This is a genomic window from Reichenbachiella sp. MALMAid0571 (assembly GCF_040151475.1).
GTDB lineage: Bacteria > Bacteroidota > Bacteroidia > Cytophagales > Cyclobacteriaceae > CAXBNB01.
On record NZ_JBDKWG010000095.1, the window covers coordinates 1 to 50053 of the forward strand.

The 50053-nt window shown below is 38.6% G+C and carries 33 protein-coding genes; 24 read left to right on the forward strand and 9 right to left on the reverse strand.

Features of this window, described 5'->3' with window-relative positions; translation table 11 throughout:
- Positions 1-33 precede the first annotated feature (33 nt).
- Both AAOP42_RS03620 and AAOP42_RS03625 read left to right on the forward strand, forming a co-directional pair.
- The gene (locus tag AAOP42_RS03620) at positions 34-5823 is read left to right on the forward strand and encodes a T9SS type B sorting domain-containing protein (protein ID WP_349527097.1); all 5790 of its coding nucleotides are present in this window, start codon (positions 34-36) and stop codon (positions 5821-5823) included.
- A gap of 9 nt (positions 5824-5832) precedes the next feature.
- Positions 5833-6756 (forward strand): PorP/SprF family type IX secretion system membrane protein, encoded by a 924-nt coding sequence (locus AAOP42_RS03625; RefSeq protein ID WP_349527098.1) that lies wholly within the window; start codon positions 5833-5835, stop codon positions 6754-6756.
- Positions 6757-6829: 73 nt separating this feature from the next.
- Here the strand turns inward: AAOP42_RS03625 and dnaB are convergent, their stop codons facing one another.
- Positions 6830-8398: a replicative DNA helicase gene (dnaB, locus tag AAOP42_RS03630; RefSeq protein WP_349527099.1), complete on the reverse strand. Its 1569-nt coding sequence runs from the start codon at positions 8396-8398 to the stop codon at positions 6830-6832.
- A 286-nt stretch (positions 8399-8684) separates the two neighbouring features.
- Between dnaB and AAOP42_RS03635 the strand changes: the two genes are divergently transcribed.
- Positions 8685-8951, forward strand: a complete 267-nt coding sequence (locus AAOP42_RS03635; protein ID WP_349527100.1) for a hypothetical protein — start codon at positions 8685-8687, stop codon at positions 8949-8951.
- A 399-nt stretch (positions 8952-9350) separates the two neighbouring features.
- On the opposite strand, the gene folK is transcribed toward AAOP42_RS03635, so the two are convergent.
- Entirely contained in the window at positions 9351-9857 is a 507-nt protein-coding gene (folK, locus tag AAOP42_RS03640) for a 2-amino-4-hydroxy-6-hydroxymethyldihydropteridine diphosphokinase (RefSeq protein ID WP_349527101.1), read from the reverse strand.
- Positions 9858-10063: 206 nt separating this feature from the next.
- On the opposite strand from folK, the gene sppA reads away from it, so the two are divergent.
- Positions 10064-11821 carry a signal peptide peptidase SppA gene (gene sppA, locus AAOP42_RS03645; RefSeq protein ID WP_349527102.1) on the forward strand — a complete coding sequence of 586 codons (1758 nt, stop codon included), beginning with the start codon at positions 10064-10066 and terminating at the stop codon, positions 11819-11821.
- 22 nt (positions 11822-11843) lie between these two features.
- Here the strand turns inward: sppA and AAOP42_RS03650 are convergent, their stop codons facing one another.
- The 3 genes from AAOP42_RS03650 to cobA all read right to left on the reverse strand — a co-directional run bounded on the left by AAOP42_RS03650 (position 11844) and on the right by cobA (position 15583).
- A complete protein-coding gene (locus AAOP42_RS03650) occupies positions 11844-14171 on the reverse strand; it encodes a GH92 family glycosyl hydrolase (protein WP_349527103.1) in 2328 nt (775 codons plus the stop codon).
- 75 nt (positions 14172-14246) lie between these two features.
- Complete coding sequence (locus AAOP42_RS03655) at positions 14247-14822, reverse strand: DUF4202 domain-containing protein (RefSeq protein WP_349527104.1); 576 nt, start codon at positions 14820-14822, stop codon at positions 14247-14249.
- A gap of 2 nt (positions 14823-14824) precedes the next feature.
- The gene (cobA, locus tag AAOP42_RS03660) at positions 14825-15583 is read right to left on the reverse strand and encodes a uroporphyrinogen-III C-methyltransferase (RefSeq protein ID WP_349527105.1); all 759 of its coding nucleotides are present in this window, start codon (positions 15581-15583) and stop codon (positions 14825-14827) included.
- Positions 15584-15706: 123 nt separating this feature from the next.
- Between cobA and nirB the strand changes: the two genes are divergently transcribed.
- The 12 genes from nirB to AAOP42_RS03720 all read left to right on the forward strand — a co-directional run bounded on the left by nirB (position 15707) and on the right by AAOP42_RS03720 (position 30340).
- Positions 15707-18211, forward strand: a complete 2505-nt coding sequence (gene nirB, locus AAOP42_RS03665) for a nitrite reductase large subunit NirB (protein ID WP_349527106.1) — start codon at positions 15707-15709, stop codon at positions 18209-18211.
- A 19-nt stretch (positions 18212-18230) separates the two neighbouring features.
- Positions 18231-18608, forward strand: a complete 378-nt coding sequence (nirD, locus tag AAOP42_RS03670) for a nitrite reductase small subunit NirD (protein WP_349527107.1) — start codon at positions 18231-18233, stop codon at positions 18606-18608.
- Between the two features lie 70 nt (positions 18609-18678).
- Positions 18679-20472: a sensor histidine kinase gene (locus AAOP42_RS03675; RefSeq protein ID WP_349527108.1), complete on the forward strand. Its 1794-nt coding sequence runs from the start codon at positions 18679-18681 to the stop codon at positions 20470-20472.
- 4 nt (positions 20473-20476) lie between these two features.
- A complete protein-coding gene (locus AAOP42_RS03680) occupies positions 20477-21151 on the forward strand; it encodes a response regulator transcription factor (protein WP_349527109.1) in 675 nt (224 codons plus the stop codon).
- A gap of 193 nt (positions 21152-21344) precedes the next feature.
- On the forward strand, positions 21345-22907 hold the full coding sequence (locus tag AAOP42_RS03685) for an MFS transporter (protein WP_349527110.1): 1563 nt from the start codon (positions 21345-21347) through the stop codon (positions 22905-22907).
- 80 nt (positions 22908-22987) lie between these two features.
- Positions 22988-23692, forward strand: coding sequence for a Crp/Fnr family transcriptional regulator (locus AAOP42_RS03690; RefSeq protein ID WP_349527111.1), 705 nt, complete (start codon positions 22988-22990; stop codon positions 23690-23692).
- 303 nt (positions 23693-23995) lie between these two features.
- Positions 23996-25300, forward strand: coding sequence for an alginate export family protein (locus tag AAOP42_RS03695; protein WP_349527112.1), 1305 nt, complete (start codon positions 23996-23998; stop codon positions 25298-25300).
- A gap of 36 nt (positions 25301-25336) precedes the next feature.
- Positions 25337-26728, forward strand: coding sequence for a CmpA/NrtA family ABC transporter substrate-binding protein (locus AAOP42_RS03700; protein ID WP_349527113.1), 1392 nt, complete (start codon positions 25337-25339; stop codon positions 26726-26728).
- Positions 26729-26879: 151 nt separating this feature from the next.
- On the forward strand, positions 26880-27980 hold the full coding sequence (locus tag AAOP42_RS03705; protein ID WP_349527114.1) for an ABC transporter permease: 1101 nt from the start codon (positions 26880-26882) through the stop codon (positions 27978-27980).
- An 18-nt stretch (positions 27981-27998) separates the two neighbouring features.
- Positions 27999-28883: an ABC transporter ATP-binding protein gene (locus tag AAOP42_RS03710; protein WP_349527115.1), complete on the forward strand. Its 885-nt coding sequence runs from the start codon at positions 27999-28001 to the stop codon at positions 28881-28883.
- 10 nt (positions 28884-28893) lie between these two features.
- Positions 28894-29718, forward strand: a complete 825-nt coding sequence (locus AAOP42_RS03715; protein ID WP_349527116.1) for an ABC transporter ATP-binding protein — start codon at positions 28894-28896, stop codon at positions 29716-29718.
- 148 nt (positions 29719-29866) lie between these two features.
- Complete coding sequence (locus AAOP42_RS03720; protein WP_349527117.1) at positions 29867-30340, forward strand: hypothetical protein; 474 nt, start codon at positions 29867-29869, stop codon at positions 30338-30340.
- A 10-nt stretch (positions 30341-30350) separates the two neighbouring features.
- Here the strand turns inward: AAOP42_RS03720 and AAOP42_RS03725 are convergent, their stop codons facing one another.
- Complete coding sequence (locus AAOP42_RS03725; protein ID WP_349527118.1) at positions 30351-30998, reverse strand: hypothetical protein; 648 nt, start codon at positions 30996-30998, stop codon at positions 30351-30353.
- Between the two features lie 423 nt (positions 30999-31421).
- Between AAOP42_RS03725 and AAOP42_RS03730 the strand changes: the two genes are divergently transcribed.
- The 7 genes from AAOP42_RS03730 to AAOP42_RS03760 all read left to right on the forward strand — a co-directional run bounded on the left by AAOP42_RS03730 (position 31422) and on the right by AAOP42_RS03760 (position 44866).
- Positions 31422-33383, forward strand: coding sequence for a DUF1592 domain-containing protein (locus AAOP42_RS03730; protein ID WP_349527119.1), 1962 nt, complete (start codon positions 31422-31424; stop codon positions 33381-33383).
- Entirely contained in the window at positions 33380-34762 is a 1383-nt protein-coding gene (locus tag AAOP42_RS03735) for a DUF1552 domain-containing protein (RefSeq protein ID WP_349527120.1), read from the forward strand. The genes AAOP42_RS03730 and AAOP42_RS03735 overlap by 4 nt, the downstream gene beginning before the upstream one ends.
- Before the next feature lie 179 nt (positions 34763-34941).
- The gene (locus AAOP42_RS03740) at positions 34942-36351 is read left to right on the forward strand and encodes a c-type cytochrome domain-containing protein (protein WP_349527129.1); all 1410 of its coding nucleotides are present in this window, start codon (positions 34942-34944) and stop codon (positions 36349-36351) included.
- 121 nt (positions 36352-36472) lie between these two features.
- Positions 36473-37288 (forward strand): RICIN domain-containing protein, encoded by an 816-nt coding sequence (locus AAOP42_RS03745; RefSeq protein ID WP_349527121.1) that lies wholly within the window; start codon positions 36473-36475, stop codon positions 37286-37288.
- Between the two features lie 230 nt (positions 37289-37518).
- Positions 37519-41046 (forward strand): molybdopterin-dependent oxidoreductase, encoded by a 3528-nt coding sequence (locus tag AAOP42_RS03750; protein ID WP_349527122.1) that lies wholly within the window; start codon positions 37519-37521, stop codon positions 41044-41046.
- 25 nt (positions 41047-41071) lie between these two features.
- Entirely contained in the window at positions 41072-42538 is a 1467-nt protein-coding gene (locus AAOP42_RS03755; RefSeq protein ID WP_349527123.1) for a rubredoxin, read from the forward strand.
- A gap of 120 nt (positions 42539-42658) precedes the next feature.
- On the forward strand, positions 42659-44866 hold the full coding sequence (locus tag AAOP42_RS03760) for a DUF6851 domain-containing protein (protein WP_349527124.1): 2208 nt from the start codon (positions 42659-42661) through the stop codon (positions 44864-44866).
- A 237-nt stretch (positions 44867-45103) separates the two neighbouring features.
- On the opposite strand, the gene AAOP42_RS03765 is transcribed toward AAOP42_RS03760, so the two are convergent.
- Positions 45104-46813 carry a Na/Pi cotransporter family protein gene (locus AAOP42_RS03765; RefSeq protein WP_349527125.1) on the reverse strand — a complete coding sequence of 570 codons (1710 nt, stop codon included), beginning with the start codon at positions 46811-46813 and terminating at the stop codon, positions 45104-45106.
- Between the two features lie 450 nt (positions 46814-47263).
- Here AAOP42_RS03765 and AAOP42_RS03770 point away from each other — a divergent pair, with 450 nt between their 5' ends.
- Positions 47264-48442 (forward strand): porin, encoded by a 1179-nt coding sequence (locus AAOP42_RS03770; RefSeq protein ID WP_349527126.1) that lies wholly within the window; start codon positions 47264-47266, stop codon positions 48440-48442.
- Between the two features lie 12 nt (positions 48443-48454).
- Here AAOP42_RS03770 and AAOP42_RS03775 read toward each other — a convergent pair whose 3' ends face one another.
- The gene (locus AAOP42_RS03775; RefSeq protein ID WP_349527127.1) at positions 48455-49246 is read right to left on the reverse strand and encodes a helix-turn-helix domain-containing protein; all 792 of its coding nucleotides are present in this window, start codon (positions 49244-49246) and stop codon (positions 48455-48457) included.
- A 54-nt stretch (positions 49247-49300) separates the two neighbouring features.
- Positions 49301-49582 (reverse strand): hypothetical protein, encoded by a 282-nt coding sequence (locus AAOP42_RS03780; protein ID WP_349527128.1) that lies wholly within the window; start codon positions 49580-49582, stop codon positions 49301-49303.
- Positions 49583-50053: the final 471 nt, after the last annotated feature.

Genomic DNA, 50053 nt, shown 5'->3' on the forward strand with positions numbered 1-50053 from the left:
ACAGGATGTAACTCCGCTCCGGTGCAGGTAACCATGACTTCTGTACCTACCAAACCTGACCTGGACATCACTGTGGTGAACACTACTTCGTGTGCTGCCAATAACGGTTCAATTACAGTTGCCATCAACGATCCTAATTCTGCCGGTACACTCGATCCTAATGACTTTACATTTACCTGGTACAATGGATCACAAACTATAGCAGGAAACTTACATACTGTTGCTACTGTTGGAAACAACTCTATCGCTACGCTTGCTGATGGTGACTATACAGTAATAGTAAGGGCTAATACGCAACCTGGTGAAGGGTGTAGTACTACGGCTACCTCTACTGTCGGTGATGACAAACCTGTTTTAGTCGTTGCTGCTGCTACGCCTACTGCTTCTGTTGATTGTAATGGAAATGGACAAATTGAAATTACTGATGTGTCTGTGGATGGTGTAAGCATCCTGCAGGCAAGTATGGTAAACTATACTTACAGTATCTATGATAACACTACTGCTCTGATCAGTACTTTCAATACTCCGCCTACCGGTACTACCAACCCAATTCATAACTTATTGGCCGCTGGTACTTACTTCATCGGAGTGTCTGATCCGGGTACTTCTGGCTGTGAATCTGATCTGGTACAGGTTGTTATTAACAACAACAGTGTCAACCCTGATATATCTATCGCTATTACTTCTCAAAATACTGTCTGTGACAATGCAGTCAATCCATACAATGGATCGCTTACTGTATCTGTAGCCGGTGGGGATGGAAATTACGATTATGCATGGCACTCTGGTAGTAACATCAATGTAAACAACCCGATCGGACAAACTACTGCTACCGCTATCGGTTTGCAGGAAGGGTTCTACTGGGTACAGGTAACTGACAATACCACCGCTGGCAATACTTGTAGCGCCAAAGCTGTCGTTGAACTGACTTCAAACTTTGACGACATCTCAGTAGCTATCGCTGATATCACTATCACTCCTGCTTCTGATTGTACTGGTGCTAACGCTACCGGTACCATTGAAGTCACTGACGTTCGGGTTGGTGGAACCCCTCAGGGTACTGCTGGTTATACTTTCGAGTTCTTCGCTGAAGGAAACATCAATGCCGCTGTAAGCACTAATAACCCATACGCTTCGGTTACTCCGGGTGATTACTTCGTAGTAGCTACTGATGCTACCACAGGATGTAACTCCGCTCCGGTGCAGGTGACGGTAGATCAAGATGACAATGTACCATCTCTGGTATTTACTGAAAACGCACCTAACTCTGCTTGTATTGCTGCTAACTACAATGGTTCATTGTCTGTTGCGGTTTCAGATGGAGCAGGTGGAACCAGAGATGCTTCAGAATTTACTTTCCAATGGTATGAAGGTTCTCAGCCAATCGTAGGATCAACTGTTGACAATGCTGATGGAGGTAATACAAATACCATCTTTACAGTACAGGGAGGTGATTATTCTGTTGTAGTAACAGCAATTGGTGGATCAGGAATAGGATGTTCTGCTATAGGCACATCGAAAGTAACTTCAGCTAAACCTACTCTGAAAATTTCCAATGCTGACATTACAGCATCTAACAGTTGTAATCCTGACGAAAACGGATCAATTGAAATTACCGGATTAACGTTGAATGGAGCAACATTAAGTACTGAATCTTCATTGGATGATTATACGTTTGCCTTGTTTGATGATTCTTTTGCTTCACTAGGTGCATTTGATACACCAGGAACATCTTCCAATTTCCCAAGCACTTCAGGTTTGGCAGAAGGTGTTTACTATGTAGTAGCAACGAATGTTAACGGATGTAAAACAACTCCATTCCTTGTTGAAATAGATGATGTATCAAGTAACCCTGTTATTTCTTTCAATCAGGAACTTGCCGACAACAGTTGTAATGGAACCGATGCTACTGGTTCATTATCCGTAACTGTTCCGGGTGAGAACATTGCAGATTATACAGTAGAATGGTACACTGGTGATTTATCTGCCTTTGGTATTACTCCTGTAAACCCTGCAAATATTTCAACATCAAATAACAAGAGTATTATATCCGGAGTTGCAGCAGGACAATACAGTGTAAGCGTTACAGACAATACCATTCCTGGCAATAACTGTCTTGTATTGGGAACCGGAGTGATTGAAAACAATTTCGCTGAGATCACCATTCCGGTAATTACTGCAACTGCAAATCAAAAATGTACTGCCCCTTACGACGGAACAATAACAGGCAATCAGGTTAGAGAAAATGGAACTTTATTGAGTCCGGTAGCTACTGCAGCAAATTACACCTTCACTTATTTTGATGAGGACTTTAATTTATTAGCTGACAATACCACTCTTCAAGGTGGCACTTATTATGTTGTAGCTGAAAATAACACAACCGGATGTACATCTGATGCCACTCAGGTGAATGTTGCACAAGACCTGGATAACCTTGAATTGGCATTTACAAATACTCCTAACACCTCGTGTGCTGGTGCCGGAACTTATACAGGTTCTGTAACTGCTACAGTTACTTACAACGGCAATACATTTACTGGCAGGTATAGCTTTACCTGGTATGAAGGAAATACTGTTGGTATAGGTTTAATTTCAACTGGAATTTCTTCAGGAGCAACTGATAACATCAGTACGGTTTCTGACCTGGAGTCAAAACAATACACTGTTGTTGTTACGGACAATACTACAGGATGTACGATTACCGGAATACATACTGTTCCTGAACTTTTAGACATTCCTACATTAACAATCCCTGATGCAAGAATCACTGAGTCATCACTATGTACTCCGGGTGGAGGAAATGGATCAATTACTCTGGTTAATTCTGACATATCTCCGGGTAATCTGAGTGACTATGATTTTGATTGGTATTTGAACCCACCTCCGGGAGTTGCCTTTGTATCTCAATTGGGAACAGATGGAGACGTAGGCCAACTTACTGACTTACAAGCTGGTGATTACTACGTAGTGGCTACCAACAGAACAACAGGTTGTGTGTCTGCATCAACCCGATTTGATGTGTCTGATTTCTCTGTCACTCCTACCCTTGCGTTCTCACAAACTCCAGATATAGGATGTTCTTCATCTTTAGGATTGGGAACTGTTACAGCTCTTGCAGATGGATTCAATTCAAGTTCTGCACCAGCAGGTTATGAATGGCAGTGGTACAAAGGAAGCTCTTCTGCTTTCGCTATGGTATCCGATGCAGATGGTGGAAAAACAAGTACAATCAGCAATCAGGCTTTTGATACATACACAGTTGTAGTTACCAATACCAATACTGATTGTTCTGTTGAGCAACGAGTTGTTCTGGAAAGAGAAGAAAAGTATCCTGTAGTTACAAAAACCACTGCAACAAGTCAAACTGCTTGTAATCCAAATGGAACAGTGGCAGTCACAGAAGTGACTTACAACGGGACATCAATCAGTGTAAACAACTTTACATTTACCTGGACTTCCGCAGGTGGTGCTCCACTTGGAAGCGGAGTAGGTATGACCTCTCCTCCTACTTCCGGATCATTGGCAGCAGGATCATATTTTGTAGCCGTCACTCATGACTTGACGGGATGTGACGCAGAAAAGCTTACTGAAATAAAAGTGAAAGATGACATTGCACTTCCTGTGATTACCATAGTTCAGGATGCAGCAGACGTTAACTGTACTTCAGCAAGTGGCACAGGCCAGTTGTCAGTAACAGCAGATGGTGGAAATAATTCAAACCCTCCTTACACTTTTGAGTGGTTTAACGGTTCGTCTGCTATAGGCACTGCATTTGCTACAACTGCTACCGTTAGTTCATTGACAGCAGGTACTTATACCGTAAGAGCATCCAACTCAGTAACAGGATGTACGGATGTCAAGTCGTTTGAATTAGAAAGTGATCCGATAGAACCTAAGATTGTGAGTTTTGAAACTACCGGAGTTTCACTTTGTAATACCGGAAATGGGACAATTACTATAACAAGTATGTCTCCAGACAATGTCAATTCTTACAATTACGAATTGTTCGATATCAAACCATCCACTCCTGGCGCATTGGCAATAGACAACAATGCAACCGGAGCATTTAGTGGTGTAGATGTAGGAACTTTCTGGATAGTTGCAGAACATGCAGTAACAGGATGTAAAGCTCCTTCTATACAGGTGGAAGTTGAAGATGTGAGTATTGCACCTGCCATAGTACAGGAGGATATTGTACTTCAATCTAACTGTGTACCTCCGGGAACACCTAACGGAAGTATGACAGTTTCCGGTGATGGCTCCACTGATCCTTTGGAATACAGTTTCCAATGGTATTCTGATGTAACATTGACCACTCCTGTACCAAATGCTAATGGAGGAAATACTGCTACCATATTTGAAATTACTGCCGGGAATTATACCGCAGTGGTTACAAGTTTGACAACAGGATGTTCTAGTACTCAGACTTTCAAAATGATCGATGACATTCTAAGTCCTTTGACACTGACTGTCACTTCTTCACCAAATGACAATTGTGTAGATCCTAATGGTAGAATGGCTGTGTCTGTTCTTAACAGGCCACAAGGAAAAGGAGCAACCGATTATGACTACTATTGGTTTGTTGGTAATGTCACCAATCCTGACATCAACAATGCTGATTACAGAGGTCAGTTAATCGAAGAAGTAATGAACGGTACATATACTGTCAAAGTGATAGATCCTGTTGGTGGATGTGAATCGGACCCTGTAACCATTCAGGTAGATGACAATACCAACACGAATGAACTGGCATTTGAAATTGTACAGGATGCACCTCTTACGAATTGTGATCCTGCAAGGCCAAATGGAATCTTGTCTGTAAACAATTTAACCTCTGGCAATTTGTCTCAATTCAAGTTCTTCTGGTACACAGGTACTACACCTGATCCGGCTACTTTATTTGATACACTTCATTTCCAGGTGGAAGAATTGACAAGTGGAAACTATACAGTAGAGATGATAGACAGATATACCGGTTGTAAAATCTTCGATGTTATCAATTTGGAAGATGCAACCGAAGCTGTACCTGTTCCTACCATTACTACTATTTCCCATAGAACCAATTGCTTGATTGGAAATGGAGAAGCCAGTGTGTCAGTAAATGGTGATATTTTGAATTACGATTTCGAATGGATGTTTAATGGTGTTCCTTTCGGAAACGGAGTATCATTTAGTGGCCTGGAAGAAGGTACTTACGAAATAGTGGCTACCGATATTGTGACTGGTTGTGTATCTGATGCCGGCACTCTTACCATTGAAGATCGTACAATTCAAGATCCTGAATTCACTGTTCTGGTAACAGAACTATCAGTATGTGATGAAAACAACGGTGAAGCGCAATTGGAAGAAGCTAATTTCGAAATTGATTCAATTGCATGGGAATTGCTTAGCACCAAAGAAATTGGTTTCTCTACTGGTCTTATCAGTAACGACCACAAACTAATCAGTGCCCCTCCTGGTGACTACTCAGTATATGTAAGAAATGGATTGGGCTGTGACAACACTGCTACATTCTCCATCGAAACGGACGTAGTAATCTACAATGGAGTATCTGCAAATGGAGATGGCATGAATGACTTTTTCATCATTGACTGTTCAGGATTCTTCCCTAACAACAAATGTCAAATCTTTAACAGAGCCGGACAACTAATATTTGAGATGGATGGTTATGACGAAGAAGATGATGCCAAACGTTTCAATGGAATAAGTAATAAAGGAGTGTCTGTTGGAAGTCAAGGCTTGCCCGAAGGTACATATTTCTATATCTTTGATAAAGGAGATGGATCAGAGGTTCAACAAGGCTATTTAGAACTGGTTAGATAATAAAGAACTATGAAGAATATAAAATTAATCTTAGTATTGATATTGATGGTCTTGGGTTTAAATGCTTATTGCCAGCAAAGACCAGTCGTTTCAACTTATATGTTCAATGGCCTGTTACTCAATCCCGCATATGCCGGAAGTTTAAACTTGTTCAGTGCGACAGTAACCAATAGAAATCAATGGGTAAATGTAGAAGGTGCACCCAACACTCAGTCAGTTTCAGCCCATACTACCTGGGCTGAAAACAGAGTTGGGACTGGACTAAATGTGCAACGAGATGCTATTGGTGTACACGAACAATATAGTGTCTATGGAAGTTATGCATACAAAATAAGAATGTCAGGAGGTATATTGTCAATGGGCCTTCAAGGTGGATTTGACAGTAGAAATTCTGACTATACCAAAGTAACTATCAAAGATCCCGGCGATGCACTTCTCGAAGGAAGAGTTACCAGGTTTAGTCCAAATGTTGGTACGGGTTTGTATTTTGCAAACAGGAAATTTTTCGCAGGATTCTCTATACCGTATATTTTGACACCAAAACTGTATGATGTTGAAACAATATCTTCAGATGCCCGACAATCAAGGTACTACTATTTCAATGTAGGGAATGTAATGGAAATATCCCCTACGGTAAAACTTAATCCATCAGTATTGCTGAGGATGCAGCAGAGATCACCTATAGGCTATGATGTCAATGTTAACGTGATCCTTAGTGACATTATCTATGCAGGTGTTTCTTATAGAAGTGGAGATGCAGTAGTATTCATCACTCAGTTAGTCTTGAATGAAAACTTCAGAGTCGGATATGCTTACGATACTGTTACTTCTTCCATTACGGGATATACTCCTGGTTCTCATGAAATAATGTTGAACTACAGGAAGAAAATCAGAGGTGCTAAAAAAGATCCCTTGTGCCCGGTTTATTTCTAAAAAGAATATTGACATAAAACAAAAAAGGTGAGCTTTTAACTCACCTTTTTTGTTTTATGCATTTTTTCCAATGTTAGAATGGGGCATCATCCGGGCTACCTGCTGAAGGACTATCATCATCATTTGCTTTTGATGGCATAGTAATGGTACTCTGACCGGAAGAAAATTCAGAGGGAATTCCAGAAGAAGGAAAACTATTGCCATAATCACCTCCCATCATATTACCATCATAGTCAGAGAACTTAGTAAATCTTCCGATAAACTTAAGTTTCACATTTTCAAGTGATCCATTTCTATGTTTGGCTATAATTACCTCTCCCATACCTGTAGTTGGCAACCCATCTTCATCTTCTGTAATATCATAGTATTCCGGACGATATAAAAATATCACCATATCAGCATCCTGCTCAATAGAACCTGATTCCCTCAAATCCGAAAGCTGTGGTTTCTTATCTCCTCCTCTGGTTTCCACCGCTCTACTCAACTGCGAAAGTGCCAATACCGGAACATCCAATTCTTTCGCTATTCCTTTTAACGCCCTGGAAATTGATGCTATTTCCTGTTCACGATTACCTCCTGAGTTTTTCGAACTGTCACCGGACATCAATTGTAAGTAGTCAATAATAATCAACTGTATGTCATGTTGCGCCTTTAGCCTCCTACACTTAGCACGTAATTCCAATATACTCAATCCGGGAGTGTCATCGATGAAAATAGGAGCTTCAGTCAATTTTGAAGTTTTATGAACCAATTGCTCCCATTCATGATCGGCCAATCGTCCTTTTTTTATTTTATCACTTTCAAGTTCTGCCTCCGCTGAAATCAGCCTGTTTACCAATTGAACAGCAGACATTTCTAATGAAAACATAGCCACTCCACACCTGAAATCAACTGCGGCATTCCTCATAGCTGACACCACAAATGCCGTTTTACCCATACCCGGCCTTGCTGCTATAATAACCAAATCAGATTTCTGCCAGCCTCCTGTGACTCTGTCCAGCTCAGTAAAACCGGTAGCAACTCCTGTTAACCCATCTTTGTGCTGCTTTCTTGCTTCTATCTCCAATATGGCCTCATGCATCAAAGTTGACATGTCTGCATAATTTTTCCTGATATGAGACTCTGAAATTTCAAACAAAGATTGCTCAGTTCGATCCAACAATTCGAATACGTCCTGGGTATCTTCAAAAGCATCAGATTGTATTTCCGACGATATCCTGATTAATTCTCTTTTTATGGATTGTTCTGTAATTATACGTGCATGGTATTCAATATTTGCTGCCGAATTAACTCTGGTTGTGAGCTCTGCCACCTGATAGGCTCCTCCTGCAATTTCAAGGGTACCGTTTTTTCTAAGTTGAGCAGTAACAGTCATCAAATCCACAGGTTCAGATTTATTGAACAAATGAACTATGGCTTCATATATTTTTGCGTGTGATTCTTTGTAAAAGCTTTCAGGCTTAAGAATATCAATTACCGCAGTAAGTGCATCTTTTTCCAGCATCAAGGCTCCCAAAACTGTTTCTTCCAAGTCAACAGCCTGTGGCGGCACTTTGCCCAGTTGCACAGACAATTCCTGAACTCCTATCTTTCGTTTACCCTTTGCCTTAGCCTCAAATGTTCTGGAACTACTGATATCCATATATGAATTGTAAAAATTATTGGTATATAAAGTTATTGAAAATACAACAGCCATCCTAAGTCAAAAGCCATCAGAATTTTAGAATACAAACGTAGTGAATGACTAAATACTTGTGGACTTATCTTTCCCTATTTTATAAACAATTTGTCGTGAAAGTTATCCACAACAGAATGGTATGTTCAGAAGTTTCACCTGTTAGGTTAAATGGAAAATGATACTAAAGGGTTGTAATAAGAAGTTGAGAAATTTCATTCGTTTAAATTCAATCTATGAAAAGGCATTAACTTTGTTAGAAGACAAATCAATAATAAAAATGGGTTTACAAGAAACCAAATTAGGTGTGATGCAAAAAATCATGGGCGTATCAAAAACATCTTTTTTAGGAAAAATAGATAAGCTTTTGGAAAAAGAAATGATAGTAAGCTATACATTAGAAGGAAAACCTTTAACAAAGGCCTTATATAATTCACATTTGCAAAAGGCCGAAGAGCAACTCAGCTCTGGTAAATTCATTACTCAAGCAGAGTTAGAGAAAGAATCTGATAACTGGTAATGGCTAAGCCTAAAATTATTTGGACAAAACAAGCAAAAGAAGCTTTGAAAAGTATTTACGACTACTACAAGGATAAGTCGCCAAGAATGTAAAATCAGATTTACTTAAAAGCCCAAAAACGATATTATTCTCAAAATAATATAAGGTTGACGACATCAATCCCAATTATCGAAGAAAGTTGTCCGGCATTACAAGGTTTTGTACAAAGAGGACAATGAGGTAATACAAGTGTTAGATATTGTAAGCACCAGACAATCTCCTGAAGTTTTGAAAAACCAATAAACCACTATTTGCTATTTCTCCTTTAACGGCTTTTACAATAAGCTTGAATAGTGTCATAGAAAATTCCAGTTTATTAAAACATTACGATAAACTTACTCAAAATATTTTTTACTACTCCTACCCAACAGAAACAAATCTCTTCACATTTAAAGGATCAGGGCATTTATCAAGTAAGTCCTTGTTAGATTTTTTCATGATTGGGTGAATGTAATCCGGAGCGATTTCTACCAATGGCACTAGGGTAAATCTTCTGTTTTGAATTTCAGGGTGAGGTATCATCAAGCCGTCTGTTGAAATTATGGCATCATTGAAATACAATATGTCTATGTCTATGATCCGTTCCATCCATTTTTCTATCCTGACCCTTCCCATTGTTTTTTCTATCTCAAGACAAATAAATAATGTCTGATCAGGATCATTGATCGTATCCACTTCCAATACCTGATTTAGGAAAGTATCCTGATCGCTCCTACCCCATGGTTCTGTTTCGTAGATGGCAGACGACTGTTTTACAATACCCAAAACCTCTTCTATATTACTTCTGGCTATTGCCAGGTTTTCGATCTTATTCCCTTGATTTGTTCCCAGTAAGATGTAGCAGGTATTCTTTTCTTTTTCAGCCATATTTACACTCTAAAATGCGAATATCAACGAAAAGCGAATATTATTGTAATAAATCGTACGAAATAAGTACTCATGTATTGATAGATTTGCATTTGGTCGGAAACAAAACAATTTGATCCAAATGCAGTTAAGTTTTCATAAACAACAAATTAACAACCAACATTGATGACATCTATTGATGTTGCTAAAATGAAAATCAAAAAGATATGACGTTTTTTAAATCTGTAATGGCCACTATAGTTGGTCTGGTAATCGCCGGAATTTTACTTTCGATACTATTCATAATGGGCATAGCAGGACTGGTTGCATCAAGTTCGGGAGATGTCCCCACTGTCAAAGCCAACTCTGTGCTGTACATCAATCTTTCCGGTTCTGTGGCAGAAAGAATTCCCGAAGACCCATTGGCAGAAGCTTTTGGTGAGGAAAACAGAGGGATAGAATTGTTGGCCACATTGAACGCATTGGAATATGCCAAAACAGACAACAATATTAAGGGAATATACATGGAACATGGCTACCTCTCCGGAGGTTATGGATCAATCGAAGAAATCAGAGATGCCATTGAGGATTTTAAATCTTCAGGAAAATTCGTTTATTCCTATGCGGAGTTTTTGAGTGAAGCCAACTACTATGTCGCTTCCGTATCTGATGAAATCTATTTCAACCCTCAGGGTATTATGGAGTTGAACGGACTCAGTGCCAACATTACTTTTTTTAAAGGATTATTTGATAAACTGGAGATCGAACCACAAATATTCAGAGTGGGTACTTACAAAAGTGCCGTGGAGCCATTCATGAGAAAAGACATGAGTGAAGCCAACAGAGAGCAGGTAGGTTCATTTATCAATTCTATTTATGATCATTATTTACAAAAAGTTTCAGCTTCAAGAGAAATTGATTATGACAAACTAAAAGTGATTTCTGACTCAATGTTAGTGAGAAATGCAGAAGATGCATACAAATACAAACTTGTTACGAAAATTGCCTACAGTGACGAGATCAAGGCTTTGATCAGAGAACAACTAGAATTGAAAGAGGATGCCAAAATCAATTCGGTTTCACTAAAAAATTATATCAAACTGGCAAATTCTGTTGACAAATATTCTTCCAATAAGATCGCTGTAATTATTGCAGAGGGTGAAATCGTAAGCGGAAAAGGAGATGTTGACAATGTAGGTTCTGACAAATTTGCCAGAGTCATAAAAAAAGCAAGGGAAAACGACAAAGTAAAAGCTGTAGTGATCAGGGTAAACTCTCCCGGTGGTGGCATTGTTGCTTCAGACGTAATCTGGCATGAGATATTGCTGACGAAACAAAAGAAACCCGTAATCGCTTCTATGTCTTCTGTAGCAGCATCAGGAGGATATTATCTATCCATGCCTTGCGACACCATAGTTGCTCAACCAAATACCATTACCGGATCAATAGGCATATTTGGAATGATGTTCAATATGAGCGGTTTTCTGGAAAACAAATTGGGAATTACTTCTGATGTGGTGAATACCGGCGAATTTTCTGACATATACACGGTATCAAGGCCATTGAATGACTATGAAAAAAGCATCATCCAGGGACGTGTTGAAGAAGGGTATGAATCTTTCACTGGTAAAGCTGCTGAAGGACGTAAAATGGATATAGAAGCACTTAAAAAAGTAGCTTCAGGCAGGGTTTGGACTGGATCTCAGGCAAAGGAAATTGGTCTGGTAGATGTTTTGGGTAGCTATGATGATGCCATCAAAATAGCTGCCACCAAAGCAGGAATAGCTGATGACTATATGACCATTCTTTATCCAGAACTGAAATCAGAGTTTGAAGAGATCATGAGCAAATTGGTTGGTGAAACTGAAGCCCGTTTCATGAAAGCCAATTATGGAAACATCACTCCGTACCTTGACCAAATTAAAAAGCTGGAAAACTACAATGGCATCCAAGCCAGAATGCCATTTGATATAGAGATAAAGTAAAGAGCATTCAATATTATGCTCTTTACTCTAATTCCTTCATAAAAAACTCAAGCTTTCCACCTTTTGCAATTTCATCATGACGCAACCAGTAGCGGTCTAGTGGTTTTCCGTTGAGTTCTATCTTGTCAATATAAATTTGGCTGCTGGTATTCCTATTGACTACAATTTCAAGGGTCGAATTACCAATTGGTAATAAGATATTGTCAAACAAAGGAGAAGTCAACTGGTATTTATCCGTTCCTGCCATTGGGTATATGCCCATGGCACTCAAAACGTACCACGACGAAAGGGTAGCCCCATCGTCATTGCCATCAAGTCCGCCAGATTCTACTTTGTATTTGTTATCCAAAATCCATCTTACCCATTTCTGTGTAAGGTCCGGCCTGCCTGCTTCATTGAAAAGATACGCAACATGTATGTCAGGTTGATTGCCATGCCAGTAGTATGATCCCGGAGAAAATGTAGCATAGTCAGGATCAGCTTTTTCAAAAAATGAATTCAACTCCTCTACAAAATACTCTTTACTCTTAAAAAGAGCTATCAGTCCCTGTGGATCGTGAGGCACCATCCACCTCCATTGCAATGCTGACCCCTCTACATAATCATCTGTCAATATGCCATCAAAATCTGTGTAAGTAAGCTGCAATGGCTCAATTGGATCAAACGTGCCATCAGTTCTTCGGGGTTGAAAATATTGCGTTTCAGGATTCCAGGTGTTTTTATAATAATTGGATTGAGCGAAAAACCTGCTGGCATCCTCTTCATGCCCCAGTGCCTTGGCGAGCAAGGCATTGGAATAATCAGCCCAGGCATATTCCAATGTTTTTGATACTGATCTGTCAGTAACTTCTGATGGACAATATTCATATTGCAAATACTCTTCGATGCTTCTTCTACCGGAAGCATCTGTTTCTTTAGGTGTCTTTTTAGTTCCGAGATACTTCATTCCATCATAAGCGGACTCCACATCAAAATCAGTTATTCCCTTCAAATAGGATTCTGCAATCATCATAGAGGCTGGAGAAGCCAGCATCGAGTTGGAATAACCACTTCCAGACGGCCATCGGGGCAGATAACCTCCCTGCTCCTTCATTTTCACCATAGAAACCAACATGTCTCTTTGTTCCTTTTGAGCGATCAGGTTGTACAATGGATGCAAAGTCCGGTAGGTATCCCAAAGGGATAAATCTGTGTAATAGTTGAATGCCGTATCTGTTTGATGAACCTGTTTGTCAAAACCATGATACTCTCCATTAACATCTGTGTATGTGGTCGGCATAATAAACGAGCGGTACAACGCAGTATAGAAAATGGTTTTCTGTTCTTCGGTAGCTCCCTTAATTTTTATCACAGAAAGCTTTTCCTCCCACTTGCCCTTTGCTTCAGTCAATATGTCTTCAAAGGTTTTACCGGAAGTTTCAACGGTTCTGTTCAATCGGGCATTTTCAATACTTACATAAGAAATGCCCACTTTTGCATTCACTACCAGTGGATTCTTTGTCTTGTTAAATCCAATGTCAACACCAAGCGTATCTCCTTCTGCTTCACTTAATGATTGAAAATACTTCTTTCCATTCCAAATGCCATAAGTCTCAAATTTTTGATCAAATTTTGCTGAAAAGTAAACTTTAGAACCTCCGTACCGACTACCAAAAGTTCCAAAAGCAGTAATTGCTCCTTCGATTTCTGAAGTCTCTGGTTTAATTTTCACCAGACCATTGTTCGTACGTTTGTTGTCTATAGCACTACTGATATCAATCAATAAATGTGGCTGATTATCTTTCTCGAAAGTATAACGGTGAACTCCTGTATGGCTTGCAGTAGTAAGTTCTGCCTTCACTCCCCTATCTTCAAGATCAACTGAATAATAGCCCGGAAAAGCAATTTCAGTGTCATGAGAAAATGGGATATACTCCTTATTGCAGTAATCAATCCGTGTCTGTTCACCATAGCCCGGAACGAACCTAAACTGCCCCCCATCAGTAGCTCCAGTGCCACTCAGACGGTTGTGGCTAAAACCTACAATTTTATTGTTCCAATAATGATACCCCGAGGTGTTAAAGCTTTCTTCGTTGAGGAAAATAGATGCCGTTTCCGGACTCAACCTCACCATGCTAAATGGTAATGCTACTCCTGGAAAGTTGTGACCACAAACCCACGGATAACCACCTGTTCCTATAAAGGTGTTGACATATTGTCCGTAACCAGTCGGTGTTTCCGGATTTTCTACTGTTTGTGGTAATTTTCTGGCAACCAAATAATGCTTTACCCAGATTACCCCAATAAAAAGACCTATTGCAAGAAAAATCATTCCCACCAATAGGCCTGTATATTTTAATATCTTTTTCAACTTAATCTATTTTTCAGTCAGTTCGATTACATCGAATTTACAACCATTAAGGTTATAATATAGATTAAAGTGTATTTAAGCTAAAGCTTCTTTTATAATCTTCAGCTCTTTTTCTTCAAAAGGCAGTTTCAGAGCTGCCTCATGCCCCTGTTCTGTCATTTTACCCCATGTTTTTTGAACAATATCAATCAATTTCTCATGAGTACTTTTAGCTGCAAAATCCTTAAAGTAGTATTTCAAAAAGACCAGGCAAATCACATCTTCCAATGTCTTTGATTGACTGTCTTTCTTCAGATTCTTTTTTGTTATAAGCTCTACAACTTCTTTTATAAAATCCTCTGAACACTCCTCACTTTTCAATATCTCCGCTACCAATTCACCATGGAATATCTTCAATTGAGTACGCCATTTCAGGTATCCCTTTCTATCCATAGGATAATCAGAACGAGGAATAGACCATCTCTTGATGTGCTGACCCCTTGCAGCAATTTGTAATGCTTCCGATGGATTGGTTACATAGTCATGCAACATATCGGTCATCCGTTGGCTATACAATATTTCTTTGGGGTATGACTGCCCTTCAGATTCCTCAATGTTAGGATCCTGAACATTGATTTCGTCGATCTTAGCGAATATATTCGATATTTTCATAGCTACTTAGCAACGTATTTAGAAGATATACCTTTAAGAGTCTCACTTCCATATTTCACCACCTCTCCGATAACAATAACAGAAGGAGAAGCCAGTTCTTTTTCTGTTACAATACTTTCTATGGTAGAAATTTTCCCGAAACCTGATTTCTCATTTTCGCAGGTTCCATTCATTATTACTGCTATGGGTTCATCTTCTCCTCTATATTTTTTAAATAATTCTATGATAGAAGCTAGTTTTTTCATTCCCATCAAAATGATAACAGTCGCCGATGACTGAGCAGCCAAATGCATGTCTTTTGACAATGTATCTTCTTTGGTTGTACCAGTAATCACCCAAAAACTTTCGTTAACCCCTCTTTTTGTAATAGGAATATTTTGAATAACCGGAACAGCAATAGCACTACTGATGCCAGGCACGATTTCTACTTCTAACCCATGTAACAAAGCATGATCTTTCTCTTCGTGCCCTCTGCCAAATACAAAAGGATCTCCACCTTTCAAACGCACTACCGTGCCATACTCCAACGCATATTGTACAATCATCTGATTGATCTCCTGCTGCTGCTGATAATGCAATCCGGCACGCTTTCCCACATAAACCAATTTCACATCGGGTTTACAATATTTTAAAAGGAGATCATTTGCCAAAGCATCGTACAATACCACATCTGCACTCTTAAGCGCATTTACTCCCTTCAGTGTAATCAGTTCTTCGTCACCTGGTCCTGCACCCACCAATATGAGCTTTGGTTTATTCATGTCACAAAACTAAGTACTTAAATATTATCAAGGTTGAATCACGTACATATTTTTACATGAATACGTAATAACTACTTGCTTTTAAAATATTAACTACGTAATTTTACGTATATTTAAATAGTTATGGAAAAAATAGTAGTTATAGGAAACGGAATGGTTGGTTATAAGTTTTGTGAAAAACTAAGATCAAAAGCCTCAACCAATGAATTTTCAATCACTGTATTTGGCGAAGAACCAATTCCCGCATACGACAGGGTTCATTTAAGTGAATACTTCACCAATCAATCTTCTGAGGAGCTATTCATGGCTCCTCGCTCATGGTATGAAGAAAATCAAATTGAGTTAATTACCGGAGAATTGATTGTGGAAATTGACAGAAAAGCAAAAAAAGTAATTAGCTATAAAGGCCGGGAAGAATCCTATGATAAGCTCATTCTCGCTACTGGTTCAGGGGCATTTGTTCCTCCAATAGAGGGTGTAGAAAAACAAGGCGTTTTTGTTTACCGAACTATAGAAGACCTGGATGCCATCATTGATTACAGTAAAAAAGCAAAATCGGCAGCCGTCCTTGGTGGCGGTTTACTTGGTCTGGAGGCTGGTAAAGCAATGCTTGATTTGCAACTGGAAACACATGTCATTGAATTTGCTTCCCGTCTTATGCCAAGGCAACTCGACAATACTGGCTCGGAAATATTAAAAAACAAACTGGAATTACTGGGAATAACCCTTCATCTCCATAAAAACACAAAAAAAATAATCGGAGACAATAAAATTTCCGGTCTGAAATTCACTGATGAAACATCCCTAAACGTGGATATGCTTGTGATTTCATGTGGTATTAAATCCAGAGACGAGCTGGCCAAATCTTGTGGGCTTGAAACCGATGCTCGTGGTGGGTTTATTGTAAATGACCTACTCAAAACAAATGATCCAGAAATATACGCTATAGGCGAGGCAGCTTCACACAAAGGAATGGTTTATGGACTGGTTGCCCCTGGTTATGAAATGGCCAGTGTGGTAGTTGAGCAGTTGATCAAAGGAAAGAATAAAACCTACACTGACTTTGACATGTCAACAAAGCTAAAACTGATAGGGATTGATGTAGCCAGTTTTGGTGATCCTTTTTGTGAAAACACACTTAGCAAACCTATTATATTAGAAGACAAAGTGGCTGGCATATACAAACGCATCAATATATCCCAAGACGGAAAAAAGTTGCTTGGAGGTATATTAGTGGGTGATGCAGAATCATTCAATATTTTGCTTCAAATGGTTCAAAATGGCATGCCCCTTCCACCCAACCCGGAAGATTTAATTTTAGGATCTCGAGGTGGAGAACCAAATGGAGGTGGCATTGACGCACTCCCGGATACAGCTCAAATATGCTCGTGCGAAGATGTTACAAAAGGTAGTATCTGCTCTGCTGTAGAAGAGAATGGTTTTGAAAATATTGACCAGGTAAAAAAATGCACCAAAGCCGGAACCGGATGTGGTGCCTGTACTCCAATGGTCACAGATATATTCAACGCCAAACTTAAGTCCATGGGTAAGGTCGTGAAAAAAGTGCTTTGTGAGCATTTTGATTATTCCCGCCAGGAACTATTCGATATAATCAAAGTTGAACAAATAAAGGATTATGACGAACTACTGGACAAATATGGACAAGGCGATGGATGCGAAGTATGCAAACCTGCCACAGCATCATTATTTGCCAGTATTTGGAATGAAATGATCCTAAAACAAGACACCATTCAAGACAGTAATGACAGGTATTTAGCCAACATTCAAAAGGGAGGTTCATACTCTGTAGTTCCACGAATTCCAGGAGGCGAAATCACTCCTGATAAATTGATTACCATAGGTCAGGTAGCAAAAAAATACAATCTCTATACGAAAATTACGGGAGGACAAAGAATTGACTTGTTTGGTGCCCGGGTAGATCAATTGCCTGACATATGGGAAGAGTTAATCAACGCTGGTTTTGAAAGTGGTCATGCCTATGGCAAATCACTTAGAACTGTGAAGAGTTGCGTTGGTTCTACCTGGTGCCGCTATGGGTTACACGATTCTGTGTCATTCGCCATTGAAGTGGAAGAACGATATAGAGGCATCAGGTCTCCTCACAAACTCAAAGGTGGAGTTTCGGGTTGCAGAAGAGAATGTGCAGAAGCTCAAAGTAAAGATTTTGGAATTATCGCTACTGAAATTGGTTGGAACTTGTATGTGTGCGGAAATGGTGGAGCCAACCCAAAACACGCAGTTTTATTGGCAGGTGATATCGACAAAGAAACCTGTGTGAAATATCTGGACAGATTTTTAATGTTTTACCTAAAAACAGCAGAACCATTAAACAGGACTGCTACCTGGCTCAATAAAATGGAAGGAGGAATTGAATACTTAAAAGATGTCATCGTGAATGACTCTCTCCATATAGGCGATCAATTAGAAAAAGAAATGCAATTCATGGTAGATACATACAAATGTGAATGGAAGGAAGTAGTAAACACTCCTCATTTAAGAGCCAAATTCAAACATTTTATCAACTCAGAAGAAATTGATCCCAATATCAAATTCAATGACATGCGTGGGCAGATTGTTCCGGCAAACTGGGCAACTACCAATTCATAACCAATAAAACGACGTGAAGATGACAGAGACATTGACTCAATATAAAACAGTTGCTTTAGAAGAGGTAAAAGTTTGGTTTAAAGCAGCCAAAACCACAGATTTTCCTACTAACGGAGGAGCAAGTATATACTATAATGGATTACAAATAGCAATATTTCATTTTACAAGAAGTAACAGGTGGTATGCTACACAGAATCTATGCCCACACAAACAACAAATGATTTTATCTAGGGGAATGATAGGATCTCAGGGAAATGAACCTAAGGTAGCCTGTCCATTTCATAAAAAAACCTTCTCTGTCAAGTCAGGAAAAAACCTGAATGGCTCTGAATGCGATTTGGCCACCTATCCTGTTAAAATAGAAGACGGATATGTTTACGTAGGTTTTTTGCATTAATGGCAAGAATACTTATAGATTTACGTAGAAGAACCTCTTCTATATTCAACACCTATTTAAACAATTAACATTGCTTAAAATTGATTCTTTCAAAAAACTTGGGTTATTGTACATTATAGCCCTCTCTTGCATTGCTTGTAGCATTATAGGCAGCCAGGTTTATATTCAAAAATTTATTGGCAAACAGACTCACGACAGTAGAGAAATCAATATAGCAGGTCGTCAAAGAATGCTCAGTCAAAAGATCAGCAAACTGGCTCTGGAGATAAAATCAAACCCCACTAATTTAGATTTTCAATCCTCTCTGGCAGATGCCGTAAACTTATGGGCCATTTCCCACAAAGGATTGCTCTTAGGAAACGACTCTCTGGGATTAGACGCCAACAATTCATCAGAAATATTGAAATTATTCAGCAATGTACAGCCACATCACGAAGCAATAGTTTCACATGTAAATTCATTGCTAACCCAACTATCAAAAGAAAAAACCACTATAGAGCAAATAACAAAACACGTTGATTCTATACTTGATCATGAGGAGAGTTTTCTGATAGGTATGGATGCTATTGTATTTCAATATGACAATGAAGCCAAATCGAAAGTGGCCAACCTCAGAAAAATTGAAATCATCTTATTTGGAATCGCTTTGTCCATAATTATCTTAGAATTCTTTTTCTTTTTCCTTCCTACGTCCAAAAAAGTAGCGTCCACATTTGCTGCCATGACCAAGTCCGAAGAAGATTCCAAACGTATGACACAGGAAATCAATAAGTTATACATTGAACTAGCCAAGTCTTATCAAGACTTGGAAGCTGTAAATATTGAGCCGCAAGAACCATCCATTTTTATGAAAATGGATGCCGGAAGCAACATAGGATTCGTTTCTAAAAAATTCCTGAAGCTCATTGAATACGATGAAAAAGATGTTCCACCTAACTTGATTGAATGGCTGGGAAATGAAGGATATGGTAAAGATTTTTTGCAAGACATTTTCGATGATGTAGCCCACGGAAAAACCTGGAATGGAGAAATCAAACTGAATTCCGGGTATGGTGATATTCTTTGGATTGAAATGTTTATAGTTCCGGTATCAGGTGGAAAATATTCCAAAGACGAAATCATAGTAGTTGGCCGAGATCTGACTGAAATTAAAGAAGCAAAATTCAGGTCAAGGGAGATCAATAGAGAGCAAATAGAAAAAAGGGTCAAAGAACAGGAATATCGTTCAGTGTTGATTTTGGAAGGACAGGAGGAAGAGCGAAAACGTATTTCGCAAGAAATTCATGATGGTATAGGTCAGATGTTGACAGCATTAAAACTCAATCTGGAAGGCCTTACTCCTTCCAGTTCACCACACATGAAAAAACGGCTGGCTGACACCAGAAGTCTGATGAAGGGAGTGATCAAAGAAGTACGCAGGGTCTCTTTCAATTTGACCCCCAGTAGTCTGAGTGACTTTGGTATTGTTCCTGCCATGAAAAAAATAAGTAGTGAAGTAAGTGCCCTTACATCCACAGAAGTAATATTCGAAAACAAAACCAAATTCATCAATCGTCTTGAAAATAATATTGAAACCAACTTGTATCGTATAGTACAGGAGGCAGTAAATAATGGTATAAAATATGCCAAAGCGAAAAAAATTGTGATTAGTTTTGAGCATAACATGACCAGTTTAGTAGTTACAGTCAAAGATAATGGCGTAGGGTTTGACTATGAAAAACTCAATAAATCAGGTCATTTTGGAGCATCCGGACATGGTATATTCAATATGAAAGAACGAACAGCTTTTATAAATGGTAATTTTAATATTGAAACCGCCGTTGACAAAGGAACAAAAATAACTATTACACTACCTTTAAATTAGATACATGAGTCCTGTTAAAGTTGTATTGGCAGACGATCACGAGATTGTAAGGAATGGTATAAAAACCCTGCTTGAAAGTGAAGGAGAAATAGAAGTATTGGGTGAGGCATCCAATGGAATTGAAGCCATAGAAAAAGTGTTGGAATTGAAACCTGAAATCCTGATTCTTGATATTCGTATGCCTCTGATGAACGGAATCGAAGCTACTGCAAAACTCAGGGAGGTTTCTCCTGACACCAAAGTACTTATCTTGTCCATGCATGATGATGAAGAATACATTATTAAATCAGCCGAAAGTGGTGCTTCAGGTTATTTGCTCAAAGACACAAACAAACAAGAATTTATAAAAGCCATATCAACCATCAAAAGTGGTGACAAGTACTTCAGTGGTGATATTTCCAACATCCTCGTTAACAACTATTTAAATATAAAGAAAGGCAATATATCAAATAAAAACTCCAACTCCTCAGATGTTACTGATTATGGAATTACTAAGAGAGAAAAACAAATCCTTAATCTCATCTATAATGGCGTAACCAACAAAGACATTGCAGAGCAGTTAGGAAAAAGTGTACGCACTATTGAAACCCACAGGTTCAATATCATGAAAAAACTCGGTGTAGGCAATATCACCGAGCTTCTAAGAAAAGTAGATATGAAACCCGATATTCTGGGTTAATAATTACTTCATCGCTTAGATTCTCTACTTCCAGAAAAAAGCAGGTACTCGATGTTTTTACCTGGCCATTTTTGTTCAATCCACAATATAATTTAATATCCTAAATAAAATTAGCGATACGCATCCCGTTTTTAAGTATTTATTAAGTATATTTACGTAGTTTTATACGTAGTTATCAAGTAAGTAGAGAATTATGGAAAATTTCAATGCAGGAAAAGCCAACAAAACCTTATTCATTAATACTTTAGCTTTCACAATTTGTTTTGCTGTATGGCTATTAAATGGCGTGCTTGTCACCTTCCTGGTTGACAATCAGGTATTCGACTGGAGTGCAGTAGAAATTGGCTGGCTTATAGGAATTCCCGTATTGACGGGAGCAATCTTCAGACTTCCTGCCGGAATTCTGACTGACAAATTCGGTGGAAAACCAGTTTACACTACTCTATTGGCAGTTTGTGCTATTCCTATGTTCTTGTTGTCTTATGTGGATAGTTTCTGGGGATATGCTTTGTGCAGTCTGGGTTTTGGGCTATCTGGAACAAGCTTTGCCATCGGTATTGCCTTTTCATCAATATGGTTTCCAAAGCACAAACAAGGTACTGCATTGGGGATTTTTGGGGCAGGCAATGCCGGAGCTGCCATTACTACTATGGTTGGCCCTAAGCTTTTGGTCTTTTTGACTGATGGAAAAACCAATCTGGAAGGCTGGAGGTTGATGCCTCAGATATATGCAGCGGTATTGGTTATCATGGCTATTGCTTTCTTTTTACTTACAGAAAACAAAAAGCCAGCTTCCAGTAGCAAAACTATTGGTGGGCTGTTGGAACCGTTGAAAAGTGTCAGGGTTTGGCGCTTTGGGCTTTATTATTTTCTCGTATTCGGTTGCTTCGTGGCGTTCGCAGGATGGTTGGTACCATACTACACCAATGTCTATGGTGTAACACTGGCTACTGCCGGCATTTTGGCTTCCTGTTTCAGCTTACCATCGGGAATTATAAGAGCTTTTGGTGGGTGGTTGTCCGACAAATATGGAGCTCGGCGTGTGATGTATTGGGTACTAGGATCATCTGTATTTCTATCTGCACTGTTGATCATACCAAAAATGGACATCTACACCAGTGGAAAAGGAGTTATAGCAAAAGAATCTGGAACAATCACTGAAGTTACGCCTCAATTCATAGTGATAAATAAAACCAAATACGCCTTGGAAACGAAAGGAGATGATCTCAGAACTTCAGAAGGTTCATTTCATATTTTCCCGATTAAGGAATCCTGGCAAACTGCAATTGTAGCAGTTGGTGATGTAGTAAACAAAAAACAACTCATAGCCGAAGGTAAAACACACATCTATTTCCAGGCCAATATGTGGATATTTGCCATTATAGCCATCATCATTGGTTCGATTTGGGGCATTGGAAAAGCCGCTGTTTACAAGCATATCCCCGATTATTTCCCTCAGGAAGTCGGTGTTGTAGGAGGAATGGTTGGCGTGCTCGGCGGTTTGGGTGGGTTTATCTGCCCCATCCTCTTTGGATACTTACTGCGAAGTACCGGAGTATGGTCCAGTTGTTGGATTTTAATGTTTTTCCTGTCCGCTCTTTGTCTTTTCTGGATGCATCAGGTGGTAAGAAAAATGATCAAAGTAGAAGCACCTAATCTATCCAGAGGATTTGAAGAAAAAGGTAACATTCATTCAAACCCCGACAATTTCAAAAACAGGCCACATGGCAAGCTTTGCTTGGAAACTATTACCTAAAAATTCCCTTTAGGAGTCTTATTCATACTGTATCAGAAATCATCAATCATTTACTTTAATAATCTAAAATTCATCTATTTATGAAAGCAGATTGTACGAATTGTATGAACAGTAATTGCATCATTAAAAGAAATTACCACTGCGAAGGTGGCAAAGAATTTATAGCAAAAAAACATACCCTCCATTGCAAGAAAAATCAAAACTTTATCATTGAAGGATCGCCAGTACATGGATTGTATTTTATTTATAAAGGCAAAGCCAAAATTGCCAAAACCGGCATACACGGACGAGAACAAATAGTACGGTTTGCTAAAGACGGTGAAACCATTGGCCACAGGGGATTTGGTTCAGGGCAGTTTTATCAAATAAGTGCAGTAGCCATGGAAGACACCATTCTATGCAATTTTGGCAATGAAGTGCTTAACGAGATGCTGCTCAAAATACCAACGCTTACTTATGATTTTATGCTTTTTTATGCTGAGGAACTCAACCGCAGTGAAACCAAAGTAAAGAAATTTGCACAAATGACAGTCAGGGAAAAAGTAATAGATGCACTACTGTACATGTATAGGAAATTTGGACTGCTCAATGGATTCTTAAATGTGCAACTTTCCCGAAAAGAAATTGCGGACTTTGCCGGAACCACTGATGAACAAGTAATCAGAGTGCTTTCTTCACTAAAAAAAGAAGCCTTAATTCACACCAAAGGAAAAAAAATTGGCCTGGCCAACCCTGAAGCCCTCAGAAAAGAAATTGCCGTTCACAACTATTTTTTGGATAGTTAACTTAGTTTTTAATTGTTTTCACAAACTCTTCTACTAAAAAGGCTTATCACTTTTTTTGTTAATAAAGTAACCCAGATCTAGTGTTTACAACTACGTACTTTTTTTAAAAAAACACTAATAATCAACGATTTATCAATAAAACCTGTCATTACACATATTTTATTATGTAGCAAAAGACTATTTATCTCTGCATTGTTCCATAGATCACATTAAAACACGTAGTTATGTTTGCTGTATAATTAAGTATTAATACTTAATTAAAGTATTTAATACGTAGAATATTACTAAATAAAATAAGCAGACATGAAAAAAACCATTTACCTCACTTCAATAATTTTCACTTGTATAGTAACACAAATACAGGCACAATTTACTATCTCAGGTGAAATCAGACCCAGAACAGAATTCAGAAACGGATTTAAGAAATTAACCACTGAAGGCACTGATGCAGCCTTTTTTACAGAGCAAAGATCAAGGTTGTACTTTGATTATACCGCCGACAAATACAAAATAAAGATTGCCCTGCAAGATGTTAGGATCTGGGGAGAAAATGGTCAGATACATAAAACTGACAATGGCATGAGCACCATAAGTGAAGCCTGGAGTCAGGTATTTGTATCGGATAAGTCTTCATTAAAATTTGGTCGGCAAATTATTTCCTATGACAATCAACGCTTTTTAGGTGGATTAGAATGGGCACTTCAAGGCAGAAGGCATGATGCGTTGCTGTATATATACAACAATAGTGAAGCAAAAAGCCAATTACATGTTGGAGTAGCATTCAATCAAAATGTAAACGAACCAGTAGCTTTAACAGGCACTACCTATCCCCTTCAGAACTCTGGTAAAGATGTATATCATGCAACCAATAATTACAAAACAATGCAGTATGCATGGTACCATAAAGATTTTGAAGGAGGCAAATACTCCCTACTTGCATTCAACGAAGGCAGGCAAAATGAAGCTGAAGAAATTGCCTTCAGGCAAACATTCGGCTTCAATGGAGAAAAGAAGTTTGGGTCTGTGGCTTTAGGAGCAGAATTATTCTACCAAACCGGTAAAGTGGCTCCCGGTGCAGGAGTAAAAAAAGATGTTTCAGCTTATTTAATGGCTCTCAATGCAACTTTCAAAACTTCGGTTACTCCTGTCACCATCGGTGTTGATTATTTATCCGGCAATGACATGGGCAATACCAATAAACAAAATGGGTTTGCTCCCGCTTTTGGCACCAACCATGCCTTCTACGGATTTATGGATTACTTCTACGTAGGCAATGGATTTGGCAATGTAGGACTCACAGATGTTTATGTGAAAACCAAATTCAAAACAGGTGAAAAATCCAACCTGATGATTCACCTTCATGATTTTATGTCATCAAGTAAAATTTTAGAGGGAGATGGCATCACAGAAGCAAGCAGTCAATTAGGAACTGAAATTGACCTGATTTACACCAAAATTATCTCTCCGGAAGTGACTTTCAACCTTGGTTACTCACAACTTTTTGCCAGCAGTTCGATGGAACTACTGAAAGGTGGAGACAAAGGCCACCTCCAAAACTGGGCATTTGCCATGATCGCTGTAAAACCTACTTTTTTCAGCACTAAATAAGACTGTAAGTTCATATTCATTTTAAATAGATATACCATGTTTTTTAAAAATAGAAAAATAGGTTTTGTAATTGCTGTTGTGACTCTTTTGAGTTTCTCCCGATGCAGTGACACTAAAGAAAAAGAAACCTCAAATAAAGTTATTGCAGAAGAAGCAAGTAAAACCATAGTACTCGATATCGAAAAGCCACAGCTGACTTTTGGCTTCATAAAATTGACAGACATGGCTCCTTTGGCCATAGCCAAAGAATTGGGATTCTTTGAAGATGAAGGCCTATTTGTTACCATTGAAGCACAATCGAATTGGAAAAATGTACTGGACAGAGTGATTGACGGACAAATAGATGGTTCACATATGCTGGCTGGTCAACCTATTGCAGCAGGAGCTGGATTTGGCCGACAGGCTGAATTAGTTACACCATTTTCTATGGACTTAAATGGTAACGGAATTACAGTATCGAATGCTGTATGGGATAAAATGAGCCCCAATGTTCCAAAAGACTCAGACGGAAAACCAATCCACCCGATAAAAGCAGACGCCTTAGCTCCAGTTATTGATGAATACAAAAAAGAAGGTAATGCCTTTAAAATGGGAATGGTATTTCCTGTTTCTACCCATAACTATGAAATAAGGTATTGGCTGGCAGCAGCAGGAATCAATCCCGGGTTTTATACCAAAGAAAACATTCAGGGTCAGGTAGATGCCGACGTATTATTGTCAGTTACTCCTCCACCTCAAATGCCAGCCACATTAGAAGCAGGAACTATTTACGGGTATTGTGTGGGTGAGCCCTGGAATCAACAAGCGGTATTTAAGGGTATTGGAGTACCTGTTACTACGAACTATGACATCTGGAAAAACAACCCCGAAAAAGTATTTGTAATGACCAAAAAATTTGTTGAGCAATATCCCAATACAGCTATAGCAGTAACCAAAGCTTTAATTCGTGCAGGAAAATGGCTTGACACACCCGGAAACAGACCTAAAGCAGTAGGTATTTTATCCATGCCAGCTTATGTGGGGGCAGATTCGGTGGTTATCGCCAATTCTATGACAGGCACCTTTGAGTTTGAAAAAGGGGATAAAAGAAGCATGCCTGATTTCAATGTATTCTTCCGTTACCATGCTACCTATCCTTTTTATTCGGATGGCATCTGGTTTCTTACTCAAATGAGAAGATGGGGCCAAATTCCTGAAATGAAACCAGCTGACTGGTATCACCAAACGATCAAAGAAATTTACAGACCAGATATCTGGAGTAGCGCAGCAAAATTATTAGTGGAAGAGGGACACTTGGGAATAGACGAAATACCAACTACCGATGGCTACAAACCCGCAAGCACCGATTTTATAGATGGAAAAATGTTCGACGGTAAAGATCCAATGACTTACATCAACAGTTTTGAAATAGGCAACAAAGACAAATAAATACACTTTGATAATGCAAAAAATTCTGACCAGATATTGTAAAATTAGTTTTGATTATTGAGGGAGGGGATTCTCCCCTTTCTCTTTTTCAAAAACGAGAATCAATAATTAACCGCACTTTATCAATATTAACCTTAAATTTTTAATCACAATGAAAGACAAAATAATCAAAACTATGCGATTCATTGGACTTGGTTTTTTCGAACCTCTCATCAGGCTTTGTGCCGGAGAAGACACAAAGAAAAACCTTACCGATACTTTTAAAAGAATGATTTTTCCTGTTTTTTCAATCCTGCTATTTTTGGCATTATGGGAAGGAGGATCCAGCTATCTATACAACACTGAAGCACAACGGAAAATTGAAAAAGAAAGAACTGACAGAGGCGATGAAGCCGCCCTGGAAATGGAAAATTGCATTACCTCTGGCGAAGTAAGCTGTCAACCCAACACGCTTCCCTCACCCACTCAGGTTTACGGAGCTTACAAAGCACTTCTCAGAGACCATCAAATGATCAGCCAGAAAAAAGATAATTTTGTATCCAAAACAGCTAAAATCAATGCAAAACGAAAAGCCAAAGGCGAAGCACCCATCACTTATACTGGGCGACCCTCTTTTGTAGATCAGATTGGCACGAGTATCAAAACGGTATTTGCGGGTTTTTTACTTGCAGCGCTGATAGCCATTCCAATTGGCATTATCATGGGACTTAGCCCGACTTTAAGGTCTTCATTCAACTGGTTGATTCAAATATTCAAACCGGTATCTCCTGTTGTTTGGTTGTTGCTGGTTTTTATGATCGTTAAAACCTTAATCACCAATCCTGATCTGGATAAGTCATTTATCATTTCATTCATCAGTGTAGGACTTTGCTCTATGTGGGCCACATTGGTCAATACCAGCATGGGGGTATCTACTGTTGACAAAGATTTTATCAATGTATCTAAAGTCTTGAAATTAAATATCGGGCAAAACATATTCAAAGTCATCCTTCCGGCATCCTTTCCTCTTATTTTCACCGGATTGAGGATTACCCTGTCAGTAGCCTGGATGGTATTGATAGCCATCGAACTACTGGCTCAAAGTCCGGGTCTCGGCTCTTTTGTATGGGAAGAATTCCAAAATGGAGCAAACGATTCCAATGCCAAAATCATAGTGGCCATGTTTGTAATCGGAGGAATAGGTTTCCTTCTGGAACGCCTGATGCTGGTAATTCAAAAACTGGTAACCTTCAACAAAGCCGACCTGGCATAATCCTAAATCCTTATATGTATGGCTTTTTTGAAACTTAAAAATGTATCCAAATCCTATGCTGTAGGAAACGAAATACATGAAGTACTAACCAATATCAACCTGGAAATAAACGAAGGTGAATTTGTTGCAATTGTCGGCTTTACCGGAAGTGGTAAAACCACATTAATCAACCTGATCAACGGCTTGCATTTTCCTGATAAAGGAGAAGTATTACTCAAAGGGCAGCCCATATTAGGCCCTGGCCCGGACAGAGGTGTGGTTTTTCAAAACTATTCGCTCCTGCCATGGCTTACAGTGTATCAAAACATCATGTTAGCTGTAAACGAAGTGTTTTCACATTTCAGCAAGAAGGAAAAAGACGACCATGTAAAACAATATATTGAAATGGTAAACCTGAGCCTTGCCACAGATAAACGTCCATCCGAACTCTCAGGCGGCATGCGCCAACGCGTATCTGTAGCAAGAGCTCTAGCTATGAACCCTGAAATACTCCTGATGGATGAGCCTCTCAGTGCCTTGGACGCCTTGACAAGAAGTACATTACAGGAGGAAATTGTCAATATCTGGAGCAAGGATAAAAAAACGGCGTTACTAATCACAAACGATGTAGATGAAGGTATCATCATGGCCGATAGGATAATCCCATTAAAACCCGGGCCAAATGCTACCCTGGGTCCAGAATTCCAAATCAACCTGGAGCGTCCCAGAGATGTTACAGCCATCAATAAAAATCCTGAATTTAAGAGGCTCAGAAATGACATTCTTGAATACCTGATTGAAGTTGGTTCGAATAGAAAACAGGCATCTGATAAAGTCTATCAACTGCCGAAGCTAAAACCCATAATGCCGGGAAGAATACGTTTCGGTGCAAAAAAGGAAACAGAAAAAACAAAATACTTTTAAAACACACGTTATGACCACAACACCGGAACTAGTAGAAAAAAAAGAAGAAAAGGTCATTGTGGACAACAGACCTGATATGCTGATCTGTGAAAACCTTACCAAAATATACCCTACACCAAAAGGCGATTACGTGGTATTGAATGACCTCCAACTGAACATAAAAGAAGGAGAATTCATTTCCATTATCGGGCATTCAGGATGTGGGAAATCCACTTTACTTACCATGATAGCCGGGCTAAATGACATCAACTCAGGTAAAATAATGGTGTCGGGAGAAGCCATCCGTGAAGCAGGGCCTGACAGAGCTGTCGTATTTCAATCCCCCAGCCTATTACCCTGGTTGAGTGCCTTGCAGAATGTACTGATTGGCGTAAAGCAGGTATTTCCTCACGCCACCAAAGCACAAAAACTGGATATCTGCAAATACTACCTCGACAAAGTAGGTTTGGGCAATGACTTCCATAAAAAAGCCACAGAATTGTCACAAGGTATGCAGCAAAGAGTTGGGATTGCAAGAGCATTTGCCTTAAAACCAAAAGTTCTGCTCCTAGATGAACCTTTTGGCATGTTGGATTCACTCACCCGAGGAGAATTGCAGGATGTATTATTAGAAGTATGGCAAAAAGAAAAAATCACTGCTGTCATGGTTACACACGATGTAGACGAGTCCATTTTTTTAGCCGATAGAGTAATCATGATGACCAGTGGTCCTTATGCCAAAATAGGCGATGAATTAATCATACCATTTGAAAGGCCAAGAGTAAGGAAAGCGGTGCTAGAACATCCAGAATATTACGACTACAGAGGCTATCTTATGAATTTTTTGAATCATTGATATTTCACTAGGTCTAAACACCATTGAGATAAATTTAATTATAGTGTCTGGCTAAATTTGTCATTCCCTTTAGTAATCGACCCAAAGTTTTATTGGTTACCTTTATTGCTGGTAAATCAATACTCAATCTCTGCTGATATCAATGGACATGAAATCACTTTCGAAATGCATTTTCATAATTCTTTTTAGCAGTGTATTGACTTTAGAGTCTTGTAAAGAAAAAGACAGCTGTATAATCTCCCATTTCACAACCATTAGCTATGGAACCAGCTTTGGAGAATGTGTAGGTTATTGCATAAAAACCATAGCCATATCAGATGCAACCATAAATTTTCAAAAAACAGCACATAATGACAAGTCAACATACCCGGACTTTGATTGTGATGATTCTTTCCCGGGATTCGAAACGTTAAAACTCGAAATTGACATTGCAGCCTTTTGTTCAATGGAACCTGTAATCGGCTGTCCTGATTGTGCTGATGGCGGTGCTGAATGGGTAGAAATATCTAATTCCACCCACGCTTTAAGGGTAACTTTTGAATACAACAATGCACCAGAAGAATTTAGTAGTTTCATTGAAAACCTGAGGTTTTACCTTCAACGTATGGAAGCAAGTTGCTGAGAAAAATAGTTCAATTTCTCTTCAGGGTATATTGCAACTCTAACTGATCATTGTTCAACCTAAGCCTTTTGCCAAAAAATGAAACATCCCATAACATGCTGTCTTTCTCAAAAATGATCTTTCTATGACGTGTGTTGACAACATAGCTCCCCTCTTCCATAACGCCATCCAAACCTGATATACTGTAAATACCGTCTTTCTCCATATTGAACCACATATCCGACACTTTCTTCGGTTTACCTTTTTTTCTAACTTCAGACAATTCCCAATTTCCGATGATGCTGTCTTCAAATTCCTGAAAATCAGGCACGGTATCAATTCGCTTGAATTTCAAATTTGTTTTTCTTAAACCCGGTGCTTTAAGAATCATATAATTACGATAGCAAATTACTTCCCAGGCCTGGTTAAACCATTGTTTGTCATCACTATGCAGCATAAGCTTGTCAGACTGCAAATCAAAAATGCCAGAGAAATCTCCTGTAGTCCTGGAAACAGCAAAACTATTGTTGGATCGAATTTCCAAAAAAGTAGAAACATTGGGCTTAATCATTTCATCAATTTTCACTTCCCGAAGCTCCCAAAGCCCTTTTATATCCTTAATATCAACAGTATTACAGCCAACTTGAAAACATGCTAAAATGAAAATCCAACACCTCATTTCTCAACGTTTTAGATTCAATATGAAGTTAATTCAAGCAAATATTAATCCATTATGAAATATTACAAACAACGAAGTATATCAATAACACCCGTTCGGAATTAAATATAAAACCATCTACCGAACAATTCCCTATTTTAATCATACTCCAATTATTTACATATTTTCAAAACACTTACAGATTTTAACCAATAAGCCCATTTGATTTGCATAGTACTGATAATCCATACAGCAAAATATGATTGACCAATCATGCCAGCATAGACTCTATTGAAAAAAATCAAACTTCAAAATATGTATTACAAGTTGACATAAAAGATGAAATAGTGTAGCTTTGATAGGGTCGGAATTTATACCCTCAAGGTATTTGTATTATAAATACTACAAAAGCAGCAACGTAAAAACTTCATCATCAAACTTGATATGAAAATATTAAAAGACTATCTCTTTACTGTACTTTTTTTTACTATTTGTCACATAGCAATCGCTGATGATCAGGAAGATTTCATTCAAAACATTCAACCTATTCTAAAAGAAAATTGTCAGGAATGTCATAGAACAGGTGACCCAAAAGGTGGTATCAATTTAGACCTTTTCGAAAATGCAGATCAAATAGTACAAAGAGGACAGCTCTGGTTAAAGATAATACACCAAATTAAAACCCGGCAGATGCCTCCTGATACCAAAGCTCCTCTTTCAGAAGAGGAATATCAAACGTTGGTAGAAGGTATAGACAAGATTCTTTTAAACTCCTTAAAATCCAACAATCCAAACCGAATTGTTGTCCGTAGATTGAGTCATTCTGAGTATAGATACACCATTGAGGATCTGTTTGCAATAACATTTGATGCCAAACTTCATTTTCCCTCTGATGGTTCTGGTGGAGGAGGGTTTGACAATCAGGCCAGGGCTTTATACATGACTCCATTGAAGTTAGAGAGGTATTATGAAGCAGCAGAAACCATCATAAACCAACTTTACAATGATCAAAATTTATGGAGAAAAATTGTGCCATCTGACTATAAATTGACCTGGTGGCAAAAAATTATAGATTGGTGCAAGTCTTTGATTTTTAAAGATTTCAAATCAGTTAATCCACCAGAAAAAGCAGCATCTGAAATCATCATTCCTGTAGCCTCCAAAGCATACAGACGATTTTTAAAAAAAGAAGAAAAGGAAAAATTGATTCACTTGTTTTCTGCCGTATATGAGAAGAACGAGCAAAAAACAAATCCTGAACGCTTCAACGAGAGCATAGCTCAGGTTCTGAAAGCAATTATTATTTCGCCCAATTTTCTATATCGGGTAGAAGAAGAAAATGACATTTCCCGACCTTATCTGGTCAGCGACTTTGAATTGGCTTCCAGGCTTTCATATTTCTTATGGTCGAGTGTGCCTGATGAAGAATTGCTGCAACTGGCATATCAGGAAAAACTTCAGGATACCCTTGTTTTAGAACAACAGGTAAAAAGGATGTTACATGATCCCAAAGCCAGACGGTTCTCAGATGCATTTTCCAGTCAATGGTTTGGTATCAATAAGTTGATAGAGCGCAAGCCTCTGGCCGATACTGACAAATTTCCTGAATTCACTCCGGAATTGAGAGAAGCGATGTATCAAGAGACTCTAACTTACTTTCATCATGTACTTACCAAAAGTCAAAATTTTCTTGAGTTGCTCAATAGCGACTATACTTTTCTCAATCAACGGTTAGCGGAATTTTACGAAATGACTTCCGTATCGGGAGACTCTATGAGGAAGGTAGTCTTGGAAAATAGAAACCGTGGCGGCATTTTAGGAATGGCCAGTATATTAACCGCCAGTTCTATGCCTACCAGAACAAGCCCCGTGCTTCGTGGCAAATGGATTTTGGAAGAAATATTGGGCACACCTCCCCCACCTCCTCCACCTCTGGTGGGTGAGCTTCCAGAAGACGAAGCTTCACATGAAGATGTCGGCCTGAGACGACTGTTGGAAATCCACCGTTCGAAACCTGACTGCCAGTCTTGTCACCAAAAAATGGATCCTCTCGGACTGGGTCTTGAAAATTTTGATGCCATTGGCAGGTGGCGGGAGTCTTATGGTAATGTAAAGATTGATCCATCAGGAATAATGGCCACTGGTGAAACTTTCAACAATCCTGCGGAACTCAAAGCCATGTTGAGCGAAAAGAAAGAACTTTTTGCAAGGAATTTATCGTCCAAAATGCTATCTTTTGCTCTAGGAAGGTCTGTATTATTCAGTGATGAATCAGCTTTAAGAGATTTAGAATCCTGTTTGCTTGAAAATGACTTCAACACCGAAAAGTTTCTGATAATGCTTACCAAGAGTTACCCCTTTCGGTATAAAATCAATGACTCACGAAAAAAGAGCAATGAAATATGAAAAAGAAATGGCAAATATCCAGACGAAAGATGCTCAAAGGAATGGGTGCATGCATAGCACTTCCATATCTGGAAGCTATGGCTATTCCACGCATACCTTTCGGCCAAAGTGATAATTTCCCGGTCAGGTCTGCATTTTTGTTTATGCCAAATGGTGTGCACCCGGATAAATGGACACCTGAAAAATATGGCACTAATTTTACCCTCTCACCTATCCTCCAACCATTGGAAGCATTTCAACAAGAACTCCTTATACTTGGAGAACTAATGAATAAAAATTCTACCATAGAGGGTGTAGATGGACACTATGCACGTACTGCCAACATACTTACCTCCATGCCAATAGAAAAGACTATTGGAGATAATATACACAGTGGAGGTGTTTCTATTGATCAGGTAATTGCCGGAAAAATTGGGCATAACACCCTTTTTCCATCGTTGGAATACGGACTAGATAGAATCCGAACAGGAGTTGATACTAATGTAGGTTATACCCAACTTTACGCTTCAAGTATTTCATGGAAAACTCCTACTCAGCCCTTATCGAAAGAGATAGACCCTAGACTGGCCTTTGAACGATTGTTCAAAAACTATATACCAGGCAAAAAAATACAGGAGGATCCATGGAAAAAAAGCATCCTGGACATGGTAATGGATGATGCCCAAAGCTTAAAAAACAACCTTGGCCGCTCAGATCAAGACAAACTGGAAGAATACCTAGAATCTATTCGATCCATAGAAAAAAGGATAGTCAATGAAGAAAACAAAGAAAAGTTTGAAGCCAATATTACAGATGACATCAAAAAAGAATTGACCAGAGTTGACCTAAGAATAGAGGAATACGCCGAAATGTATGAAGGTGTAGATGTCACTGAAAAAACACGTTTGATGCTTGACATTATGGCTCTGGCTTTTTGGAGTGATGCTTCTCGTGTCTCTACATTTATGTTTGGGAACTCTGTAAGTGGACGAAATTTCTCTTTTCTGGATGGTGTAAGTGGTGGACATCACTCTATTTCTCACCACATGAATCATCCCGATAAAATGGAAGAATACTTAAAAATCAATATTTGGCACATAGAACAGTATGCCTACTTTCTCGATAAATTAAAATCCATAAAAGAGGGTGACGGCAATTTACTTGACAATTCCATGATCATGTTTGCTTCAGGCCTCAGAGATGGCAACCGGCATTCACCGTACAACCTGCCTGTACTGGTAGCTGGCAAAGGAGGTGGCAAATTAAAAACAGGACAAAACCTGCAATTCAATAAAAACACTCCATTGGCAAACCTTTATCTCAGTATGTTACAAAGTATGAATTTTGATGTAAATAGCTTCGGAGACAGTACAGGAATTTTATCGGAAATTCACAAGTAGTACAATTATTGTACAAAGAAAAATGAACAGTAAAAGATTAAAACATCAAACTGACATTGCATTAAAAAAATGATTGAAACATTGTTCATTTTTATCATCCAGACAATTTGAGGCTTCTTAATAATTACCAATATATCTTTTGGGGCACTATTTCTATTTTAATAATTTCAGCACTGGGAATGTTGCTTTTGCCCTATTTTCCTAAAACGGACTTGCCGGTACTCCTGCTATTTATCGGACGTTTTCATCCCTTAATTCTACATTTCCCCATAGTAATCATTTTTTTGACATTGGCTTTGGAGTTTTTATATAAAACAAATCTCTTGCAAAGAAATGAAAGAACCATCGCTTTAATGTTGGGACTGGCTTCTTTATCAGTATTTTTTGTGGTATTAGCTGGCTACTTTCTGTTTGCTTCCGGTGAATACACGGGTGAACTGATTATGAGTCATTTCAAAGCCGGAATATTTGCCGGATCTGGCATATTGATTACAACCGTGTTATACCTCATCGGCCAATATTCCAACCGGAAAATCCTTAACTTTTACTTTACCTCATTAATACTTACCAATGCGATAGTAGGATATGCGAGTCATTTGGGAGGTACCATCACTCATGGAAAGGATTACTTAACGGAATACCTGCCTGAAATTTTCAATAAAAGAAATACAGCAACCAAGCCAAAAGAAGAAATGCTCGTGTATGAAGATCTGATCGTTCCATTTTTGACTACCAAATGTATTTCGTGTCATAATGAGCACAAAACAAAAGGAGACTACTTGATGACATCTTATGCGACGCTGGTCAAAGGTGGAAAAAGTGGCAATAGTGGTTTGGTTAAGCACTATCCTGAACAAAGCGAACTTTATAAGAGGATCACACTTCCTGTTGACCATGACGACCACATGCCTCCGGAAGGGAAAAAGCCTTTGAGTTTGCATGAAATTGAAATAATGGAGTACTGGATAAACGCTGGTGCTTCCACTAAACAATTACTGATAGACATTCCTCAGGATTCTGCAATCACTCAAACAATCGAATCATATCTACCTGAATCAAGACGATTAAATGGAAAAATACTCAAACAAAAGGCTGAAAAAGAAAGACTCCTAACCGAACTCACAGAACTGGCTAAAAAACTAAATGTATCGGTACAAGAAGATCAAACCTCTGAGGAGAATTTCTTCACACTTTCCATGCAATTCCCGCCTGCAAATTTCACAGGTGAACAACTCAAAGAATTACAAGCATATTTTCTTCTTTTCACCAAAGTATCGTTGGTAGCCAGCGACATCAAAGACGATGATTTGTTCCTTATAGGCCAAATGACCAACTTGCGGGAATTGTACCTGCAAAAAACAGCCATCAACGGGAGTGGGTTGGTTTACCTCAAAGACCTGCAATATTTGGAAAGATTGAACCTATCATTTACACAAACCAACGATGCTACTGTCTTAGAAGTGTTACAGTTCCCGTCCTTAAAGCAAGTGTATCTTTTCGGCAGCCAGGTTTCTCCGCAGGTTCTTCAGGCTCTTCGGGCAAATCAATTGTCCAGGGAATTTCTTTTGGAAGAAGGGCCTTATAATTAGGCACTTCGAAACTCAACTCATCACACTTTTGAATAGAATTCACAGAACACAATGAGTTTATTTGTTCGGTAAAAGATTTATTCCCTAAATTTAAAAGAATAATAAACCTAACCCTCCTACAATGAAATTAAGTCATATTGTTACTATAGTACTACTATTAATATTCTCTTCTGCAAAAGCACAACAAGTATATCAACTTCAGAATAGATGGAAATCCAATGAATATATACATGTAGAACAAATTACTCCATCATCAGGAGCTATTCAGCCGGGATGGTTGAGTGCGCAATGGATTTTTGAGCCTGTTAGTGGCACATCATTTTATAAGATTAAAAACAAATGGAGAAATCAATACCTCCATATAGAAAAAGGTTCATTGATATGCAGTACTATAGAACCCGGATGGTATAGTGCACAATGGAGTTTGGAGCCGGTAGCAGGAACATCATTCTACAGAATTCGCAATAGATGGAAGCCGCAGGTAGCAATGCACAATCAAAACGGAAAACTAGAAGCCGGATCAGTAGATTTGGGGTGGTGGAGTGCACAATGGCAAACAGTAAAACCCGGTAGTACACCTTCATCATCTGGTGTCGTAACTCAAACTACTTCTACCCCTTTAAAGCGAAGTGACAATCCAGGTGCCTTTAAACCAGAGCATAATGGACGTATAGAAACAGCTGTCGTTAGATATACCGATCGCATATATTTGATTGGCAATACTTCAGTATCCAAAGGGAATAAAATCTATTTCTTTAAGCAGGAAGTTGTAGTTTCCAATAAAAATGGACTTTCTTTTGATCCAAAAAACCCTGCCATCGGTGGTCAGGTATTTACTGTGGTAGAGACTGAACCAAAACTCAAGCTGGATCGACCAATGCCCATGATGAGAAACACTGACAATAGCAGCTTTTCTTTTGTTGTGGAAGTTTATTAAAGAATAAATCCAGATTCATATTTTGGTGCAAATAATATACATAACTGACTGAATTTTACTTGCACAATTCAAAAGATGGAGACTACAAGAACTACTCTAAGTCTAATCATTACGTAATCAGTATATTTATTTTACGTATAAATTACGTAATTATACGTAATTTTATTTTCATTTGAATATATTTGTCGTTCTATAATTGTTCCAATAAAAACGACACCAATAGATTCTCAATGAAAAACAGCAAACATAACAAGATCAAGTCAACATGCTCTTATTGTGGAGTGGGCTGTGGAATAGAAGTTTTAGTTGATAAAAGAGACGTAATTGAAGTGACTGGAGATGAGAGTCATCCTGTAAACAAAGGAATGCTTTGCTCTAAAGGAAGAAACTTAAACTACGTAGTTCAGGATCAAACTGACCGTTTATTGTATCCCAAAATGAGATGGAGTAAAAGCCATCCTATGCAACGTATAGATTGGGATACAGCGATTAACAGAGCTGCTGCCGTTTTCAGGTCTCTTATTAAAGAATATGGTTCGGATTCTGTAGGATTGTACGTTTCAGGGCAATGCCTTACAGAAGAATACTACCTTGCTAACAAACTTACTAAAGGCTTTCTAGGCACAAACAACATTGACACCAATTCCAGATTATGCATGAGTTCGGCTGTGATGGGGTATGTAAAAAGTCTTGGAGAAGATGCTGTACCTATATCCTATGAAGACATAGAATTAGCTGATTGCTTCATGATAGCGGGTGCCAATCCGGCCTGGTGTCACCCCATCCTTTTCAGGCGGCTGGAAAAACACAAAGAACAAAACCCTAAAACGAAAATCATAGTGGTAGATCCGAGAGTAACAGACACTTGTGTCCTGGCAGATCTTCACATCCAATTAAAACCCGGGACAGACACTATACTATACCATGCTATAGGCCAGGTATTGATAGAAAACGGTGATTATGATTCGACTTTTGTGCAACACCACGCAGAGGGTTTTGATAAATACAAAGAGCAGGTTTTTGCTACCTCTCTTGAAACTGCCTCAGAAATATGTGATGTTCCCGTGGAACAAATCATAAAGGCTGCAGGGATGATTGGCAATGCCAATGCATTTATCACCATGTGGACGATGGGGCTCAACCAAAGCAATGAAGGTGTAAATAAAAACCTGGCGTTAATCAATTTGAATCTGATCACAGGTCAAATTGGTAAGCCCGGATCAGGACCATTTTCCCTTACAGGACAACCCAACGCCATGGGAGGAAGAGAAGTTGGTGGTATGGCCTCACTACTCGCAGCACATCGCATACAATCCAATCCTGAGCATCGAAAAGAAGTGGCAAAATTTTGGGGAGTTGAATCGTTACCTTCAAAACCAGGGCTCACAGCTGTTGAAATGTTTGAAGCCCTCAAATCAGGTAAAATGAAAGCCATTTGGGTAATATGTACAAACCCTTCAGTTAGCATGCCTAATGCTTCAATAGTCGATGAAGCACTGAAATTAGCAAAATTTGTAATCGTACAAGATATCTCAGAAAAATCAGATACCATCAAGTATGCAGACTTGATCCTTCCAGCAGCAGGATGGCTGGAAAAAGAAGGAACGATGACAAATTCAGAACGAAGGATTAGTTATCTCAACAAATTGACAGACCCACCCGGTGAAACATTGGCCGACAGTGAAATTCTCATCCGATTTGCCAAAGCGATGGGCTTTCATGGCTTTGATTACAACAACTTAAGTGAAGTCTATGACGAGCATTGTGAATTGACAAAAGGAACAAATATTGATATTTCCGGGCTCAATTATGAGCGATTAAAAAAAGAAGGTACTATACAATGGCCTGTACCCACCATAGATCACCCGGGCACTCCTCGCCTTTTCACGGATCATAAGTTTTACACTCCCAGTGGCAAAGCTCAAATACTGACCTCAGGAGCAGAAAACGAGACCGAAGCAACCAACACTGATTTTCCTTTAATCCTCACAACTGGCCGCATCAGAGATCAATGGCATACCATGACTCGCACCGGAAAGGTAAGCAAATTAAACAAGCACCTTCCCAAACCGTTTTTGGAAATTCACCCAATTGATGCCGTAGCAAGAGGAATAGAAGAAGGCGTTCCGGTAGAAATCAGTAACAAAAGAGGAACCGTAAGGGTAAACGCTGTTATTACCAATAAAATAAAACAAGGAGTAGTATTCCTTCCCATGCATTGGGGTAAAATATTGCAAAACAACTTTGGAAGAGCAAATAACCTGACAGACAACAGCTATGACCCTGTCTCAAAACAACCGGGACTTAAGTTTTCAGCAGTTCAGGTACAACTTTATAAAAAAGACAAACAAAAAATCATTATTGTAGGTGCTGGTGCTGCGGCTTACCGCTTTATCAACACTTTTAGAAACTACAATACAAAAGATGAAATTCATGTATTTTCAAAGGAAGCTCATCCATTTTACAACAGAGTACTATTACCTGAATATGTAAACGAACAAGTTGATTTTGATCACTTATTGAAGTTTAAATATGGTGAATTTGAAAAATTGAATGTGCACCTACACGTTTCAAACAGTATCGATCAGGTTAAAAGAGATGTCAAGCAAGTGATCGACTCCAAAGGTGAAAGCCATAGTTACGACTTGCTGATTATGGCTACAGGTAGCCGTGCCTTTGTACCCAATAATGTACCCATGCATTTGCCCGGCATGTTTACCATGCGCAACAAAGACAATGCCGATATGCTTAAGCAACACCTGGACAATGATGGTCATGTAACTATCGTTGGTGGAGGGCTGTTGGGACTGGAACTGGCAGCTGCATTGTCAGAAATCGACATTGAAGTCTCCATCATCCAACTTGCATCAAGGCTGATGGAACGACAGTTGGACACTTTGGCAAGCAACCTGCTGCGTACTAAGGTAGAAGAAATGAATATTAAAGTATATGTCAACGACGAAGTACAAAACATCAATATTCTGAACAATACCAAAAAGCTACAAGTAGATCTCAAAAGTGGCAAATCGCTTGAAAGCAATGCAGTAGTCTATGCTATAGGCACCAGACCCAATACCGAACTTGCTATTGAAGCAGGGTTGGATTGTGGACGTGGAGTCAAAGTAAATGATTACCTGCAAACCAGTGATCCTGATATCTATGCAATCGGCGAAATTGCCGAGCACGAAGGGAAAATGAACGGCACCACGGCAGCTGCCGAAGAACAAGCTGATGTTGCAGCACGATCTATTATTGGAGATCTGACCAGCATGTATAAAGGCACTGTATCCATGAATATCCTCAAGTTTGCCAACCTCGACCTGTGCTCTATTGGGAATCCCCAAATACCCGTAGGAAATAACGACTATGATGAAATTCTATTCATAGACAAAGCCAAGATATATTATAAGAAATGTATTATTCATAACGATAGGCTAATGGGAGCAATCCTTATGGGTGATAAGTCTGAGTTCCCTGAATTTAAAGATTTGATAGAAAACGGAGTAGAACTTTCTGACAAAAGAATGCAGCTACTTCGTACAGGCAAAACCCCGGAACCTATAATTGGTAAGCTGGTTTGCTCCTGCAACAATGTTGGAACAGGAAACATCCAAAAAGTAATAGATACCGGATGTACACAACTCAACGAGCTGTGTACATCAACAGGAGCAGGACTAGGGTGTGGCAGTTGCAAGGGAGAATTGCAAAATATGATCAACAAAACCAAAGTGCTTGAAAAAGAATTGATCAACGCTTAATTCGTATTTTATTACCTAATTTTGAATGGAAACTTTAACCAAAAAGGAAGTGAGTAGCTCAGTAGAAAAAAAGAAACGTGACCTGGTACGTGTTTTCGTAAAAGGTGGCATCATTTCTCCTGGCGATTTTCACAAAATCATCAATACTGCAAGTGATCTCGGTGCAGAATACATCCATTTTGGATCAAGGCAAGACATTCTGTTTCCTGTAAATGACCGCAACAAACCTGCTTTGGATGAAACATTCAAGTCCATCAATACAGAGTATGAAATCAATAAGTTTTTGCATCAAAACATAGTTTGTTCTTATGTAGCACTCGATGTGATGCCTAATAAAAAATGGCTGGTGCCCCATGTATATCATTATATTTTGGACAGTTTTGAATACCGCCCTAAGTTGAGAATCAACATTGTAGATCCCAGTCAGAGCCTTGTTCCTTTATTCACAGGAAACATCAACTTTATTGCTTCCTCAGTGGAAAACTACTGGTATGTTTACCTTCGTTTTGGAAAGTCAACTGCTTTTCCCAAAGCACTCCCGTTTTTGATATATGGCTATGACATTGCCAAGCTTGCAAAAGCCATTGAAGACCTTAACCTGCTTCAGGCAGAAATAGACATACAGGAAATCTCCGACAAACTCCTTCATGAAATAAGAATCAATATTCAAGCCTATACTGAAGAACTCCGATTTCCTGTTACTCACTTCCCGTATTATGAAGGCATCAACAGAAAATCCGATGGGAAATATTGGTTGGGGCTGTATTGGAGAAACAACAGCTTCAGTATTCCTTTTCTCAGAGAGCTTTGCAAACGATGTATCGACACCAACGTAGGAAAAATAAGCCTTACTCCCTGGAAATCTTTTGTAATAAAGGGAATACAAGAATCGGACAGAGTGGGTTGGGAAAAATTTATGGGTAGCAACGGAATGAATCTCAGGCATTCTGCCTTGGAATTGAACTGGCACCTTCCGGTTTTGGATGAAGAAGCCATGGAGCTCAAAAACTACCTCGTAAGGGCTCTGGATCAGCAAGATATCAGTACTTCAGGATTGACCTTTACTATAAAAACTTCGGACGACATTATATTATTCACCTCTGTGGTCATTGAAAAAAACAATGACACCAATGTTTTCGACACTTACAATATCTTGTATTCAAAAGATTTCAACCCAAATCTCAGTGAATACTTCTACTATGCTAAAAACATAACCAGAGAAGTCATCCCTCCCTTGCTTATGGAATTGAGCCTCAAATACTATGAGCAGCTCGAAGAAGAGCCCAAACCTACAACTGAACACTCGACAGAAAAGGCTAAAAAGGACCAATTGCTCTATCAATGTACAAATTGCCTGACCATATATGATCAGGCTTATGGCGATAGCAATGCCAACATAAAATCCGGAGTAGCCTTTCCTGATCTACCTGCAGATTATACCTGTCCCCTCTGTGGAAGTAAGAAAGAAAATTTTAAAGTGGTCGGAAAATAAAATACATCTATTTAAAAAATTCAATATTAGCCCTTAGAATTATCAGGCAATCCTTTAATAGAAATAAATTTGGAAAAATAATGTTAGCCTATATTTTTTATAAAATGTTAGATTTACATTATGAAATACTTCCCCACTATTCTAATTTTACCGTTCCTGTTTATCAATTTATCTGCAAAAGCAGAAGACACAGTCGCAAAACAATGGAACGAGGTACTGCTCGAAGGCATCCGAAACGACTATGCAAGGCCAACAGTACACGCACGAAATCTATTCCACATATCAGCTGCTATGTATGATTGCTGGGCAGTTTATGACCCGATAGCCAATACCTATTTTCTAGGAAGGGAGATTGATGGATTCAAAATTGATTTTGATGGAATACCCGAACCGAACAACTATCAAGAAGCTCGGAATGAAGCATTGAGTTATGCCTGCTACCGACTGATCAAACACAGATTTGAACTTTCTCCCGGAGCTACAGAAATCACCGCCTTAGCTGATGAACTTATGGCTACTCTGGGTTATGACACAGGTATAGAGACAACAAATTATTCCACTGGCTCTGCTGCAGGACTGGGTAATTATCTGGCTGAAAAAATCATAGCATTTGGCCTGCAAGACGGCTCCAACGAACAATATGAATATGGAAATCTATATTACGAACCTGTAAATCCTCCACTGGTTGTCGTCAACTCAGGCAATGAGGATATCACAGATCCTAACCGTTGGCAACCGTTGGCTTTTGACTTATTCATCGATCAGGCAGGTAACGAGATACCGGGAAAAGTACCGTCTTTTTTAAGCCCTGAATGGGGAAATACAATACCTTTTTCCTTGACGGATGAAGATGCTATCGTTTACACAAGAGATGGAGAAGAGTACAAAGTATATTTTGATCCCGGGCATCCTGCCTATATTGATCCTGAAGATAACGCTGCTTCTCAAAATTACAAATGGAATTTCTCATTGGTAGCGATGTGGTCTTCTCACCTTGATCCTACCGACAACATTATGTGGGATATTTCTCCGGGCAGTATTGGCAACCTGAAAGTAGAAGACTTGCCCACCACTATTTCCGGATTGAAAGATTTTTACAATCAGTTAAATGGAGGTGACCCAAGTACAGGCTACACAGTAAATCCAAAAACAGGACAACCTTACGCAGAACAGTTGGTTCCCCGAGGCGACTATGCCCGTGTTTTGGCAGAGTTTTGGGCTGATGGGCCAAACTCAGAGACCCCTCCCGGTCACTGGTTTACTATTTTGAATTATGTAAATGCACACCCTGATTTGGTGAAAAAATTTAAAGGAGAAGGCGAATTGGTGGATGAATTTGAATGGGATGTCAAAAGTTACTTTACATTAGGAGGTGCAATGCACGATGTAGCTATCAGTGCCTGGGGCATTAAAGGGTACTATGATTTTATCAGACCAATTTCCGCTATCCGATATATGGCCGATCAGGGACAATCGTCCGATCCTGGCAAAGCAAGCTATAGCGAAGCTGGTATTCCACTTGTAGATGATTTCATTGAACTTGTAGATGCTAACGACCCACTTTCGGGTGAGGGCAATGAGCATGTGGGTAAAATAAAACTGCGCAGTTGGAAGGGACCAGAATATATCAACGATCCAGAAGTAGATGAATCCGGAGTGGACTGGATTTTAGCAGAAAATTGGTGGCCCTACCAACGACCTTCGTTTGTCACCCCTCCTTTTGCCGGATACGTTTCGGGGCATTCAACCTTCTCACGTACTGCAGCTATTATATTAGCTTCCTTCACCGGAGATGAGTATTTTCCCGGTGGTATGGGTGAATTTGAAGCTCCAAAAAATGAATTTTTGGTATTTGAAGAAGGACCGAGCGTAGATGTAACGCTACAATGGGCAAAATATCTGGATGCCTCAGACCAATGCAGCTTGTCCCGGATATGGGGTGGCATCCACCCTCCTGTCGATGACATCCCCGGCAGGTTGATTGGTGAGAAAATCGGTAAAAAAGCTTTCGAACATGCCAAAGATTTTTTTAATGGCAAAATAGTTCTGGGAATTGAAGAGGAAATACAAAACTCTATAGCCGTTTACCCCAATCCTACTTCATCTGGATCAATTATAAACATCAACAACTCTGGTAACTCCTCGGTGAAAAATGTACAAATTATGGGAATAGATGGCAAAGTCATTCACACCATTTTACCGAAGGATATTCAGCAGTATTCTAATGAAATAAGAATGAAGTTACCCACTCAAACAAATGGCATTTACCTCGTAAAGGTACAGTTTGACAACAAAGTACTTTTGGAAAAAATCAGGATTATTAATTAGTGGTGTCCGACTAAATTTTAAATACCCTGAAAAAGTACGTTTAAACGAAATGAGAAAAGATTTTTTCGATTTCCTAAAACTACCCCCGTCCCCTGAAGGGGTGATCAAAAAGTCCCCTTTAGGCCTACCGATCAGGCAGGGGTGATTTTGATAAATTTCCTTCGAAGGCAAAATCTTTTCTCGGACACTAATAAAATTTAATTAGAAAAAAACTCAATACTACAGGTCACACTGTTATCAATCGTCTTCGTCTTTCTCTAAAGTTCCGGTGATCCCCTCAGATACATTAATAATATGATCTCCCACTTTTTCCAGTCCGAACAAAATATCTCTGTAAACTATTCCCAATTTGACATCATATCCTTTTGAATCAATATTATTCAAATGCTTCTTACTCAGTTTTTTCAATACTTTATTGATATTATCTTCTTTTGACACGGCCTCTGCTAATGATACATCATGATATTCGGTTTTGAGGTTGTCATACATTGTATCAAAAGCTTCATTTACAGCCTCAAACATGAGTTTATAATCATTTTTCTGTTCTTTTGTAAACCGTAATTCATGTTTGGATTTCCTCCTCACATCATTTGACATTCTCAAAATAATATCAGCAATTCGTTCCAGATCATTGGTAATACTCAATATCCCTTTGATCTCCTGAGACGATCTTGCACTCAACCTTCCTTCGGCTACTTTCACAAGATAATCGTCTATCTCCAACTCTAATTCGTCCGTTCTGTCTTCGTACCTCTGTATTTTATCTAATAACCTTTTTTCTTCTTTGGGGTCATCTGTATTGATCAGATCGTGAAGAAAGCCAAACATTTTTTTAGTCATTTTTCCGAATTTGGCTACTTCCTTTCTGGCTTCCATTAAAGAAAGTTCAGCGGTTCTCATCAGCTGGGTACCAATGTATTCCAAGTGAAAGACTTCATCTTCGTCACTTCTTACAGGAACCATTTTTTCAACGACCTTCACAATCAGTGGTATGAACCAAATCATAACAGCAGTATTAATGATGTTAAAACTAATGTGGAAGTATGTCAAACCCCATTTGATCGCCGGTACCTGAGTTAATGGAGATCCCTGCCCGGAACCAGACATCACAGTATCTATTCCTCTTAAATAAAGATGAAATACAATAAGCATCCACGCCACACCAAAAACATTAAACATTAAGTGAGCGCGAGCGGCTCTTTTAGCATGGACATTACCTACTAAGGCAGCTAAATTAGCAGTTATGGTAGTTCCTATATTTTCTCCAAGTACTATCGCAGCAGCCAATTCAAACGGAATCCAGCCATTTTCACACATAATAAGGGTAATTGCCATTGCAGCACTGGAAGATTGAACTACTACAGTAATAATTGTACCTAATACTACAAATAATATAATCGAAGCAAAACCAAAGTCATTCAAATTTGTAATCCAGGCTAGTATTTCCGGATTTTGCTTCAAATCAGGAACAGCATCCTTCAATGCTGACAATCCCATAAAAAGTAAAGCAAATCCGATCAAAAACTCTCCCCAATATTTTAGGCTTTCCTTTTTTGCAAAAAGCAGAGGAAATCCGACGGCAATTATTGGAAGTGTATAAGTACTAATACTGAACTTAGAAAACCCGAATACCAAAATCAAAACAGCAGTTATGGTAGTTCCAATATTGGCTCCCATTATCACGCTTATTGCTTGTTTCAATTTAAGCAATCCAGCGTTTACAAAACTTACTATCATTACTGTGGTGGCAGACGAAGACTGAATTACGGCGGTAGTTAAAAATCCGGTCAAGACTCCACTAAGCCTGTTGGAAGTGATCGTATTCATGATACCTCTAAGGTTATCACCAGCTACTTTTTGGATAGCCTCACTCATCACCTTCATTCCGTAAATAAAAAATCCTAAAGCTCCTATTAGCTGAAGAAATTCAAAAAATCCGTATTCCACAATCAAGTAGGTTAATTATAAAAATATGTTTTGCTGTTTCAAAATCAGGCAAATGTATATATAAAAACAATTACCCATTTTAACGAATTGTTACCATTTGACCGAACCCGAAATTTCTTTATTCTTTTTAATCTCTATTAAAAGGAGCAATATGAATTATTATAATATCAAATCAGAAGCAGTTTCAAAAGAATAGAACAAGGGTAAAACAATTAACTAATTAGAGTTCAAATAATTAGAGCTTCAGCTTCTTAAATCACCAGTTTAATGAATAACAATAAAACCAATTTCAATATTAGTCAAACCAGAATTAAATGACTTCAATTCGCTTTTAGTCATATTACCTTAAGGTTAATTAATTAACATTAAATTAATTTTTAAGCAATACTTTATTAACATTCTGATAACAATATACATAGATTTACGCTTTTAAAACAAATAAAAAAATGAATGAGAATACCATTACTTATTTATTTCATAATTGCTTTTTTAGCAACCAAATCTCATGGCCAGGAAAAACAGTTACATGGAAATGGGATAAAACATACCGCTCAGGATTCTTCTTTTAGCATTAAATTCAATACCAGGTTTCAAACTTTATATGAAGCCAAAATCAATACTTCGACAAACGACTGGTCAGATAAATTAATGATCAGACGATTTCGCCTCAAATTTGGAGGGTTTGCATATAATCCAAAATTCGAATACAAAATAGAATTGGCCCTATCAAATCGAGATCAAAGAGTGCCAATTCAAAAAATAGATGACGGATCAAACATGGTACTGGACGCAGTGTTAAAATGGCACTTTGCTAAAAACTGGCAACTGTGGTTTGGACAAACCAAGCTACCCGGAAATAGAGAAAGGGTAATCTCATCTCAACAAATGCAATTTGTTGACCGTAGCAACCTTAATGCTCGTTTTAACCTGGATAGAGACAAAGGAATTCAACTGCATCATGAACATCAGGTTGGTAAAAATGTATTTAAAGAAACAGGATCTGTTTCTATGGGAGAAGGTCGAAATATTATTGACAAAAATACCGGCGGATATGATTATACCCTGAGAGCAGAATATCTTCCGTTTGGGGAGTTTCAAGCTGACGGGGATTATTTTGGGGCTGATTTGGAAAGAGAAAAGACGCCCAGGCTGGCATTTGGATTCACTTATGACTATAATGACCATGCTTCCAGAACCAGAGGTCAATTAGGTGATTATTTGGAAGAAACCAGTTCTCTTAAATCATATTTTATAGATATGATATTTAAGTATAAAGGCTTTTCACTCATGTCGGAGTATGTTAACAAAAAAATTGATAACGGCTCTGCTTTTGGTATAGAAGAAGGAAGTCAAACAGCGATCAACCCATCAGGTGATTTGGCTTACTTCTATACCGGTACCGGATTAAATATCCAATCAGGATATGTGTTCAAAAACAATTTTGAAATAGCTACCAGATACACCAAGTTAAATCCGGAACACTATAATGATAACAGGCAATATACTCTTGGTCTGTCGAAATACATTTCAAAGCATACATTAAAAATTCAAAGTGATATCACACTGATTGAAGAAATTGAAAATGCTGACATCATTATGTTCAGGCTACAAGTAGAGATAGGAATATAATGAGGTAAAATCCTATGCCTCTCCCTTGATCTTGGTTATCTCTTGTTTCAGTTCCATTACAATGTTGGTCAATTGGTCTATAGTCATGTCGGGATCAGTTTTTTCATCAGGGAAATTTACGCTTATAAAAGCCTTTGCTTCCCAAATTTCAAGAACATCTTCGCCTTTTATCTTGTAAGGTGAGTAACTTTTGTTGTCAGAGACAAGAAACAACTTACCTCCTTCTTCCATATAATTAAACACTCTTTTGTAAACCACTCCCTCATCCTTAGAAACCAAAACATAGGTTTTTCCATTTTTAATATACTCCGGTTTTTCCACATATTCTCCAATAATTACCGTACCGGGCAAAAGTGGAAGCATAGAATCTCCGGATATTTCAAAAGCACGATAAGTCGTGTTACCCGGCAACATTGGCAATCTGAATTTTGGCAATGATTCAATGTATTGAGGATCTGCATATCCGTTCAAATAACCGGCTGATGCTTTCTGAGGAATTAATTCAATATTTTCATTGTCTTCACTATCAACTGTGATAGACAATACTTTCAAGCTATCGGTACTTTTTTCATACAGTTCGTCATTAGAAAGCTTGCTTACATCTTTACTTATGATGGTATCGACAGATACTCCAAATACCTCAGACATTTTAAGTAAATTATTCAAACGAGGATCTGCCCTTCCTTCTTCATAAGCTCCAACTAATGATCTTTTGATTCCTATCACATCAGCAAAAGTCTCCTGCGTGTAGCCCTCTTTCTTCCTCAAAAACTTGATATTTTCGTTTACTTGTGCTTTTTCCATTGGTATTCACATCAGTTGATAAATGTGTTTTAAATTATAAAAACAAATTTACTATTAATTATCAAACAAGATGAAATTGGTATCGTGCTGGTCTTTTTTTCCGATAGAATACAAATTTATATGATGCACATTATCTCGAGATTTCACCATATCCAACCTGTTGATAATTTTCACGACCACATCTTTTAATGATTCACCCGAATCCGCTAAAATATAGCCATAGAGGTTTTTCTTCTTTTCTAGTGCCGCATAAAATTTCACCTGGCATTTTCCAGAATTTAATTTTTTGGAAGTAAGCTGTAATTTGTAATCTCCACCAATTGTCATACTTGTCATTTGTAATAATTTTAGAACGTTGCTTGAATTACTATACCGATTAGTAATCCATGTTTTAAAATTAGTAATTACTTAAATAATTAGCAATTAAAATACTAATTATTTTAGTTTATTGTAGATTTGTATTCATGTGATGAATATTATAACCTAATAGAGGTCAGTAGTTACCCACATATACAAATGTGGGTTTAACTTTATTGAATGGATATATTTCTTCAAGAGTTTTCTGAACGGTTCAAAACCGATCCCAAAGCAAGAGTTCTATTTTCAACAACATAGTGGTCAGAATTGGTAAACTCTGATAAAATCTATCAACAAGAATTAATATGCAATTACTGACATCCGACTAAATTCTATTTTTCACAAAAAGGTCTTGTAGAAGTTGAATTAAGGATCTTTTCCTAGGTTCTCATAAACACCCCCACTTGTAGGATCGAACATGTTGAGTTGTACTATCTGTAGGTTTCTGCT

What these genes read in the sequence shown, in the direction of transcription:
- AAOP42_RS03620 (WP_349527097.1), top strand. Translation starts at nt 34, where the DNA reads ATGACTTCTGTACCTACCAAACCTGACCTGGACATCACTGTGGTGAAC.
- AAOP42_RS03625 (WP_349527098.1), top strand. Translation starts at nt 5,833, where the DNA reads ATGAAGAATATAAAATTAATCTTAGTATTGATATTGATGGTCTTGGGT.
- dnaB (WP_349527099.1), bottom strand. Translation starts at nt 8,398, where the DNA reads ATGGATATCAGTAGTTCCAGAACATTTGAGGCTAAGGCAAAGGGTAAA.
- folK (WP_349527101.1), bottom strand. Translation starts at nt 9,857, where the DNA reads ATGGCTGAAAAAGAAAAGAATACCTGCTACATCTTACTGGGAACAAAT.
- sppA (WP_349527102.1), top strand. Translation starts at nt 10,064, where the DNA reads ATGACGTTTTTTAAATCTGTAATGGCCACTATAGTTGGTCTGGTAATC.
- AAOP42_RS03655 (WP_349527104.1), bottom strand. Translation starts at nt 14,822, where the DNA reads ATGAAAATATCGAATATATTCGCTAAGATCGACGAAATCAATGTTCAG.
- cobA (WP_349527105.1), bottom strand. Translation starts at nt 15,583, where the DNA reads ATGAATAAACCAAAGCTCATATTGGTGGGTGCAGGACCAGGTGACGAA.
- nirB (WP_349527106.1), top strand. Translation starts at nt 15,707, where the DNA reads ATGGAAAAAATAGTAGTTATAGGAAACGGAATGGTTGGTTATAAGTTT.
- nirD (WP_349527107.1), top strand. Translation starts at nt 18,231, where the DNA reads ATGACAGAGACATTGACTCAATATAAAACAGTTGCTTTAGAAGAGGTA.
- AAOP42_RS03680 (WP_349527109.1), top strand. Translation starts at nt 20,477, where the DNA reads ATGAGTCCTGTTAAAGTTGTATTGGCAGACGATCACGAGATTGTAAGG.
- AAOP42_RS03685 (WP_349527110.1), top strand. Translation starts at nt 21,345, where the DNA reads ATGGAAAATTTCAATGCAGGAAAAGCCAACAAAACCTTATTCATTAAT.
- AAOP42_RS03690 (WP_349527111.1), top strand. Translation starts at nt 22,988, where the DNA reads ATGAAAGCAGATTGTACGAATTGTATGAACAGTAATTGCATCATTAAA.
- AAOP42_RS03695 (WP_349527112.1), top strand. Translation starts at nt 23,996, where the DNA reads ATGAAAAAAACCATTTACCTCACTTCAATAATTTTCACTTGTATAGTA.
- AAOP42_RS03700 (WP_349527113.1), top strand. Translation starts at nt 25,337, where the DNA reads ATGTTTTTTAAAAATAGAAAAATAGGTTTTGTAATTGCTGTTGTGACT.
- AAOP42_RS03705 (WP_349527114.1), top strand. Translation starts at nt 26,880, where the DNA reads ATGAAAGACAAAATAATCAAAACTATGCGATTCATTGGACTTGGTTTT.
- AAOP42_RS03710 (WP_349527115.1), top strand. Translation starts at nt 27,999, where the DNA reads ATGGCTTTTTTGAAACTTAAAAATGTATCCAAATCCTATGCTGTAGGA.
- AAOP42_RS03715 (WP_349527116.1), top strand. Translation starts at nt 28,894, where the DNA reads ATGACCACAACACCGGAACTAGTAGAAAAAAAAGAAGAAAAGGTCATT.
- AAOP42_RS03720 (WP_349527117.1), top strand. Translation starts at nt 29,867, where the DNA reads ATGAAATCACTTTCGAAATGCATTTTCATAATTCTTTTTAGCAGTGTA.
- AAOP42_RS03725 (WP_349527118.1), bottom strand. Translation starts at nt 30,998, where the DNA reads ATGAGGTGTTGGATTTTCATTTTAGCATGTTTTCAAGTTGGCTGTAAT.
- AAOP42_RS03730 (WP_349527119.1), top strand. Translation starts at nt 31,422, where the DNA reads ATGAAAATATTAAAAGACTATCTCTTTACTGTACTTTTTTTTACTATT.
- AAOP42_RS03735 (WP_349527120.1), top strand. Translation starts at nt 33,380, where the DNA reads ATGAAAAAGAAATGGCAAATATCCAGACGAAAGATGCTCAAAGGAATG.
- AAOP42_RS03740 (WP_349527129.1), top strand. Translation starts at nt 34,942, where the DNA reads ATGTTGCTTTTGCCCTATTTTCCTAAAACGGACTTGCCGGTACTCCTG.
- AAOP42_RS03745 (WP_349527121.1), top strand. Translation starts at nt 36,473, where the DNA reads ATGAAATTAAGTCATATTGTTACTATAGTACTACTATTAATATTCTCT.
- AAOP42_RS03750 (WP_349527122.1), top strand. Translation starts at nt 37,519, where the DNA reads ATGAAAAACAGCAAACATAACAAGATCAAGTCAACATGCTCTTATTGT.
- AAOP42_RS03755 (WP_349527123.1), top strand. Translation starts at nt 41,072, where the DNA reads ATGGAAACTTTAACCAAAAAGGAAGTGAGTAGCTCAGTAGAAAAAAAG.
- AAOP42_RS03760 (WP_349527124.1), top strand. Translation starts at nt 42,659, where the DNA reads ATGAAATACTTCCCCACTATTCTAATTTTACCGTTCCTGTTTATCAAT.
- AAOP42_RS03770 (WP_349527126.1), top strand. Translation starts at nt 47,264, where the DNA reads ATGAGAATACCATTACTTATTTATTTCATAATTGCTTTTTTAGCAACC.
- AAOP42_RS03775 (WP_349527127.1), bottom strand. Translation starts at nt 49,246, where the DNA reads ATGGAAAAAGCACAAGTAAACGAAAATATCAAGTTTTTGAGGAAGAAA.
- AAOP42_RS03780 (WP_349527128.1), bottom strand. Translation starts at nt 49,582, where the DNA reads ATGACAAGTATGACAATTGGTGGAGATTACAAATTACAGCTTACTTCC.